Origin of the sequence: Pseudomonas sp. S44 (genome assembly GCF_016624805.1) — a bacterium.
GTDB classification, from domain to species: Bacteria; Pseudomonadota; Gammaproteobacteria; order Pseudomonadales; family Pseudomonadaceae; genus Aquipseudomonas; species Aquipseudomonas machongensis.
In genome coordinates, this window is record NZ_JACVTY010000042.1 from 1 (window position 1) to 43,050 (window position 43,050).

Consider the following 43,050-nt stretch of genomic DNA (forward strand, 5'->3'; position numbering starts at 1 on the left):
CGTAGCCCGTGCCAGGCAGCGCGGTGTCTTTTTCGCGGGCAAGCCCGCTCCCACAGGGATTGGGCTGGCCTTTAGATTTTGAACAAGACAGGCACAGCCCCCAGTGCTGAGGGCCGTTACGCCCTATGTGGACCTACGCTCAGACCGCCAGCCGCGACGTTGAGCCGATCACCTTCTCCAGCACACTGAAATCGATCCACTCGCGCACGTCGAAGCGCTGCGGGATGAACCCCCAGCGGTGGAGGAATTCGGTGAAGTCCTGCAGCGCCTCGATCGAGCGATTGTCCAGGGTGGTGCGCAATCGCCGGTGGGCATCCTCGCCATAGGCGGCTGCCACCCAGTACTCGCTGGTGTTCAGCTCACGGGCCAGAAAACGCCGGGTCTCCTCGGGGTTGGCCCAGGCCCATTGCTCGGTGCGCAGCACCGTATCGACCAGGGTCACGCTGGCGTCGAAATGCTCGTGCAGCAAGTGCGTATCGACCGTCAGGGTCCGCGCCGTGCCGTTGTTGCTGCGAATCAGCGGATCGGGATGGCTGCCAGTATCGACCACCACGCGCAGGCCGAACTCGTGGGCCAGGCTGACCGCGTGCGCACCCTTGAGGAAGATGGCGTCGATATCGCCGCGCAGCAGGCCGATCAGTTCGTTGTTGCGCCGACTGAAGCGGCTGGTGCCCAGGCTGACGGCGGAGCCGTGCAGGTGGTGTTTGGGGTCGTCGCTGTAGGTGCCGCCGTAGGGATAGTCGACCAGCTCGACATCGGCCACCGACAGGCCTTCGAGCTTGAGTGCGTTTTCCAGGCCGCGCAGGGCCTGGGCGCGGGTGAAGTCGATCTGCACGTTGGCCCATTTCGGCAGGCCGAAGCGGCGATTCTTCAGGTCGCGGATTGTGCGCACGCTGCTTTCTTCAGTGGTGAGAATCAGCTGGACCTCGTCAATCCACGACAGCCCCAACACCCGGGTCTGGACGCCGCTGGCATAGGCCCAGATCGCCGGGATGCTACCGCCGTGGCGCACCGAGTTCTGCAGGTGATGGTCGTAGTGTGCTTCGCGCACCTCCCGTTCGCTGGACTCGCGCAGTGATTGGATATTGGTGCCGAACGGTTGAAACGCCTGGGCCAGGCGTCCGGACTGCACGGCGATGCCGAGCCCGGTGGGCACCGGGCTGTGGGTGTACCAGAGGGTTTCCAGTGGCTTGCTCATAGGGCGACGGAGGTCCTTTCCATGGCAGGGGTGTTGGCCAGCAACGCGTCCAGTGGGCCGCGGTCGATCCAGTCGCTGACCGTGAAACTGGCAGGGATGAAGCGCCAGCGCTTGAGGAAGTGGACGAAGTCCTGCAGGGCGGCGAGGGCCTGCTCGTCCAGGGCTGTACGCAGGCGCAGGTGGGCATCGTTGCCATAGGCGACGCTGACCCAGTACTCGCTGCTGTTGGTTTCGCGGGCCAGGTAGCGGCGGGTTTCGTCAGGGTGTCGCTGGGCCCAGTCTTCGGCGCGCAACACGGCGGCGAGGATCGTGCGGGCGACCTGCGGATGCTGGGCGAGCAGGTGGCTGTCCACCGCCAGGGTGCGCGGGGTGCCGTTGTTGCTGCGCACCAGCGGGTCGGGATGGGCACCGGTGTCGATCACCGTGTGCAGGCCAAAGGCATGGGCCAACTGTACGGCGCTGGCACCCTTGAGGAAGATCGCGTCGACCTCGCCACGCAGTAGCCCGGCCAACTCCAGATTGCGTCCGGCCGTCTGGGTGGTGGAGACCGGCGTGCCGGCCACGTTACGCACCGGGCGGTCGCTGAAGGTGCCGTCGTAGCGGTAGTTGACCAACTGCACATCCCCCACCTGCAGGCCCTCGAGGCGCAAGGCGTTTTCCAGCCCGCGCAGGGCCTGGGCGCGGGTGAAGTCGATCTGTGCCGCGGCCCAGTCGGGCAGGCCGAAGCGCCGCCCGGCAAGGTCCTTGACCGTGCGGATGCCACTGCCCGGAAGGCTCAGGATCAACTGCGCCTCGTCTGCCCACGACAGGCCGATCACGCGGGTTTCGCGGCCTTGGGCGCGGGCCCAGATCGCCGGGATGCTGCCGCCATGGCGCACCGAGTTGCGCAGGCTGTGGTCGAAGTGCGATTCGCGCACAGCCTGGTCGTCGGCTTCGCGCAGCGACTGGACCTGGGTGCCGAGGGCAGACAGGTCGGCCTGCAGCCAGCCTTGCTGGACGGCGATGCCAAGCCCGGTGGGAACCGGACAGCGGGTGTACCAGAGGGTGTCGAGGGGATGGCTCATGGTGGGGTCTCTGCAAGGATTCAGGCGCGGGCCTTGAAAGGGGTGGAGGCCGGTTGCTGCACCAGCGGCAGCACTTCCTGGCCGATGCGCAGCGCCTCTTCAAGGTGCGGGTTGGCGGCCAGGATGAAGGTGGAGAAACCGGCATCGCGGTATTCGGCCAGGCGTTCTGCAATGTTCTGGTGGCTGCCGACCAGGCCTACGGTCGGGCCGGGCTTGGCCTTGGCGAAACCGGCCCAGAGGTTGCGGGCCAGGATCAACTCGTCGAAGCCTTCCAGGTGCTGGTGATAAGCGGCCTGGCGTGCGCCGCCGACAGAATCGGAGCCGGTAATGAAGCGTTTCGCCGTGCTGCTGGCCGTGCCCTCCAGGCGCTCGAACTGCTGGCGCAGCTCGCGCCAGGCCTGGTCTTCGGTCTCGCGGGCGAACAGGTCGACACGCAGGCCGAAGCGCACACTGCGCCCTTGCTTGTCGGCCAGTTCGCGAACCCGCTCAAGGTGCGGCTTGAGCTTGTCGATCGGCTCGGCCCAGTTCAGGTACACGTCGGCGTGACGCGCGGCGACCTCCAGTGCCGCGTCGGAGAACCCGGAGAAATACACCCCCGGCTTGCGCTCGTGCTGCAGGCCCGGCGGCAGGCTGCCGTGCTCCAGGCGGTAGATGTCACCCTGGTAGGAGAAGCTGTCGTTGCTCCACAGGCCCTGGATCACGTCGAGGAATTCGCCAGTGCGCTTGTAGCGCAGGTCGTGCTCGAGGAAGTCGCCATTGGCGCGTTGGCTGGCGGGATTGCCGCCGGTGATGATGTTCCAGTCCAGCCGCCCACCGCTGAGGTTCTGCAGGATCGCAGCCTGTTGCGCAGCGTAGGCGGGCAGGGTCCAGGTGGCCTGGAAGGCGATCAGGAAGCGAATGCGTCGGGTCTCGCGCGCCAATGCCGCCGCCGCGATCCACGGCTCCGGCCCCGTGGGCAGCAGCGCCCCTTCGAAACCGGCCAGTTCGGCGGCCTTGGCCACCTGGGCGATGTAGTCGATGTAGCTGAAACCGTCGGCTTCGCCACTGGGCAGGCGCCCAGGCGCGATGTTGCCGGGGCGGTGCCGGGGGGCGCCACGGTTGTGGCGGTCGGTGGACAACTGCGGGCCGTCGGTGCCCAGCGGCAGGCGCCAGAAGAATTCGGTGGACATGGGGGCTCCTGTGAGCAATGAGCGAATGGATGCAGCGGTGCAACGGCTGTGCCATTGCCGCGGCGCACCCCGTGGGGCGCGGGCTCGGGCGATGCGAGGGGCGCGGGGTGCGTCTGTGGCAACACCTCGCCAGCAATGGTTGCTGGGGGAGCAGCAGGGCGCTGCGGTGCGCCGTTGCCATCCCCCGAGGGTCCTGCACGTGCGACTTCAGGGTTGCGAGGTTGTTTCGAGCGCTGCGGCGCTGCGCATGTAGGCGTCATGCAGCGCTGTATAAGCGCCATCCAGGGCCAGCAACTGCCCGTGCGATCCGTGCTCCACAACCCGTCCATGGCGCACCACGGCAATCCGGTCGGCATCGCGGATGGTTGCGAGGCGGTGGGCGATGACGATCGCCGTACGCCCTTCGCACAGGCGTCGTAGCGCTCGCTGGATGCGCCGCTCGGTATGTACATCCACCGCCGAAGTGGCTTCGTCCAGCACCAGCACTGCCGGGTCCGCCAGGTAGGCCCGCACCAGGCACACCAGTTGGCGCTGGCCATGGCTCAGGTGAGAGCCCAATGCGCCGACTTCGGTGTGGTATTGCTGCGCCAGGCGCTCCAGCACCTCGTCAGCGCCCAGCTCGCGCGCCGCGGCAATCAGCTGGGCGTCATCAGCCTGCGGTGCGGCCAGGCGCAGGTTGTCGAGAATGCTGCCGCTGAACAGTACGTTGTCCTGCAGCACCACCCCGACATTGCGCCGCAGTTCATGCTGCGACAGGTGGCGCAGGTCGATGCCGTCCAGCTTCACCGCGCCAGCGTGCACGTCGTAGAAGCGCGTCAGCAATTGCACCAGGGTGCTCTTGCCATGTCCGGAGGGGCCGACGATGGCCAGCACCTGGCCTGCGGGCACATGCAGGTCCAGGCGGTCGATCACCGGCCTTGTGGCCTGGGGGTGATAGGCGAATTCGACCTGCTCGAAATCCACTTGCCCGCGCGCCCGGCCCAGCGGCCGAGGGCGGTCCGGGTCGAGCAGTTGCGGGCGGGTGTCGAGCAGCAGAAAGATTCGCTGGGCCGAGGCGGAGCCTGTGGCGTAGCGTTCGAACAGGTCCGACAGCTCCTGCAGCGGGCCGAGGAACAGGAACACATAGAACAGGCTCTCGGCGACCTGGCCGACGCTGACCGTGCCTTGCGCCAGGCCATGGGCGCCGACCAGCAACAGCACGGCCATGCCGGCGGTGCTGAGCAGCGCGGTGAAGGGGGCGAACCAGCCCGCGCGCAAACTCCCGCGGATCAGCGCCTGGTTGAAGTCTTCCAGCAGGCGCCGGTAACGCTGCGCATTGGCCGTTTCCTGACCGCACTGCTGGATCAGCCGCACGCCGTTGACGCTCTCGACCAGGTGCGCCGTGAAGCGGCTTCGCTGCTCGGCAACCTTTGCCCAGTTGCGCTGGGAGATGCGCTTGAAGCGCCAGGTCGCCAGCACCAGCAGCGGCACCGTACCTGCCAGGCTGAAGAAGAAGCTTGGCTCGATGCGCCACAGCATCACCGAGGCCAGGCCGCAGCGCAGCAGGGCGCCGAGCAGCTCCGGCGGACCTTGTACCAGCAACGGCTCCAGGGCATCCACGTCACGGTCGGCGCGGGAGATGATGCGCCCGGCGCGGGTCTGGTCGAAGTAGCTCACCGACAGTGCCTGGACATGGCTGAACACCTTCACCCGCAGATCGTTCAGCACGCGGATCGCCGCGGAGCCTGCGATGAACTGCGACACTCCCGCGAGCAGGAAACGCACCAGCCAGCTGGCCGCCAGGGCCAGGCCCAGCCACAGCACCAGGCGTTCGTCCAGCAGCCAGTGGTCGCCGTCGTGGATCAGCCCACGGTCGAGCAGCTCGCGCACGAACCAGGGCCGCAGAAACACGGTGAACACCAGCAGCAGCTCGATACCGATCACGGTCAGGATCGCGCTGCGGATCGGCCGCATCAGCGGCAGCAGGCGGTGCAGCATGCCGCGGTCCAGGGCCTGGCGGGCGAGGGTCTGTTCGATCTCGAGGTCGCTCGGGGTCTTGCGTGGCTCAGTCATGCTCGATCCCCAGCAGGTCGCGGTAATGGGCGTTGTGCGCGCTGAGTTCGGCGTGGCTGCCGCTGGCGGCGATACGGCCGTTGTCCAGCACCAGCACGCGGTCGGCGAGCAGCAGGGTGGAGAGGCGGCTGGTGATCAGCAGCAGGGTGGGGGCGTGGCCCTGATCGCCGCGCAGGCGGCGGATGTTGTCCAGTACCCGGCGCTCGGCGTGGGCGTCGAGGGCGCTGGTGGCGTCGTCCAGGCAGAGGATGTCCGGGGTGCCGAGCAGCGAGCGGGCCAGGCACAGGCGCTGGCGCTGGCCGCCGGAGAGCGTGACACCACGGTCGCCCAGCGGTGTATCCAGGCCATGGGGCAGACGCTCCAGGATGTCCTCTGCCGCAGCCAGTCGCAGGCCCTCGCGCAGTTGCTGGTCGCTGGCGTGGGGGGCTGCCAGTCGCAGGTTGGCCGCCAGGCTGTCGGAGAACAGGAAGCTTTCCTGGGGCAGCACCTGCACGCGACGACGCAGTTCTGCCAGGTCCAACCCACGCACATCCTGCCAGCCGTGGTGCTCGGAGCCGATCAGCACGGCACCGCCCTGAACATCGGCCAGGCGTGGCAACAGGCTGGCCAGCAGGCTTTTGCCGGTGCCGGTGGCGCCCACCAACGCGACCACTTCGCCGGGCTGAAGGGTGAGCGAGCAGTCGTGCAGGATGTCACGTCCGCCGTTCGGCGCGCCGACCCGTACCTTCTCGAACTTCAGGCCCAACGGCCCTCGGGGCAAGGCCTGAGGGCCGCTGCCGATCGCTGGCGGTTCGTCGAGCAGTTGCCAGATGCGCTCGGCGCTGGCACGGGCGTCGGCGAAGGTCTGCATGACCCGGCCGATGCCCTCGATGCGAAATACCAAGGTCGTGGCCAGCAGCAGCGAGGTCACCAGCTCGCCGATTCCCAGCCGCCCGTTCGCCACCAGGTGAGCGCCATGGACCAACACCCAGGCGTGCCCCAGCGCCACCACCGCCTGCGGCAGGGGAATGCGCGAGGCGGCGTAGGCGAGGGCGGCACGGGCATGCCCGGAGAACACGGCCACCTGCGCGGCAAAGCGTTCGATGCGTGTCTGTTCCAGGCCGAAGGCCTTGATCACCCGCACGCCGCCGATGCCTTCGGCGAGGTCCTGGCTGACCTGGTCATAGGCGGCACCTACGGCGCGGTCGAGGGTGACCAGGCGCTCGGTCTGTACCACGAACAACCACAGGCCGACACCGGTCAGCAGCAGCGGTACCAGGCCCAGCAGCGGGTCATACCAGGCCAGCAGGCCGACCACCGCCAGCACCACCAGGGGTGTTTCGACGATCTGCCGCCAGAAGGTGATCAGCGCATCGCGGACCTTGTCGGCATCGCGGGTGGTACGGGTCACCAGTTCGCCCATGCCGTGCTGCCAGTGGTAGCCCAGGTGCAGGGCCTGTACCTGTTCGAGGATGCGTTCGCGCAGGCGCGTGAGCAGCGCCTGGCTGAGCACCAGCGACAGTACGGCAGCCGCGTACTGCAGCAGGCCACGGCCGAGGGCGATGGCCAGCAACAGCCACAGCCAGTACCAGGCGACACTGGCGTCGAGGCTGCCGTCGGCCTGGCGAACCACGGCCTGACCGGCGCTGACGTCGTTGACGGCATGGCCGATCAGCCATTGCTGCCAGACCAGGCCGAGGTTGCCGGCGATGTAGAGCAGGGCGACCAGAAGAAAGCGCCAGGGCATCTCGCGGTAGATGGCCAGGGCGCGCAGCAGAGGGTGGGGCATACAGGTGTCCGAAGGGAGTGGATGTGCCGGCCACGGCACGGGCTTGCCCAGCGACGTGGCCGCTGCGGATTCAGCGGCGCGTCGCGCCCTGGGCCTCCTTGGCATTGAGAATGGCGGTGTACTCGCCGGGATCCGCGCCATTGAGGTAGTAATTGCCGACGTTGTGCAGGCGCCAGCGGATCGGATCGTGAGTGGTGTGCACCCGCGCGTTGCGCCAGAAGCGATCGAGGTTCCACTTGCTCAGGCTGGCGCTGGCACCCAGCAGCGAGAACAGGTCGCTGGCGATTTTCAGCGAGGCGCTGTCGGCGTGGGCGCGGGCGGTGGCCACCGAGAGGATCAGTTCGTCCTGCAACGCCTTGTTCTCCGGGTCGCGCTCGTGTTCGTCGAACACCCGTGCGGCATCGCGCAGCACCGACTCTGCCCCGCGCAGGGCCACGGCGTATTCGCCAATCTGGCGGATCACATGGGGCTCGTCACTGGCCCGTTCGACGCCGCTTTCAACCCAGGCCCGGGCATGCTCGCGCAGGTAGGCGGTGGCCGCCTGCAGGGCGCCGGCGGCGATGCCGGTGTCGATGGCCGCGTGGAGGATCTGCGGGAAGGTCAGGCCGGTGCGCTTCATCGGCCCGTTACGGCGCGAGAGATAGCGCTCGTCGAGGACGATGTCTTCGAAGTTGACGGTGCCGCTGACCGAGTTCTGCTGACCGAAGGCGTCCCAATCGTCGATCAGTGTCAGGCCTGGCGTATCGCGCTGCAGCAGCACGCCGACGCCGCCGTCGTCGCTGGCGGCGGTCAGCGAGATCCACTCGGCCAGGTAGGCGCCGGTGGAGTAGAACTTGCTGCCGTTGAGCACCAGCTTGCCGTCCGCGCGGCGCTCGACGCGGGTCTTGAGGGCGAACTTGTTCTTGCCGCCGACCTCGGCCAGGGCATTGCCCAGGCGCTTTCCAGCCAGCAGGTCGGCGACCAGGCGATCGCGTACTTCATCCGGATAGCCACTGACGACGCCGCGCAGCATGACGTTGTGAATCTGCAGCAATTGGCCCACGCCACCGTCGGCGACCGAGATCAGGCGTACGGTTTCGACAAGGGTGGCGACGGAGGCACCGAGCCCGCCGAATGCCGCAGGCACGCCGATGGCGGTGAGGCCGCTGCTGGACAGCAGCTCAGCCTGGCGGCGAGGGAGTTGGCCGTTGTTGCGTGGGTCGGCAGCGATGGCGGCGATTTCCTCGGCGACCTGGCGGGCGACTTCGATGGCCTCGGTTTCGCTGGTGAGGCGGCGGTGGGTGGGCGTTGTCATGGGATTTCCTCGATGGGGGTCTGGGGGCCGCTGCGCAGCCCATCGCGGGACAAGCCCGCTCTCACAGGTACGGCGCCGCTTCCAACGACGCCGGGGTTCCTGTGGGAGCGGGCTTGTCCCGCGATGGGTCGCGCAGCGGCCCCACGCTCTGCCAGACCTAGAGCAACTTCTTTGCCACACCGCTGAAACCCCTGCGGCACAAGGCTTACAGCTCTACTCACAACGTCTGTTGCTGCCCCAGCAACACCTCTATCCCGGCCACTGCTGATCTGGCAGCACTCACCCCGCAATCCTGCCCGCCAACCAGCACCCGTCCCCCCGACGCCCTGGCCTGGGCCCCGTGATTCGGGGCCTGCAGCCGTTGGCACGGGCGCTGCAATAGCGCTGTCACGACCCTCAAGGAGCGACCCCATGACCCTCGCCACTGCCCCTGTACTGCCAGCCGCCGACACGCGTCTGGAGCGCATCTGGTTCACGCGCTGCCCCGTCCCGACCGCTTCGGGTATCGCCTACAAGCTCGGCTGGCTAAACGAAGAATTCGCCGCCGACGGCCTGCCGGTGGAAACCCTTCAGGAGGCCCGTCAGCTCGGCCAGCATCACTATGATCACCAACTCCCCGGGCTGTTTCGCGAAGGCGGCAACCTGCCGGCGCTGGCGGCCCGTGCTGCCGGTGCACCGAGCCGGCTGATCGGCCTGACCTGGATCGAGGAATGGCAGACCATCCTGGTACGCCCCGACTCGGGCATTCGCAGCGCCGCCGACCTGCGCGGCAAGCGCCTGGCACTGCCGGCCTGGGGCGACAACCGCCCCGGCAGCATCGCTCGGGCCATGAGCCTGCATGGCTACAAGGGGGCCCTGGCCTCGGCCGGCCTGAGCATGGACGACGTGCACTTCAAAGAGGTGGCGCTGCTCGACCAGACTCGGGCCGAAACTCCGCAACTGGGCCTGCAGCGCCTGTGGTCGGGCCTTGATTACCTGGCCCGCGGCGAGGTGGATGCGGTCTACGTCAAGGGCGCAGCCGCCGCCGATGCCGCGCGGCGCCTGGGCCTGGTAGTCGGTGTCGACCTCGACGCACTGCCTGATCCGCGCCACCGCATCAACAACGGCACGCCAAGGCCGATCACCGTGCACCAGAGCCTGCTCGACGATCACTTCGATCTGGTGGTGCGCTTTCTCGCCCAGACCCTGCGTGCCGCCCAATGGGCTGCAGGCAACCGCGATGCGCTCAACGCCATTCTCGAGGAGGAAACCCGCGCCGGCAGCCAGGGCGTGGCCGAGGCGTACCGCGGCGATTTCCACACCACCCTGGCGCCGGACCTCTCGGCGCAACGCCTGGACTACCTGGACGTGCAGAAGACCTTTCTCAACCTGCATGGCTTCCTCGAACGCGACTTCGACCTCGCCGACTGGGTCGACCATCGCCCCCTGCAAGCTGCCCATGAATTGCTGGCCCAGCGCCGCGCCTGATACCGGAGACCTGAGATGACCGTACTGATCAACGAGCAAATCGACCTGGACACCTTCGTCGACCAAGTGGTGGCCGAGGCCGAAGCGGCCTTCACCGTGTTCCGTGAAACCCACACCATCACCGCCAATGGCACCGTCGGCTTCATCGAGCGGGTGCCTGGCCAGGAGCTGCTGGTGTCGGTGAACTATGGCGGGCCGTGGAAGCGCCACCAGCCGCTGCAGGCCAGTGTCAGCGACTTCGCCGGCAATGTGGTTCGCGGTAAGGCCAAGGGCGGGCTGGGCCGCTACACCAAGCTGTTCCAGACCCACGCCGATGTCACCACCGTGTCTCACGTGCACAGCCCCTACCTCGGCGCCTGGGCCCAGACCCACCGCACCTTGCCGTTCCACTACGTGCCGGTGCAGCGCTACCAGTTGGCCCGCGAGCTGCCGGTCTACATCGACCGGCGCCAGGCCGAGGTGGACTTCATCCTCGACAAGATCGCCGAGAACCCCTTCAACCTGGCGATCCTGGAGGCCAACGGCGGCGCCACGGTGTGGGGCAAGCAGGGCCTGCGCGCCACCGCCGAGTTCATCCTGCTGCTGGAGGAGGGCGCGCAGATCCAGTTGCTGGCCGACGCGCTCGGTGGCTCGCGCCCCTATGGGCCAGGGGTGCTGACCCAGCAGTGGAAGATGAGCGGTCTGTACGAGCGCGCCACCGAGCTGGGCCTGGTGCCGGGCATCGATCGTCGCAACTGAGCCCTTCACTTTCTCGCAAGGAGCACGCCCATGGCGGTCAAGATCCTCTGGTACCTCACCACCCCCGACGGCCCCTATCCCTGGGAGCCCCAGGGGCGCTGGAACACCGATTTCCAGCACCTCAAGCAACTGGCCGTGGCGGCCGACCGTCTTGGCTACTATGGCGCGTTGCTGGGCTCGAGCCCGAACGAAAGCCTGGCGGTGTCGGCTGCGCTGATCGATGCCACCGAGCGCTTGCGTTTTCTGGTGGCCCAGCACCCCGGCGAGCTGTCGCCTGCGGTGTTGGCCAAGTGGGCGCTGACCTTCGACCAGTTCTCCAATGGCCGACTGCTGTTCAATGTGGTCAACGGCAACGATGCGGGCCTGGCGACCTTGGGCGTGCATTACCCGCACGATGAGCGCTACGACTTCAGCCTGGAGTACTGGCGCGCGTTCCAGGGTTTCTATGCGGGCGAAACGGCAGGCTACCAAGGGCGTTACGTCAAGCTCTCGCCGCGCTCGCCGGCAGCGGCCAGCCACCCGCTGGGCGGCTGGCATCCACCCAAGCAGAAACCGGGCATCCCGCTGTGGGGCGCTGGCACCTCGGCGCCTGGAGTGGCCCATTCGGTGCAGTTGCTCGACGTCTACCTGAGCTTTGCCGATACCCCGCAAAGGCTGGGGGACAAGTTCCGCCGCGTGGCCGCCGAAGCGGCGAAGATCGGCCGCGAACTCACTTATGGCACGCGCCTGCAAGTGATCGTGCGCGAAACCGAGGAAGAGGCCTGGGCCCACGCCGAACGCCTGCTGCAACGGACGTCGCTGGCCACCGCGCGGGCTTCCATCGAGCGCCAGCTACCGCCGGGGCAGACCCTGGAAAGCTTCGTCAGTGACGACCCACGCATCCAGCGCAACCTCGACAGCATTCGTGCCGGGCGCCTGCCGAGCGCGCGGGAGCTGGAGATTCATCCCAACGTCTGGCTCGGCCCGAGCCTGTTCGGCTTCAACATTCTTGGCCCAGCGGCCGGCACGTACCTGGTGGGCAGCGCCGAGCAGGTCGCCGAGCGTATCCGCGAGTATGAGGCGCACGGCACGTCGGCCTTCATCCTTTCCGGCTTCCCGCTGATCGATGAAGCGCAGCGGGTCGCCGACCTGCTGTTCCCGTTGCTGGACCTGGACCACGGCTTCGAAGTGCCGCGCCTGGGCGCCGCACGCCAGGCGGCGGTGGCGCAACCGGCATGAGGACTGAGCGATGACTGAGTTTTCCCGCCGGGTCTTTCTCGGCAACAGCCTGGCGGTCGGTGGTGGCCTGTTGCTTGGCGGCAGCCTGCTCGGTGGCTGCGATGCCGGCCAGCCAGCGGCGGTTGGTGGTGCACTGCCGGGGGCGCCGGTACGCGGCGGTCGCCTGCGGGTCGGGATCATCGACGGTGACCAGGCAGGCAACCTCGACGCCCACAAGCCGGTGGGCGGCGGGATCATTCGCGGCTGGGCGCTCTATGCCAAGTTCTGGGAATGGAACCCCGATGTCAGCACGCGCCTGGCCCTGGCCGAGTTCGCCGAGCCCAACCGCGATGCCAGTGTCTGGACCATCCGCCTGAAGCCGGGGCTGGAGTTCCACCACGGCAAGAGCATCACCGCCGACGACATGCTGTTCTCGATCCTGCGCCTGACCGACCCGAAGCTGGCCTCGCCCTATGCCGGGCTGGTCGGTGCCATCGACCGCGATGCCCTGCGCAAGGTCGACGAGCGCACCCTTGAAATCCGTTTCAAGGGCGGCCAGAGCTTCTACCCGCTGGATGAAACCCTGATCAGCTTTGGCGGCATCGTGCCCACCGACTATCACCCGGTCACCAATCCGGTGGGCGCCGGGCCCTATCGGCTCAAGAGCTTCATCCCCGGGCAACGCTCGCTCTACACCCGCTTCGAGAACTACTACAAGCCCGAGCGCCCCTACACCGATGAACTGGAGATCATCGAATTCAAGGACCAGGTCTCGCGCGCCGCCGCGCTGCGCGCCGGGCAGATCGACGTCGCCAGCGGCGTGCAGGCCGAACACAGCGCATTGCTCAAGGCCGACCCGCGCCTGCGCCTGTATGTGTCGCCCACCACCTCGTTCAGTGGCTTCAACCTCAACCTGGCCAAGGCGCCGTTGCAGGATGTGCGCGTGCGCCAGGCTCTGCGCTTGCTCGCCGATCGTCAGGAACTGGTGGCCCGTGGGCTCAACGGCTTCGGTCGGGTGGCCAACGACCTGTATGCGCCGCACGATCCCACCTACAACCATGACCTGCCCCAGCGCCCGTACGACCTGGATCAGGCCCGCGCACTGCTGCGCCAGGCCGGCCACAGCGACCTGCGCCTTGAGCTGACAACACCTGCAGGCCCTGGGGTGAACGCCGCCTTGGTGTTCGCGCAGCAGGCGCAGAAGGCGGGTGTACAGGTCAAGGTCACCCAGGTCGATGGCTCGGTGTTCAATGGGCCGCAGCGCGAGCACTGGCAACTGTCGCCAGGCTCGACGCCAGCGCGCGGTTTTCTGGCCTCGGCGCTGCACAACGATGCGCCGCAGGCGATCTACAACCGCAGCAACTTCCACGATCCGCGCTTCAGCGAACTGTTCGGGCAGGCCTTGGCCCAGCCCGACCTTGCCCGACGCAAGGCTTTGGTCCACGAGGCCCAGGCGATCCAGCACGCGCGCGGTGGCCTGCTGATCTGGGGCTTCAGTGATGTGCTCGATGCCGCCAGCGCACAGGTCGGCGGGCTCACTCCGGAGCAGACCACCTTCGCCTCCTGGCGCTTCGACGAGTTGTGGTTGAACCATGCCTGATCCTCATCACTGCACACCGCGCACGCCGGCCTGGCTGTCGTGGTTCATCGGCCGCCTGGGCTACGGCCTGCTCACCGCCTGGGTCATCAGCCTGGTGGTGTTCATTGCTACCCAGGCGTTGCCCTCGGACCCGGCGCGGGTGATCCTCGGCCCGGACGCGCCACTGGAAAGCATCCTCACCCTGCAACGGCAACTGGGGCTGGACCAGCCGATCCTGGTGCAGTACCTGCGCTGGCTCGGCGCCGCGCTAGGTGGCGACCTGGGCATTTCGCTGGATTCCCAGGTGCCGGTGGCCGACCTGTTGTTCGGCCGCCTCGGCCACACCCTGGCGCTGTTGGCCGGTGTGCTCGCGCTGGTGGTGCCGCTGGCGCTGCTACTGGGCGTGACCCTGGCGCTGCGGCGCGACAGCCGCCTGGACCGCTTCGGTCTGTCGGCGCTGATCCTGTTCAAGGCCACGCCCGGGTTTCTCCTGGCCATCGGCCTGGTGCTGCTGTTCTCCATGCCCGGCATGGGCTGGCTGCCGGCAGTGTCGATCCTCGATCCGCAGCGGCCATTGTGGGCGCAACTGCAGTACCTGGTGCTGCCGGTGATTGCCCTGGGGCTTTCGGCCTTGCCCTACCTGACACGCATGGTGCGCGCCGCGATGATCGAAGCGCTGGAGTCGGACTATGTGATCGCTGCGCGCCTGCGCGGCATTCCCGAGCGGCGCATCGTCTGGCGGCATACCTTGCCCAACGCGCTGACCCCAGCGATCCAGGGCGTGGCCCTGACCCTGCGCACCCTGGTTGGCGGTGCGCTGCTGGCCGAGGTGATCTTCAGCTATCCGGGTATCGGCACGGCACTCAATGCGGCAATCCAGATGCGCGACCTGCCGATGATCCAGGGCATCGTCCTGGTCATCACCTTGGCGGTGGTGCTGATCAACCTGCTCGCGGACCTCCTCACCGTGCTGCTGACCCCCAAGCTGCGCACCGCGCGCCGGGTGCGGATGATCCGGCGCAACCGCCGGGGCATCCTGCCCTGGTGGCGCCGCTCGCGCAGCGTACCTGCCCAGGAGGCGAACCATGATTGATACCCCTTGGCATGCCGATCGGCAGATCCGCCGTGGTGCCTTCATCACTTTGCTGGTGGCCGGGTTGGCGCTGCTGGGCCCCTGGCTCGCACCGCATGCACCGACGGCCATGGTCGGTCCGGTGTACGGCCCACCGGCGGCCGGTGCGCCGCTGGGCCATGATTTCCTGGGGCATGACTTGCTCTCGCGGCTGCTCAGCGGTGGGCTGTCGGTCCTGTGGATGTCAGTGGCGGCTGCGACCCTCGCGCTGCTGGCCGGTGGCAGCCTGGGCCTGTTGGCGGGTTTTTCGCGGCGACGCCTGGACCAGGCGATCAGTTGGGCGGCGGATGTTTCGCTGGCATTTCCCGACCTGATCCTGGTGCTGCTGATCGTGTCGATGCTGGGGCGTGCGCCTTGGCTGATCGTGCTCACCGTGGCCATCGCCTTCACCCCTGGGGTGATCCGCCTGGCGCGCGGCAGCGCGGTGGCGGTGGCCGGGCAGGAGTTCGTCGAGGCGGCGCAGATGATGGGCTATTCGCGCTGGCGCATCCTGTTCAGGGAGATCCTGCCGAACATTCTCACGCCGCTGCTGGTGCATTTCGGCAACATGCTGACCTGGGCCGTGGGCATGCTCTCGGGCCTGGGTTTCCTCGGATACGGGGTGGCACCGCCGGCCGCCGACTGGGGCCTGATGATCAACGAGAACCAGGCCGGCCTGCTGGTGCAGCCCTGGGCCGTGCTGGCCCCGGCGTTGCTGATCGGCGTGTTCGCCTATGGCACCAATATCCTGGCCGAAGGCATTGGTCGCGCCAGTGCGCGGATCGGGGAGAAACAACCATGAATGCGGTCGTGCAGAGCGTCGCCGAAGTGCTGCGGGTCAGCGACCTGCGGGTGGAACTGGCCGGCCGGGTGGAGGTGCTGTCGGGCGTGTCGTTCAGCCTGGCGGCAGGGGAGATCGTCGGGCTGGTCGGCGAATCCGGTTCGGGCAAGACCACCCTGGCGACGGCCTTGCTGCGTCATGCCCGCCAGGGCGCGCGGATCGTTGCCGGGCGTGTCGAGGTCGCCGGTCACTCGCTGCTGGAGCTCGAAGGCGAGGCATTGCGCCTGGCTCGTGGGGGGCTGGTCGGCTATGTCGCCCAGGACCCGGCCACGGCCTTGAACCCGGCGCTGCGCATCGGTGCGCTGCTACGCGAAACCGTGCTGGCCCATCAGCCGCGCCTGGCCCGCGATGCCCTGCAACAGCGCATCGCCACGACGCTCGAGGAGGTCGGGCTGCCGTCTGACGCCGAATTCCTGCGCCGTTTCCCGCACCAGTTGTCCGGCGGGCAGCAACAACGGGTGATGCTGGCCCTGGCGTTCGTCCTGCGGCCGCGCTTGATCGTGCTCGACGAGCCGACCACGGCGCTGGACGTCACCACCCAGGCCCATGTGCTCGCAACCCTCAAGGAGCTGTGCCGCAGCCACGGCGTGGCGGCGCTGTACGTCACCCATGACCTGGCCGTGGTGCGCGACCTGGTGGACCGGGTGATGGTCATGTATGCGGGGCGCCTGGTCGAGGTCGCCGCGCGCGAGGCGTTGTTCGCGGCGCCAGCCCATCCCTATACGCGTGCGCTGCTTGGGGCGATCCCGGATGTTGCGCGGCGTCAGCCGTTGCAAGCCATCGGCGGTCATGCCCCGGCACCCGGGCAGAGGCCTGAGGGTTGTGCCTTCGCGCCGCGTTGTGCGCGGCGGCAGGCGCAATGCGTGGTGCTGGAGCCCGCGCTGGTGCGCCTGGGCCGCGAGCAGCAGGTCGCCTGCCTGGTGCCGCATCAAGAGCCGCTGGTCTTGATCGATAGCGCAGCGGGCGAGGGGCCCGTCGAAGCGCTCACTGCGGCGCCGCTGCTCGAGGTCCAGGGTCTGGACGTAGCCTACGACCGCCAGGTGCTGTTCGACGTTGCGCTGCAGGTGGGGCAGGGCGAGTGCCTGGCGTTGGTCGGTGAGTCCGGCTCGGGCAAGACCAGCCTGGCGCGGGCCATTGCCGGGCTTGGCGAGAACGTGCAGGGGCACCTGCGCTACGCCGGACAGCCGCTGCCCTTTGCCGCCCGCCAGCGTGATGCCGGGTTGCGCCATCAGATCCAGTACATCTTCCAGAACCCCTACCGGGCGTTGAATCCTCGGCAGACGGTGTTGCAGACCCTGAGCGCGCCGTTGGCGCATTTTTTCGGTATTCGCGGCGACGAGGCCAGGCGTCGGGTCGAAGCGGTGCTCGAGCGGGTATCGCTGCCGGCACGGGTGGCCGGCCTGTATCCGCACAGCCTCTCGGGCGGCGAACGCCAGCGCGTGGCGATTGCCCGGGCGCTGGTGTGCGAACCTCGGCTGCTGGTGTGCGACGAGATCACCTCGGCGCTGGATGTGTCGGTACAGGCGTCGATCCTGGCGCTGCTGCGGCGCTTGCAGGGTGACGGGCTGACCGTGCTGTTCGTCACCCACGACCTGGGCGTGGTGCGTGCGATTGCCGACCGGGTGCTGGTGTTGAATCAGGGCAGGGTGGTGGAGCAGGGCGCGGTGGACGCGGTGTTCGAGCGACCTCAGCAGGGGTACACCCAGACATTGCTCGCACATTCGCCGCGTTTGCACCCCTGACCTGCCGCGGTACCGGCGCACCTCTGTCGTAGCGGACTTCAGGAAAAAATCATCAAGCGCGGAATTATTTAGTGTCCATTTGTATCTGACCCCATAGGGCCCGTTGCCACTATTGCTTTGGCTGCGTGGCCGAAAACTGTTCGCCCGCCCGATCTGCCCCGGGGACAGCGGATTGTCACGACAGGTCAGCTACAGAGTAAGCACTTATGAAATCACGCAAGAGAGTCAAGCCGATCGGCTTGAAAGACATCACCATCGTTGACGACGCCAAGATGCGCAAGGCGATCACTGCCGCAGCGCTCGGCAACGCCATGGAGTGGTTCGACTTCGGCGTCTACGGCTTCGTCGCCTATGCGTTGGGCAAGGTGTTCTTCCCCAACGCCTCGCCCAGCGTGCAGATGATCGCGGCCCTGGCAACCTTCTCGGTCCCTTTCCTGATCCGCCCGCTGGGAGGGCTGTTCTTCGGTGCCCTGGGGGATCGCTATGGCCGCCAGAAAGTCCTGGCGGCGACCATCGTCATCATGTCGCTGAGCACCTTCGCCATCGGCCTGATACCGTCCTATGCCTCGATTGGCATCTGGGCGCCGATCCTGCTGTTGCTGGCCAAGATGGCCCAGGGCTTCTCGGTCGGCGGCGAATACACCGGTGCCTCGATCTTCGTCGCCGAATACGCCCCTGACCGCAAGCGCGGCTTCCTCGGCAGTTGGCTGGACTTCGGCTCGATCGCAGGCTTCGTGCTCGGTGCCGGCATGGTGGTGATGATCTCGGCCATCGTCGGCGAGGAGCAATTCCTCGACTGGGGCTGGCGCCTGCCGTTCCTCGTCGCGTTGCCGCTGGGCATCATCGGCCTTTACCTGCGCCACGCCCTGGAGGAGACGCCAGCCTTCCAGCAGCATGTCGACAAGCTCGAGCAGGGTGATCGCGAAGGCCTGGCCTCGGGGCCGAAGGTGTCGTTCAAGGAAGTGGCCACCAAGCATTGGCGCAGCCTGCTGACCTGCATCGGTGTGGTGATCGCGACCAACGTCACCTACTACATGCTGCTCACCTACATGCCCAGCTACCTGTCGCACAACCTGCACTACAGCGAAGACCACGGCGTGCTGATCATCATCGCGATCATGGTCGGCATGCTGTTCGTGCAGCCGGTGATCGGCTTCCTCAGCGACAAAGTCGGGCGGCGCCCGTTCATCGTGGTGGGCAGCGTCGGCCTGTTCGTCCTGGCGATCCCGGCGTTCATGCTGATCAACAGCGGCAGCCTCGGGGTGATCTTTGCCGGGCTGCTGATCCTGGCGGTGCTGCTGAACTTCTTCATCGGCGTGATGGCCTCGACCCTGCCAGCGATGTTCCCCACTCACATCCGCTACAGCGCGCTGGCCAGCGCCTTCAACATCTCGGTGCTGATCGCCGGCCTCACCCCGACCATCGCCGCCTGGTTGGTGGAAAGCACCGACAACCTGTACATGCCGGCCTACTACCTGATGGTCATCGCCGTGATCGGCCTGCTCACCGGGCTGACCATGAAAGAGACCGCCAACAAGCCCCTGCGCGGAGCGGCGCCTGCGGCCTCGGACCTTGAAGAAGCCAAGGAACTGCTGCAGGAGCACCACGACACCATCGAGCAGAAGATCGAGGACATCGACGAGCAGATCGCCGAGCTCGAGGCCAAGCGCAAGGTGCTGGTGCAGCAGCATCCGCGGATCGAATGAGGCCCCGCGCGATGCCGTACGCGCGTGGACTGATTAAGGTGATACGAAAGCGTTTCATGCGATGATGGCCAGCCGCCTCTAGCCAGACACCTCGGGCGCAGGGCGGCTGCCTTCGACCAACCATGGATGATCATCGTGTTCAAACCGCTACTCCCTCTCGCCCTGAGCGCCCTGTTCCTGGGCGGCTGTGCCGGCCACGCGCCGAGCAAGGACAAGGTTTCCCTGCGCACCGACAAAAGTGCGATCGTCGGTATCTGGGCGATGATGCCGCTCAAGAGTGGCATCGCCAACGTCGCCGAATACAAGGCCGACGGCAAGGTGCTACTGCACCCGTTCAACTGCGCCGAGCCCAAGACCCAGGCCGTCGAGATTTCCGACTACAAGGTCGCGGAGGACGGCAGTTCGATCCACGTTCAGTCCGAGGCGCGCGCGTTCGACCTGAAGGTATTGGGTTTTGCCCCGACGGTCATGATGTTGAGCATGCCAGTCGCCGATGCCCAGCTCACCTTCCTCTACCGCAAGGTCGACCAGGTGGCGCCGCTATGTGACCTGTACGTCGATGCCAAGGGTGAGGCGGCACGGCGAACCCCGTTCCAGGCAAGTGACTTCGCCCCGGCGCCGGCAGTACCAGCAGGCCATGCGGGGCTCGAACGCTATATCGGCAAGTGGGCGAGCAAGGCCGGCGCGGTGCAGATCGAGGTCGTTCGTGACGCCAGCGGCGTCTACCTCTATCACCGCCCGGACGAGAACTGGCGCTACCTGTACAACAACGTGCGCTGGACGGGCGATGCCCTGGCCTTCAACAGCTACGCCTACACCGAGAAGCCGGCGCTGTTCCGCCATCCCTACCACAAGACCAATACGCCCATGACCCTGGAACCGCTGGAAAACGGCCAGGCGCGCCTGACCTACCTGATCGACGGCAAGCGCTTCGACAGCCTGCTGCACAGGGCCAAGGACTGAGCCGAGCCCAGCAGAGACGGGCTTGCGTCATGGCGGCTCGTCCCTGCCGGGATTTGGAATCTAAATTAATTTGCATATTAGGTTATTCCTAAAATCAATTTAATTTATCTATGGCGACTCGGTACAGTCAGTGCTCCAACGCACGTACCTTCCCGAGGAGCTCCATGCCGATCCGTTCCCGCCTACTGTTGATTGCCGCCAGCCTGCTGCTGGCAACCCAGGCCTTTGCCGCCGAGCGCCTCACGCTGCGCGTCGGTGACCAGAAGGGCAACATGCGCGCCCAGCTCGAGGCTGCCGACGCACTGCGCGACCTGCCCTACGACATCCACTGGGCAGAGTTTCCGGCCGCCGCGCCACTTGCCGAGGCGCTCAACGCAGGCGCCATCGATGCAGGCATCATCGGCGATGCCCCGCTGCTGTTCGTGCTCGCCTCCGGGGCGCCGGTCAAGGCCATCGCGGTGGACAAGTCCGACCCCTACGGCACCGCGGTGCTGGTGCGCCCGGAGTCGCCCCTGCGCAGTGGCGCCGACCTCAAGGGCAAACGCATCGCCACCGGCCGCGGGTCGATCGGCCACCACATTGCGCTCAAGGCTCTGGAGCAGGCCGGCCTGAGCGAGAAGGACGTGGAGTTTCGCTTTCTAGGGCCGGTGGACGCCAAGATCGCCCTGGCCAACGGCTCGGTGGACGCCTGGGCGACCTGGGAGCCTTACACTGCGCTGGCCGAGACCAGCGGGCAGGGCAGGGTGCTGGTGAACGGTCGCGGCCTGTCCAGCGGCAACAGCTTCCTGGCGGTCACCGACCAGGCGCTGCAAGACCCTGCGCGACATGCGGCCTTGCAGGACTACCTCAAGCGCCTGGCTGGCGCCCAGGTGTGGGCCAACCAGCACCTGGACAGCTATTCCAAGTCCCTCGCGGCGATCATCGGTTTTCCCGAAGAGGCCGCGCGGTTGCAGTTCGAGCGGCGCAAGCTGCACTGGCAAGGCATCGATGAGCACACCGTGGCCCAACAGCAGGAGACCGCCGACTTCTACCACGCCCATGGCCTGATGACGCAACGGCTGGACGTTGCCCCAACCTTCGCCAAGGATTTCAGCGTACCTGCCGAGTGAGGCATGCGGCGAGGTTCACACCCCTCGGGTCAGTCCACCATCGACCTTGATGTTCTGCCCGGTGATGTAGGCCGCGCCTTCGCTGGCCAGGAAGGCAATGGTCGCAGCGATTTCCTCGCTCTTGCCGTAGCGCTTGAGTGGCACGCTGTCGCGGCGTTGCTCGGTGGCCGGCAGGCTGTCGATCCAGCCGGGCAGAACGTTGTTGATCCGCACGTTATCCTTGGCGTAGGTGTCGGCGAAGATCTTGCTGAAGGCTGCAAGGCCGGCACGGAACACGGCAGAGGTCGGGAACAGGTCGCTGGGCTCGAAGGCCCAGGCGGTGGAGATGTTGATGATCACGCCACCTTGCTGTTTCTGCATGGTCGGGGTGACCAGGCGGGTCGGGCGGATGACATTGAGCAGATAGGTGTCCATGCCCTTGTGCCAGTCGTCGTCGCTGATCTCCAGGATCGGCGCACGCGGGCCGTGGCCTGCGCTGTTGACCAGCACATCGATGCGCCCCCATTTCTCCAGCACGGTGTCGACCAGGCGTTGCAGGTCGTCGTTGGACTGGTTGCTGCCGGTCACGCCGATGCCGCCCAGTTCGCGGGCCAGGGCCTCGCCCTTGCCCGATGAAGACAGGATTGCCACCTTGAACCCGTCTGCGGCCAGGCGCCGCGCCGCCGCTGCACCCATGCCGCTACCGCCGGCGGTGATGATCGCTACTTTTTCTACTGACATGTGACCTCCAATGCAATGCTTGGCTGATGTGATGGGGTCAGCCTAGCACCGGTGCACCGCTGGCAGGGAGGCAGCAGGGGTTTGTCAATTCAGTAGAAAATCTATTGCCTCAGGGGGCTTCCACCTGCTCCAGCAGCCAGCCGCGAACCACGTCCAGTGCGGTCGGTGTGCTGCCCTTGCGGGGCCAGACCAGGTAGAAGTGCTTGTCCATCTCCAGCGCCTGCTCGAATACCTGCACCAGCCGCCCGGCCTGCAGGTCTTCCTGCACGAACAGTTCGCTGGACAGCGCCAGCCCTTGCCCGGCCACGGCGGCCTCGATGGCCAGCGAGGTCTGGTTGAAGCGCACGTTCTTCGGCATCGGCTGGGTCGGCTGGCCGAACAGCTGGGTGATGAACTCGGGCCAGAAATTATGCGCATCGTGCAGCAGCAGGAAATGCTGCAACTGCTCGAGGCTGTGCGGTTTACCCCACTGCGCCAGCAGTGCGGGGCTGGCCACCGCGACCACCCGCTGCCTGAGCAGCAGTTCGGTGTTGAGCCCTGCGCCGAAGGGCGGGTGGCCGTAGCGCACGGCAAGGTCCACGCCGTCGGCCTGGAAGCGCGACAGGCGATCGGTGGCCAGCACCCGCAGGTCGATCTCGCCATGGGCCTCGGTGAACGAACTCAGCCGGGGGATCAGCCATTTCGAGGCGAAGGTCGGGGTGACGCTGACGGTGAGGTGACGGTTGTCCGGGCGCAGTGCCGCAGTGGCTTCGCCGATCAGGGCCAAGGCGTTGCGGATACTGTGGCTGTAGCCCAGCCCCGCATCGGTCAGGCGCAGGCCACGTGGCAAGCGTTCGAACAGCCTGATGCCCAGGCTCGCCTCCAGCCCCCGTACCTGCTGGGCCACGGCTGCCTGGGTGACACCCAGCTCCTCGGCCGCCAGGCGGAAATTCAGATGGCGCGAGACAACCTCGAACACGCGCAGGGCATTGAGCGGGGGGAGGGCGGTCGGGCCTTCGGTCATGGTCGTGCCTGCTGGTGGGGATCGCTGGAGGATAACAGTTTGCGCAGCCTGCTCTGTTGCAGGATCGGTGTAACCGGTACCCTCGACGCCCCATCGTTTTCAGGACCATGCCCATGTCTCGAGGTGCCGTGATTGCAGCCGGGCTGCTGCTGTTCGCCAGTGTTCGGGTGTTCGCCGAGCCGCCCACCGTGATGCAGCGCTACGCCTGCAGCGCTTGCCACCAATTGGATGCGCGGGCCGTGGGTCCGTCCTGGCGAGAGATTGCTGCGCGTTATCGCGACGGCAGCAAGGACGCCGGGCAGTTGGTGCAAAGCGTCCGACAGGGCAGCCGGGGGCAATGGGGAGTGGTGCCGATGCCGCCACAGTCGCAAGCCCGCGAGGAAGATTTGCAGGCCATTACCCAGTGGATTCTCGAACAGCATTGAAAGCTGGGTTCACTATCCTGAAATTCGCAATGAATCATCCTGATCTGTCCTGCTTATCGCGACGGACCTGAACGCATAACCTGTGCCTCACCGACACCCGGCGAGGCCGTCCGCCCATGCAGCAAGTCCCTGTCTCACGTGCCCTCGCGGCACGCCTGCTCCGCCACTTCCCGGGCCAGTGCGAGAAACGCGGTCATGCCTGCCGAGGGATTGCGCCGCCCGGCGTAGTACAGGCACAGCCCCGGCAACGGTGGCGTCCAGTCGTCCAGCACACGCACCAGGCGCCCGGCCGCGATGTCCTCGCGCACGTCCTGTTCCATGAAGTAGCCAAGGCCCACGCCAGCCATGACGGCAGTACGTGCCAGGCTGGCCTCGTCCAGAGTGATGGGGCCCTGCACGTCGATCTGCTGCGCGCTGTTGCCGTTGGCGAAGCGCCAGCGGAACAGCGCGCCATCCGGCAGGCGCACGCGGACGCAACTGTGGCGCTGCAGGTCGGCCGGCAGCCTTGGCGTGCCCCGCGCGGCCAGGTAGGCGGCGGAGGCGACCACGGCATAGCGCTGCGGCCGGCCGAGGGAAAGGCTGATCATGTCGCTGGGCACCAGGTCGGCGACTCGCACGCCCAGGTCGAAACCATCGGCGACGATGTCCACCAGGCGCCCCTCGGTGACCAGGTCCACCTGCATCTGCGGATAGCGCCGCAAGAACTCCAGTACCAGCGGCCCGATGATCTCGCGTGCGGCGAACGCCGCAGCGTTGATGCGCAGCATGCCACTGGGCTGATCGCGCTGGGCGCGCACCACTTCCAGGGCGCCTTGCACCTCGCCCAGCGCCGGGGCGACGTGCTCGACGAACAGGCGCCCGGCATCGGTCAGGGACACGCTGCGCGTGGTGCGGTTGAACAGGCGCACGCCAAGGTTCGCCTCGAGCTTGCCGATGGCGTTGCTCAGGGCAGTGGTGGACATCCCCAGGTCGATGGCCGCCGCGCGAAAACTGGCGCGCCGGGCGATGGCGAGGACGGCATCGAGGTCGTTGAGGCTGACGCGCTCCATGGTTCGGCTCGTTCGGACAAAAACACGATTCTATCCGCAACCCAGGTTGCTACCACCGGAGAATATCCATGAGTCATCCGTCAGAAACCCTGCGTGGCAAGCGCGTACTGGTCACCGCTGGCACCAAAGGCCTGGGCAAGGCCACGGTCGAGCTGTTCCTCGAGCTGGGCGCCCGTGTACTGACCTGCGCGCGCACAGCGCCCGTCGATGCCCCTCAGGCGTCGTTCGTCAAAGCCGATCTGACCACCCTCGAGGGGTGCGAGCAGTTGGCGGGCGAGGTCGAGCGGCAGCTGGGCGGTGTCGATGTCATCGTTCATGTGCTGGGCGGTTCCAGCGCACCGGCCGGGGGCTTTGCCGCCTTGGGCGAGGCGCATTGGCAACAGGAGCTGGACCTCAACCTGCTGCCCGCCGTGCGTCTGGATCGGGTCTTGCTGCCCGGCATGCTGGCGCAGGGCGGCGGGGTGATCGTTCACGTCACCTCGATCCAGCACCAACTGCCGCTGCCGGAAGCCACCACCGCCTATGCGGCGGCCAAGGCGGCGCTGTCGACCTACAGCAAGAGCCTGTCCAAGGAAGTCGCACCCAAGGGCGTACGCGTGGTGCGGGTCGCGCCCGGCTGGATCGAGACCGAGGCCTCGGTAGCCCTGGCCGAGCGCCTGGCCAGCGAGGCGGGCACCGACTACGAGGGCGGCAAGCGCATCATCATGCAGGCCTTGGGCGGGATCCCCCTGGGTCGGCCCGCCAGCCCGAAGGAGGTGGCCAACGTCATCGGCTTCGTGGCCTCGCCAGCAGCTGCGGCGGTGACCGGCACCGAGTTCGTGGTGGATGGCGGGACCGTCCCTACCGCTTGAACCGCGTCATGAGGCGGTCCACACGGCCAGTTCGTAGCCGTCCGGGTCGATGAAGTGGAAGCGCCGGCCGCCAGGGAAGGCGAAGGTGGCGCGGCTGATGCGCGCGCCTGCTGCTTCTGCACGTCGCTGGGTGGCTTCAAGGTCGTCGGCGTAGAGGATGACCAGCGGGCCACCCGGTCGTACCGCTTCGCCGGTGGTAAAGCCGCCGCTCAGGCGGCCATCGGAGAACTCGGTATAGGTGGGGCCGTAGTCGGTGAAGGACCAGCCGAACACTGCCCCATAGAACGCCTTGCTGCGGCCGATGTCGGTGACGTTGAACTCGATGTTGTCGATCTGTCGATCCTGCCCGCGAATACCCATGTGGCCTCCTTGCGTGATGGAGCGCGCAGTCTAGCGCATCAGCGCAAGCGCAGAGGCTTGATCACGGTCTCTCCCAGCGTATCGCCGGCTCAACTGCTCGTGGCTTGCTCAAGCTCCAGGGCCTGCAACGATCGTCCACGGACGATATACTCCGCGGCCCATGTCGTCCCCCGGAGAACCCCATGCGGCAGGCTTTGCTTATCGTCGATGTCCAGTCCACCTTCAGCCCTCCTGAGTGGCTGATCGACGGAATCCGCGCGTTGGCCGCGAAACTCCCTGCCATCGCGTCGGTCGAGTTGCACGACGAGCAGGTCACGCCGTTCCAGCAGCAGCTTGGCTGGCATCCGGCGCGCGAGGACGAGAGCCTGATCGAGGCAGACGAAGTGTTCGTCAAGCACGGCTACGGGCAGACCGCCGAGGCCATCGACTACCTCAAGCGACTGGGGGTGGAGCGTGTGCTGGTCTGCGGCCTGCAGACCGAAACCTGCGTACTGGCCGCCGGCTTTGCGCTGTTCGATGCCGGGCTGAACCCGACCTTGATCACTGACCTGACGGTGGGCTCTTCACTGGACCGCTCGGGCAAGTTGGGTATCGAGCTGTGGACCCATCACTTTCGCCAGGTGACCACGGTGGCGCAGGTGGTCGAGGGGCTGCAAGGCTGAAGGGGCTGCACGCCAGCCCCTTGCACCTACACCACCGCGATCAGGTCAATCTCCACCGCGGCATTCTTCGGCAACTGATACACCCCCACCGAGGTGCGGGTATGCTTGCCGGCGTCGCCCAGCACTTCATGCAGGATCGCCGACGCGCCGTTGGCCACTTCGCTCTGCTGGGTGAAGTCTGCCGCCGACTGCACGAATACATTGATCCGCGCGATACCCTTGACCGCGTCCAGCGAGCCCAGGCTTTCGCTCAGCAGCTTCAGGCAGCGCAGGGTGCTGATCTTGGCGGCAGTCTGCGCATCGGCGAGGCTGACGTCCTCGCCCACCCGCCCCGGGAACACCACGGTGTCGTTGACCCGCGGGATTTGCCCACTGATGTACACCTGGTCGCCCAAGTGCAGCACCGGCACGTAGTCGCCGCCGATCTTCAGCGGGCCATCGAACGAATAACCCAGCGCCTGCAGAGCGGCTTCATAGCGGTCGTTTCTGGACATCGGTAGTGCTCCCAGTGTGATCGAGGCGATGGCCAAGCCTAATCAAGTGCCCGCATGGCGACCAGTGGTTCAACCCTCCCAGCGCTTGAAAATCACGCTGGCATTGACGCCGCCGAAACCGAAGCCGTTGGACAGCGCGTATTCGGTATCCAGGGGCCGCGGCTGGCCTGCGGCAATGTCCAGCCCGGCGGCTGCGGGGTCAGGCTCGACCAGGTTGAGCGTGGCCGGCGCCTGTTGGTCGCGCAGAGCAAGCACGGTGAAGATCGCCTCGATACCGCCGGCGGCGCCCAGCAAGTGGCCGGTGGCAGACTTGGTCGCGCTGATCACCGGTGAGGGCACGTCGGCGAACACCGCCTTGATCGCTGCGAGCTCGCCCTTGTCGCCCACCGGTGTCGAGGTGGCATGGGCATTGAGATGGCCGACCTGTTGTGCACGGATACCGGCCTGGCGCAGGGCCAGGGTCATGGCGCGTCGCGCGCCGTCGCCGTCTTCCGGTCCCGAGGTGATGTGATAGGCGTCGGCGCTGGTGCCGTAGCCCACCAGCTCGGCCAGCGGCGTGGCGCCGCGTGCCAGTGCATGCTGCAGTTCTTCGATCACCAGCAGGCCGGCGCCTTCGCCCATGACGAAGCCGTCGCGGCGGGTGTCGAACGGGCGCGAAGCCTGTTCCGGGTGCTCGTTGAAATCGCTCGACAAGGCCCGCGCGGCGGCAAAGCCGGCCAGGCTGACACGATGAATGGCCGCCTCTGCGCCGCCGCACAACGCTACGTCCGCTTCACCGGCCAGGATCATTCGCGCGGCGTCGCCAATCGCCTGCACCCCGGCAGCGCACGCGGTGACCGGTGTACCCAGTGGGCCCTTGAGCCCGTGGGCGATCGACACCTGGCCGGCAGCCAGGTTGCCTAGGAAGGAGGGGATGGTGAAGGGTGACAACTTGCGTGGGCCTTTGCTGTCGGTGGTGCGCACGGCCTCGGCGATGGCCGGGAAGCCGCCCACGCCGGTACCGATGATGGTTGCCGTGCGTTCCTGTTGTTCGACGCTTTGCGGTTGCCAGCCGGCCTGCGCCAGGGCCTCCTGTGCGGCGCCCAGGGCGAACAGGATGAAACGATCGACCTTGCGCTGCTCCTTGGCTGGCAGTATGCGGTCCGGATCGAAGCCGGCCTCGCTGTCCTGCTGCAGGTCCGGCACCTGGCCGCCGATGCGCACCGCCAGGTCGCCGATCAGCGATTCCGGCAACTGCGCGATGCCCGAGCGCCCCGCCAGCAGGCGTTCCCAGACCCGCTCAACGCCACACCCCAGCGGTGTGACCGCTCCCATTCCGGTAACGACGATACGCTTGCTCATGAAGGTCTCACTCCCATGGAGGTTTGCTACTATTCAGCTCAAGAGACGTTACTATCATTATAGAAGTAACATACAGCCCGAATATTTCACGACCCGTGGTGAGCCTGCCTGATGCAACGCAAGACGCTTGTGGATTCCGAATGCCCTATCGCCCTGAGCCTTGAACACGTGGGGGAGTGGTGGAGCCTGTTGATCATGCGCGATGCCTTGCAGGGCCTGAGCCGCTTCGACGATTTCGCCAAGAGCCTGGAGATCGCTCCGAGCATGTTGACCCGCAGGCTCAATGCGCTGGTGGAGGCCGGCCTGCTCGAGCGCCATGCCTACAGCACCCGGCCCCTACGCCACGAATACCGGCCCAGTGCTCGGGGGCGCGACCTGCAGGGCGTGCTCTATGCGCTGATCGCCTGGGGTAATCGGCATTTTGCGCCTGAGGCCATCAGTGTGCAGGTGGTGGAAAAGGGCACGGGCAAGGCCTTGCAGCCGATGATGGTGGACGTGGAGTCCGGGCGCGTGGTGCCCTGGTCGGCGTGCGAGCTGGTGCAGGGCCCTGGCGCCAGTGAGGGGATGCGGGCGCGGCTGCAGCGCAGTCGCGAGGGCTGATCAGCCGCGCAGGGCAGGGGCCTGGCGCAGGCCGTCGCCGGCTACTTCCACCTGGTCGGCACGCAGGATTGCAGCGCGCTGATGTTCGTATTCCTGCTGCGACAGGCCTCGGCGTTGCAGCGCCTCGAGCTGCAACTGGCGCGTTTCCTCGGCAGTGTAGGGACGTTGTTCGGGATGGCTGGCACAGCCGGCAAGTGCGGCGATACCAAGGGCGGCCAGGGCAGCGAGCAGCAGGCGGGCGGTGGCGTTCATCGGCGGGTTTCCTGGTTCGAGGATTCGTCTGGCGAGTCGTTGGACACAGGTTATCGAGCACGGCCGCCGGGCAGAAATCGTCGTGCTCGATAGTCACTATCGATGAACGCGCCCGGCTCAGATCACCCGCGCACTGTGCAGGGCTTCCAGCGCCTGGCCGCGCAGACGAGCCAGGCGTTCGTCCTGACGCTCGCGCGGGTAGCCGAGGCCGACCCTCAGCTCGCGGCAGACAGTGCCCGGCCGGTTGCCGATCACCAGCACGCGGTCGCTCAGGTACAGCGCCTCGTCCACGTCATGGGTGACCACCAGCAGGGCGATGCGGTGGCGGCGTGCGAGGTCCAGCAACAGATCCTGCAGTTTGAAGCGGGTGAAGGCATCCACGGCGCTGAACGGCTCGTCGAGCAACAGCAGTTGTGGTTGGCCGTACAGCCCGCGGGCGATGGCCACGCGCTGGGCCATGCCGCCGGACAGCGCCTTGGGCAGCGCATCGGCGAAGCCGCCCAGGCCCACCTCGTCGATGAGGCCGTTGACCCGGGCACGGTCGTAGCGACGGTCCTCACTGAAGCCGATATTGTCGGCCACGCTCAACCAGGGCATCAGGCGCGGCTCCTGGAACACGAAACCGACCTGTTCCGGGCGTTGCTGCAGATGGCCAACGAAGTCGCGGTCCAGTTGCGCCACCAGGCGCAGCAGGGTGCTTTTGCCGCAGCCACTGGGGCCCAGCAGGCTGACGATCTCGCCGGGTTGCAGTTGCAGCTCGACCGCCCCCAGTACCGCAGTGGCGCCGAATGCCTTGTGCTCGACGCGCAGGTCGAGCAAGGGTGCAGGTGTCGGTGCGGCAACGCGCAAGGGTTGGTTCATGGATTCAGGCTCCTCGGTCCGTGCCGTCGAAGGTGTCGCGCCAGTTCAGCCAGCGCTGCTCCAGCCCGGCCAACAGGCCATCGCTGAGTTTGCCGAGCAGGGCCAGGACGATGATCGCCGCGAGCACCAGGTCCGGTCGTGAAGTCTCCCGGCCGTCGCTGAGCAAATAGCCCAGGCCACGGGTGGCGGCGATCAGCTCGGCGGCGACGAGAAACATCCAGCTCAGGCTCAGGGCGCTGCGCAGGCCGGTGAATACGCCGGGTATCGCAGCCGGCAGCAGGATGCGCCGGGCCAGGCGCAATGGGCCGAAGCCGTACATGCGCCCGACCTCGACCAGCTTGCGGTCGATGTTGCGGATCGCGGCCACGCCGTTCAGGTACACCGGGAAGAACGCGCCGATGGCGATCAGTGTCACCTTGGAGGTCTCGCCGATGCCCAGCCACAGCAGCAACAGCGGCACCCAGGCCAGGCTCGGGATCGCCCTCAGGCTGGCGAAAGTCGGTTCCAGCCAGGCCTCCGCCTCACGGCTCAGGCCTACCCAGGCGGCGAACAGCAGCCCCAGGGCGGCGCCGATGGCAAAGCCGGCCAACACCCGCGACAGGCTGGCACCGATGTGTTTCCACAGCGCGCCGTCGGCCAGTTGCACCAGGGTCTGCGCCACTTCGCTGGGGGCGGGCATCTGGTAGGAAGCGATCCAGCCCAGGCGCACGACGGCCTCCAGCAGCAGGATGATCGCCAGAGGCAGCGCCAGGCCCTTGAGCCGACGTGGCCAGGGCGAGATGGCAGTGGCGGGCGCCGGCGCGCTCACGCTGCGAGTGTGCGTGGAGAGGCTCATCGCTCGATGCTGGCCTTGCCGAAGGACGGGTCGATCAACTGGTCGATCACGGCGTTGACGTCGGCGGCACGCTTGACCAGCTCCTCCGACACCAGGATCGGTGCCGCGGCCTTGGAGGCTGTCACGTCCTGCTCGGTCAGTTGTGGCGCCGAGAGGTCGGTACGCGACAGCTGCAGCTTGGCCACATCCAGCGGGAGCTTGGACTCATCGGCCAGCAGGCGGGCGAACTCGTCCGGGTGTGCGGCTGCCCAGTGGCGTGCCTGCTCGTAGGCCTTGATCACCGTGGCGATGGTTTGTGGATGCTGCTTGGCGAAGGTCTCGGTGACACTGACCACGCCATAGCTGTTGAAGTCCTTGTTGCGGTACAGCAGGCGTGAGCCGGCTTGCAGTTCGCTGGCGGCCATGTGCGGATCGAGGCCGGCCCAGGCATCGACATCGCCTTTCTCCAGTGCGGTGCGGCCATCAGGGTGCTGCAGGTGCAAGAGCTCGACGTCATCCTTTTTCAGCCCGGCCTTTTCCAGTGCACGCAGGGTGAACAGGTACGGGTCGGTACCTTTTGTGGCGGCGATCTTCTTGCCCTTGAGGTCATCAAGTGTCTTCAGCGGCGAGTCCTTGGCCACCACCAGCGCGGTCCATTCGGCGCGGCTGTAGACGTACACCGACTTGATCGGGCTGCCGTTGGCCCGGGCCAGCACCGCCGAGAGGCTGGCCGAAGAGCCGAAGTCGGCACCGCCGCTGTTGAGGTATTCCAGCGAGCGGTTGCTGCCCTGGCTGAACACCCAGGTGACCTTGGAGTCAGGCAGGGCTTTTTCCAACCACCCGAAATGCTTGAGCACCAGGCTTACGGGGGAGTAGTAGGCGTAGTCCAGGCGGACTTCCTTGGGCGCGGTTTCGGCGTGGGCGACGGGATTGAAGGCCAGGGCAACGAGGCCGGCAATAGACAGCGACTTCAGGGCGCTGGGCAGGGCTTGGGCAAACAGACGCATGGGGCGATCCAGTCGAGAAGAGGGATCTGGACCGGTTGCAGGCAGCGTGCCATCTCGCCAGGCCCCGGTTTTGCGCAGATGGGCGCGCAAATCAGGGCTGACAGCTGTGCTGAGTCGGGCAAAGTGTTGCCCTGCTGTTGCAGGGCGAACAGTTGAGGCTTTGGCAGCCGGTCAGCGCTGCGCGAACCGTGCCATCAACGCCGGATAATCCTGTGGGTCGGGAAAGCCTTCGAAGCTGACGACAGCACCGGTACAGGCCCATGGCAGCTTCTCCTGTGTCCAGGTTTCCATGAACGGTGCGTAGTGCTGCGGGTTTTCCAGCAGGCTGCTGCGCACGCCCACGACCGCGTCGTTACCGGCGGGCCGGGTGAACAGCCAGCTCATGCAGTGGGGGCAGAACTCATGACGGGTTGCGCCCCGAAGACCTCCAGGCACCGGCGCCCCGCGCGTGACCCTGAACCCTTCGGCTGGGAACAGCGCCGTCAGCGAGAACGCACTGCCCGACATCTTCTGGCAGCCCGTGCAATGACAGGCGCTGGTCATGATCGCGGGGTGATCGGATTCGAACGTCACCTGCCCGCAACGGCACCCACCTTGAATCTTCATGCAACGGACCTCGTGTCGGTATGGCAGGCCGTTTGACGAACGGCCTGGATACGTGAAGCATGCGCGAGTATCAGCCTGGTTAAAACTGATCAAACCTGCCGAGCTGCTCATAGGAAATGTATGAACACCCCTCAACTGCAATGGGAAACCCAGCGCGTGTTCCTGGCGGTCTTGCGCACGGGCAGCCTCTCTGCCGCCGCGCGCATGCTGGGCATTGCCCAGGCCACCGCGCGTCGGCGTATCGACGCGCTGGAGCAGAGCGTGGGCATGAGCCTGTTCGTGCGCTCGCCGGCAGGCTTGATGGCCACGGAAACGGCGAAGGAGCTGATCGGCCATGTCGAGTCCATGGCCCTGGCAGCGGAAGCCTTTGCCCGCGCCGCGTCTGCCGAGGCCCAGGTGCCGGGAGGCACGGTGCGCGTCACCAGCAATCAGTTGCTGGGGGTGGAGGTGCTGCCGGCGATGCTGGGTGAGATCCGCACGGCCCGGCCGGAGCTGACACTGGAGCTGAGCATCTCGAACCGGCTTGAGGCCCTGGCACTGCAGGAGTCTGACGTGGCGGTGCGGATTCGCAGGCCTACCGAGGCGGCAGTGGTCACCCGGCATGTGGGGGACCTGCGGATAGGCCTGTATGCGACCCCTGAGCTGCTGCTGCGCCATGGCGTGCCGAACACCCATGCAGACCTTGCGCGCTATCCGCTGATCGGGCCTGATCGCAACCTTGCTGAAGTGATGTTTCTCGAGCAGAACGGCTTTGTCTGTGTGCCGGAACGCATGGCGCTGCGCACCGACGATCACCTCGCCCAGTTCGCGGCACTCAGGGCTGGTGTGGGGGTTGGGGTGTGTGCCGAGCAACTGGCGCGGCGGCATGGGCTGGTGAGGGTGTTGCCGCAGGCCGTGGCATTTTCGGTGGATGTCTGGGTGGCAATGCACGGCGATCTGCGACGGGTTCGGCGGATTGGCCTGGTGTTCGAGGCGCTGGGGGCGGCGCTGTCGGCGTTTCTGGCCGCCCCGCGTGTCAACTAGTTCTGCTGCAGAGCATCGACAATAACCTGCCGCAGCCAGCGATGCCCTGGGTCCCGATGTACCCGCTCCGGCCACAGCATCAGCATCTCGAATCCCTGCACCGCCAGGGGCGCCTCTACCACCTTGAGCCTGGGGTCGCTGACCACCAGCCGCTGCGGAAGCATGGCTACCAGGTCCGAGCCGACCAGCACCGCCGCCAGCAGCATGAAATGCGGCACCGACAGCACCACGTTGCGCGCGAGTCCTTGCGCGGCTAGCGCGGCGTCCGTAGGGCCATGGAAGCCGCCGCCGTCGGGTGAGACGATCACCTGCTCCAGCGCACAGAACTGCTTGAGTGTCGGCTTGCGCCTGAGCCCTGGATGGTCGACTCGGCCGACCAGCACGTAGCGCTCGACGAACAGGCTGCGCTGGCGCAGCTCTGCCGGCGCCTGCAGGGCAATGTGAAAGGCCATGTCGATCTCGCCGAGCTCGGCCTGGCGGAGCAGGGCCGAAGGCTGCAGGTCGAGCACCGCCAGGCGTGTGCCCGGGGCGGCGCTGCGTAGCCTGGCCAGGGCGGGCAGCAGGATGGTCGAGGCACTGTAGTCGGTGGCGGCCACGCGCCAGGTCTGGCGGGCGGCGGCCGGGTCGAAGGGGTGCGGCGCAGCGATGGCAAGCTGCAACGCCTCCAGCGCCTGGCGCAACGGTGCGCGCAAGGCGTCTGCCCGCGCGGTCGGGCGCATGCCCCTCGGTCCGGGTAGCAGCAGCGGGTCTTCAAGCAGCTCGCGCAGCCGCGCCAACTGCACGCTGACGGTCGGTTGTGCCAGATGCAGGCGCTGCGCCGCGCGCGTCACATTGTGCTCGCTGAGCAAGGCGTCGAGGGTCACCAGCAGGTTGAGGTCGAGGCGGCGCAAGGAATCGTGCAAGGCAATACCTGGAATAGTGGATATTCATTTCAACTATATCGTGTGGCCGCCCATCATGGCTCGCATCCCTTTACGGAGTGCCACCATGAATGTGCTGATCGTCTACGCCCACCCTGAACCCCGCTCGCTCAACGGTTCGCTCAAGGACCATGCGGTTGCCCACCTGCAGCGCCAGGGCCACAACGTGCAGGTATCGGATCTTTACGCTATGGCCTTCAAGCCGCTGATCGATGCCAGCGACAATACAGCCGGCCAACCCGGCGTGCGTTTTCGGGTCTCGGAAGACTCACGCCAGGCCTTCGCCGATGGCACGCAGAGTGCCGACATTGCCCTGGAGCAAGAAAAACTGCTCTGGGCCGACGCCGTGATCCTGCAGTTCCCGCTGTGGTGGTTCGGCCTGCCGGCAATCCTCAAGGGCTGGGTCGAGCGGGTCTATGCCTATGGCTTCGCCTACGGCGTGGGCGAGCATTCCGACCAGCACTGGGGCGACCGCTATGGTGAAGGCAGCATGGCCGGCAAGCGCGCCATGCTGGTGGTCACAACCGGTGGCTGGGCCTCCCACTACGCGCCGCGGGGCATCAATGGCCCACTGGAGGCGATCCTGTTCCCCATCCAGCACGGCATCCTGTTCTATCCGGGGTTCGAGGTGCTGCCGCCGTTCGTGCTCCATCGCACCAGCCGCATCGACGATGCGGCATTCGCCGATGCCTGCCTGCAACTGGAGCGGCGCCTCGATGGTTTGTGGGGCGATACACCGATCCCGTATCGGCGTCAGAATGGCGGGGATTATCTGATTCCCGAGTTGACCTTGCGGTCGGAGCTGGCACCGGGGGAGGAGGGGCTTGGGGTTCATCTGCTCGAGGTGTAAGCGGCTCGATTGCGAACTCCGGTGCGTCGGTTGTGCTTCGTCAGCCAGTTCGGGGGCTGGACGGCAGGCATGCACGGGTCATGGTGAAGCCGCCGATTTGCCACCCCCCCTTTTCTCCGATCGCCTGCGAACAGGTTGGTGGGGGAGTCAGCACGAGGCCGAGCGCTGCCGCTTGACCCGGTACATCTCGCCGTCAGCATGGCTGAGCAGGGCATCGGCATCGCGCCCGTCGGCGGGGTAGCAGGCGACGCCGATGCTGCAGGTCGGCATGGCGAGGCCGCCGAAGTCGGCATCCAGCGGCTCGACCATGACGGCCAGGATCTGTGTGACCTTGTCGAATACGGCGCTGTGCGACGGCAGGTCGGTGAGCAGGATGGCGAACTCGTCGCCGCCCACCCGCGCTACCGTGGCATGCGCGCCGGCACAGCGCTCCAGGCGCTGGGCCACCAGGCGCAGCACGCGGTCGCCGGCACTGTGGCCGTGGGTGTCGTTGATTTCCTTGAAGTCGTCGATGTCGACGAATAGCAGCGCCAGGGTATCGCCGTGCTGCTGCGCCGCCTTCAACGCAGCGTCCAGGCGGCTGTTGAACAGGGCGCGATTGGCCAGCCGGGTCAGCGGGTCGTGGTGGGCGAGAAAGCGCAGCTCTTCTTCGGCCTCGGTGAGGGCGGTGACGTTGCGCGCCACGCCGATGCGTGCGCCGACCTCTTCTGACCAGAACGCCGCCCAGAGGATATGGACGACACCGCCATCCTTGCGGATGTAGCGATTGCGAAAATCGAAATGCGCCTGGCCGGACATGACCCGGACGATCGAGGCCCGAGTGGCGGGCAGGTCGTCGGGGTGCATGTAATGCGTGATCGGCGTGCCGATGAGCTCCTCGGCGCGGTAGCCCAGCAGCGCTTGGCAGGCATCGCTGACGAACACGATCTGGTCGTCCTGGTCGACCACGAAGACGGTGTCGAGCATCAGGTGGATCAACTTGGGATAGAGCGCTTGCAGGTCGACGGGCATGGTGCGGGTGTCCGGGTCGTAAGGCTCGATCAGGGCCAGATAGCAGAAGGGCCGACGAGTCATCCTGCGCGCGCCCGGCACCCGGGCGGTACCGGCCGATCGTTCGCGGCCACAGCACAGCCTACAGGGTATGGCCGTTATGGCCAGCAGGGCGGTGAAAAATAGTCGCAGGCGCAGCCGAACGGGTTCGGTGATGGCATGATGCGCCGACGAATGGCATCTTGCAGCGGTCATTGCTGGCAGCTGACGGTTTCTGGTCCAGACTGTGTTAAGCCTGTCGCTGTTCATGTCGCCTGTCGGTCAGTCATCGCTTTTTCCCTGCTGTTCTATTCAGACGAGGGCCATCAATGATCGAGCGCCGTTCCTGTCGGGCCTTGCTGCTGTCGCTGACCTTCGCGGTATTGCCGCAGGTGGCGCTGGCGGTCGATGACTGCACGCGCCTGACCGCCACCGGCAACCCCGAGTATCCACCTTACCTGTGGCGTGACCCGCAGGACCCGCAGCACCTCGTCGGGGCCAATGCCGATCTGCTCAAGTACATGGCAGGTGAGCTGGGGCTGGATGTGGAAGTGAAATATTCCGGGCCCTGGGGACGCGCCCAGGAAGAAGTGCGTACCGGGCGGGTCGATCTTCTGGCGGGCTACTTCCTGACCCGCGCGCGGCAGAACGAGGTGAACTTCATCGAGCCGCCGTTCCTGCACACCCCAAGCGTGGTCTGGGTGCGCAGCGACAGCGCTTTCGCCTATAAAGGCTGGGACGATCTGCGCGGGCTCAAGGGTGGGGTACTGGTCAACAACAGCCATGGCGAGCAGTTCGACGAGTTCGCCCGGACCAACCTCAACCTGGAGGCAGTGCCCGGCGCCAGGCAGGCGTTCGAGAAGCTGCTGCACAAGCGTAGTGACTATGTGATCTTCGAGCAGTTTCCAGGCATGGCCCTGGCGCGCGTGCTGAAGGTGGACGAGCAGGTGCAGGTGCTCGAGCCTCCGGTGTCCAGCGAGGGGCTGTACCTGGCGATGTCCCACGACTCGCCGTGCAACCGGCCACAGTTGCGTGAGCAACTGGCCGCGAAGATGAGGGAAATCGTGTCCAGCGATCTGCCGCAGCGCCTGGTTGCACGAAACCTGGCGCTTTGGCGCCAACAGCAGGAGAACGTGGCGGCGCCTTGACCAGGGCGGTGTGGCTGCGGCAAGACTTCCCAGCGAAAAACCCGGATAATGGCGCCCATTTCGTTTTACGCGCTGGTGTGCCCGCATGGAAATCAAGGTCAATTTTCTCGACAATCTCCGACTTGAAGCCAAGTTCGACGACTTCACGGTGATCGCCGATCAGCCCATTCGCTACAAGGGCGACGGCTCGGCGCCTGGTCCGTTCGACTACTTCCTGGCCTCCTCGGCGCTGTGCGCGGCGTACTTCGTCAAGCTCTACTGCCAGACCCGCGACATCCCCACCGAAAACATTCGCCTGTCGCAGAACAACATCGTCGACCCGGAAAACCGCTACAACCAGATCTTCAAGATCCAGGTCGAGCTGCCCGAGGATATCAGCGAGAAGGACCGCCAGGGCATCCTGCGCTCCATCGACCGTTGCACCGTGAAGAAAGTGGTGCAGACCGGCCCCGAGTTCATCATCGAGGAGGTCGACAACCTCGACGCCGATGCCCAGGCACTGCTGATGCCGGTGTCCGACACCACCACCTACATTCCCGGCAAGGACCTGCCGCTGGAGCAGACCATCGCCAACATGTCGGCGATCCTGGCCGATCTGGGGATGAAGATCGAGATCGCCTCCTGGCGCAACATCGTGCCCAACGTCTGGTCGCTGCACGTGCGCGACGCGCAGTCGCCGATGTGCTTCACCAACGGCAAGGGCGCGACCAAGGAAGCTGCGCTGGCCTCGGCACTGGGCGAGTTCATCGAGCGCCTGAACTGCAACTTCTTCTATAACGATCAGTACTGGGGCGAGGACATCGCCAACGCACCGTTCGTGCACTACCCGAACGAGCAGTGGTTCATGCCTGGCCCGAAGGACGCGCTGCCGCAGGAGATCCTCGACGAGTACTGCCTGGAGATCTTCAACCCCGATGGCGAACTGCGCGGCTCGCACCTGTACGACACCAACTCGGGCAACAAGGCCCGGGGCATCTGCTCGCTGCCGTTCGTGCGCCAGTCCGACGGGCAGACGGTGTATTTCCCGTCCAACCTGATCGAAAACCTCTACCTGAGCAACGGCATGAGCGCCGGCAACACCCTGGCCGAAGCCCAGGTGCAGTGCCTGTCGGAAATCTTCGAGCGGGCGGTCAAGCGCGAGATCCTCGAAGGCGAGCTGTGCCTGCCGGACGTGCCGCAAGAGGTGCTGGCCAAGTACCCGGGCATCGTCGCCGGTATCCAGGGGCTGGAGGAGCAGGGCTTCCCGGTGCTGGTCAAGGATGCCTCGCTGGGCGGCGAGTTCCCGGTGATGTGCGTGACCCTGATGAACCCGCGCACCGGCGGGGTTTTCGCCTCGTTCGGCGCGCATCCAAGCTTTGAGGTGGCGCTGGAGCGCAGCCTCACCGAATTGCTCCAGGGTCGCAGCTTCGAGGGTCTGAACGATCTGCCGCAACCGACTTTCGAAAGCCACGCGTTGACCGAGCCGAACAACTTCGTCGAGCATTTCATCGACTCCAGCGGCGTAGTGTCGTGGCGCTTCTTCAGTGCCAAGGCCGACTTCGAGTTCGTCGAGTGGGACTTCTCGGGCCAGGGCGAAGACTCCAACGAGCAGGAGGCGCAGACGCTGTTCGGCATTCTCGAAGGGCTGGGCAAGGAGGCGTACATGGCGGTATACGACGACCTCGGTGCCACCGCTTGCCGCATCCTGGTGCCGGGCTATTCGGAAATCTACCCGGTCGAGGACCTGATCTGGGACAACACCAACCGCGCGCTGGGCTTCCGTGCCGACATCCTCAACCTGCACAACCTCGACAGCCGCTCGCTGAAGTTGTTGTACAAGCGCCTGGAACAGGTCGAGGTGGACGAATACACCACCATCACCACGCTGATCGGCGTCGAGTTCGACGACAACACGGTGTGGGGCCAACTGACCATCCTCGAGCTCAAGCTGCTGATCCAGCTGGCGCTGCAGCGTTTCGAGGAGGCCAAGGAACTGGTGGAGATGTTCCTGCAGTTCAACGACAACACCGTCGAGCGCGGGCTGTTCTACCAGGCGCTGAACGTGGTGCTGGAAGTGGTGCTGGACGACGAGCTGGAGATGGACGACTACGTCTCCAACTTCCGGCGCATGTTCGGCAATGAGCGCATGGACGCGGCACTCGGCTCGGTGGACGGCAGCGTGCGCTTCTACGGGCTGACCTCAACCAGCCTGAAACTTGAAGGTCTGGACCGCCACCTGCGTCTGGTCGAGAGCTACAAGAAGCTGCATGCGGCGCGTGCCCGCGCGGCAGGCTGAGGCCCGCTTCAGCCCAAGAGAGGGTACATAGCGACCCTCTCGTCTATTTTTTTGTACCAATCCCCTCAGCCATGTGTCCATTTGGCTGAACTTGGCGTCAGATTTGCCTGTCCATCATGTAACAAAACTGTCATATATCCGTGACAAGTGTGACGAGCTAATCCGATGCCGCTGACAACCCCTCCCGCCAAACACAGAGCGACGATCATCTGCTTCGACAAAGGAAGGGTCTTGCTCGTGCGCAAGAAAGGCGGCAAATGGAACTTCCCGGGCGGCGTCATCGAGCGAGGCGAACAGCCGCATGAGGCGGCAGCCCGAGAGCTGCATGAGGAAACCGGCCTGAGCGACCACGGTTTGCTGCATCTGTGCACCTTGGAAGTGGCTGGGGTTCTCCACTACATCTTCACCACCCACCTTCACCCCGGCGATCGCCCATGTGCGCGCAGAGAAATTGCCGCGTGTACATGGATCGAGCGCCGTGGGCTGGCGCGTGCACCGCTCAATCCAGCGGCCGAGGCGTTGCTCGCCTGCCAGATTCCGGCGCTGTCGGCCTGGGCAGCCTGATACCGAACACCGCTTCGCTTGGCAATGGAAGCCGAGACTTGTGACGGCGCCCGCATTACTGCATCTTCACCGTTCATTTCTGTAGGAGGTATCCCATGGACTGGAATGACCTGCGCGTCTTCCTGGCGATTGCCCGCAGCGGCTCGCTCGGGGCGGCCGCCAAGCAGTTGGGCGTCAGTCATCCAACCGTAGGTCGGCGCCTACAGGTGCTCGAACAGAGCAACGGTCATGCTTTTTTCCGTCGCACCAGCGAGGGGCTGGTACTCACTGCGGCCGGTGAGAGCATTCTTGAGCTGGCCGAAAACATGGAACGCAGCGCCTTGGCCATCGAACGGCGTATCGCGGGCGTGGGCGAACAGCCGGAGGGCTTGCTGCGCATCGCCTGTGCAGACTGGTTCGCAGGATTCGTGCTGGCACCTGTACTGCATGAGTTGCACCGCCGTTATCCGTTGATCGTGGCCGAGGTGATCCCCAGCCATCGATTGTTCGACCTGGCGCGCCGGGATGCCGAAATCGCTTTTCGCATCGTCCCGTTCACCGAGCCGGACATCGTTCAGCGTCGGCTCATGACCCTGCACTATGGGCTGTACCAGGCCGAGCACCAAGCCTTCGATCCCGGCGAGGGCGGTGAGGCGCTCGGTCTTGTCACCATGAATACGGCCCAATCCCATTACCCTGACGTCCACTGGTTGCAGTCGCACTTCCCCAAGGCGCGGACTGTGTTCACCAGCAGTAGCCGCAGTGTACAGGCGCGGCTATGTGCATCAGGGCTGGGTGTTGCAGTGCTGCCGCGAGCGATCGGCGACCAGTCGCCGTTGCTACGCCGGCTGGATATCGGCGAGCCGCCACCAGACCGTGAGATCTGGATGGGCTATCACCAGGACATGCGCCAGATGGACCGGCTGCGGGCATTGGCCGATCTGGTGGTAGAGAGGCTTGGCGATGCTCCATGAGCGCAGGCACCGCTACCGGGCAGCTGTGGGGCGGCGCGCCAGGGTAAAACTCAAGCCTGCGCCCAACACCAGGCAAGCGGCCATGCACATCAGCGCAATGGTGAAGGCATGACTGATGGCGGTCGGGTCGGTGCCAGCGCCCAGCACGCCATAGAATATGCCGCCGATCACCGCCACGCTGAGCGCCGTGCTCACTTGCAAGGTCGAACTGGTGACACCGGCCATCATCCCGGACAACGCTGGGGCGACGCGCCCTGTGATCATGCGCATCAGGGTCGGCATCGCCAATCCCTGGCCGAAGCCGATGACGAATAGCACGACGGCAAAGATCGCGGGCTGCGGGCCAGGGTTGCCCGGTGTGAGGGTAATGAGACCTGCGAGTGCGACCAGGCCTGCAACCATCAATGCCAGGCCAGCGGCGTTGGTGTAGAGGCCCAGCACGCGTGTGCACAACGGTGCGGTCAACGGCCCGATGAGAAAACCCGCGCCGAAGGGCAGGAAGACCAGGCCTGCATGCAGCGCGCTTACATGCAATGCACCTTGCAGGTAGATCGAGAAAAGCAGGAAGAAGGCACCGATCGTGTAGAACGACAGGGCGACCAGCAATGCCCGGCGCAGCCCCGGCACGCGCAGCGCGGCCGGATCCAGCAAGGGCGCTCCCCCCGCGCTGGCCAGGCGGGCCTGGTGGCGCCAGAAGGTCCAGCCAAGCAATGGACAGGCGATCAGCGACAGCCACGCCCACAGCGGCCAGCCGGCCTCACGACCTTCGATCAACGGCACGATCAGCGTGGCAAGTGTGAGCATCGACAGGGCCATGCCGCCGAGATCGAGCCTGCGCGCATGGCTGGCGCGAGTCTCCTTGATCAAGGGAATGCCGAAGAGGATGACCAGCAACGCGACCGGCAGATTGATGAGAAAGATCATCCGCCAGCCAAGCCCGAACAGATCGAGCGAAATCAGGATACCGCCCAGTGCCTGTCCGATCACGCTGGCCAGACCGAACACCGCACCATACAGGCTCAGCGCCAGGGGCTTTTCCGCCTCGGGGAAGATCGCCTGTACCGAGGCCAGTGCCTGTGGCGCCATCACTGCCGCGGTGATGCCTTGCAGCGCACGGCCAGTGATCAGCATCCAGGGCGTGGCAGCGAACCCGCAGAGCAACGAGGCGGCGGTGAAGCCGACAAGGCCGATGAAGAACATGCGTCCGCGGCCATGCAGGTCGCCCAGCCGGCCACCGGTGATCAGCGTTACCGCATAAAGCGCGGCATAGGCGGAAATGACCAGTTGCTCGGCCGATGCCGAAGCATTCAGGTCGCTGCGTATCGATGGCAGCGCCACATTGACGATGAAGAAGTCCAGCGGTGGGAGGAATGCCCCGACAAGCAGGACCACGAACATCGCCCAGCGGCGTTGGTCGGGGCCGGCTGCCCTGTCGTCAGGTGCCAGGGTGAGTGAGTGCTCAATATCAGGTGGGTTTTTCATACGAGGCCCTCGTAAAAGATGGGGCCATGCTAGGAAGCGCTTGCAGATGGGGTCAACGCTTTACCCCCTTACAAAAATGAACGTTGAAACTGCAGGAATGACAGTCCCGTCAATGCCTTGCGACTCGCACAATGGCTCGGACAACCGGCTGTGAACGCCGGCTCCCCAGACCTGCAGGAGATCGTTGCAATGAACCTTGAGACTTTGGAAAAACGCCTGGACCGCATCGAAAGCCGCCTGGCGATCGAGTCGCTGATCTGGACCTACGCCCAGGCCTATGACCGCGTGGATGAGGCACTGCTGGAAAGCATCTGGCATGTCGATGCAACCCTGGACTTGCCGGCATTCGGGCACGGAACCGGGCGCGAGGGCATTCTGGCCATGGCTCGGGAATCGTGGCGGAAAATGCCGCACATGCATCACTGGATGGCCAACCCGCTGATCGAGCTTGACGGCGAAAGCGCCACCGCGGTCTCACAGGCCGACTGTCTGTTCCATGACATCGAACAAGGCCCTGTGCAGGCCGCTGGTTTGTACCATGACCGCTTCGAGCGACGCGATGGAGAATGGCGTTTTACTGAGCGCCGCTTCGAGCTGATGTTCCTGGTGCCACTGCAAAACTGGAAACCCATTGCCGGTTCGCAGGCGTTCGCCCGCTCATGAAATCAATAGCCTTGCTCGGAGGTGGCAACTAGCTCGAACTCGTGTAGGCGCGGCGGTTCGGCGCCCCGACTTGTCCCGCGAACACGGGCGTAGCCCGTGC

41 protein-coding genes are annotated in these 43,050 nt (G+C 66.0%); 21 read left to right on the forward strand and 20 right to left on the reverse strand.

The window, feature by feature from the left end; genetic code table 11:
* Nucleotides 1-139 precede the first annotated feature (139 nt).
* The 6 genes from IAE40_RS23230 to IAE40_RS23255 form a co-directional block, all read right to left on the reverse strand.
* Nucleotides 140-1,198, reverse strand: a complete 1,059-nt coding sequence (locus IAE40_RS23230) for an ABC transporter substrate-binding protein (protein ID WP_054891493.1) — start codon at nt 1,196-1,198, stop codon at nt 140-142.
* Nucleotides 1,195-2,262, reverse strand: coding sequence for an ABC transporter substrate-binding protein (locus IAE40_RS23235; RefSeq protein ID WP_063545205.1), 1,068 nt, complete (start codon nt 2,260-2,262; stop codon nt 1,195-1,197). Before IAE40_RS23235 ends, IAE40_RS23230 begins: the two co-directional genes overlap by 4 nt.
* A 20-nt stretch (nt 2,263-2,282) precedes the next feature.
* Nucleotides 2,283-3,431: an LLM class flavin-dependent oxidoreductase gene (locus IAE40_RS23240; protein WP_197890970.1), complete on the reverse strand. Its 1,149-nt coding sequence runs from the start codon at nt 3,429-3,431 to the stop codon at nt 2,283-2,285.
* Between the two features lie 207 nt (nt 3,432-3,638).
* Entirely contained in the window at nt 3,639-5,483 is a 1,845-nt protein-coding gene (locus IAE40_RS23245) for an ABC transporter ATP-binding protein (protein ID WP_200603934.1), read from the reverse strand.
* Nucleotides 5,476-7,251 carry an ABC transporter ATP-binding protein gene (locus IAE40_RS23250; RefSeq protein ID WP_200603935.1) on the reverse strand — a complete coding sequence of 592 codons (1,776 nt, stop codon included), beginning with the start codon at nt 7,249-7,251 and terminating at the stop codon, nt 5,476-5,478. The genes IAE40_RS23245 and IAE40_RS23250 overlap by 8 nt, the downstream gene beginning before the upstream one ends.
* 70 nt (nt 7,252-7,321) lie before the next feature.
* Nucleotides 7,322-8,545, reverse strand: coding sequence for an acyl-CoA dehydrogenase family protein (locus IAE40_RS23255; protein WP_200603936.1), 1,224 nt, complete (start codon nt 8,543-8,545; stop codon nt 7,322-7,324).
* 411 nt (nt 8,546-8,956) lie between these two features.
* Between IAE40_RS23255 and IAE40_RS23260 the strand changes: the two genes are divergently transcribed.
* The 10 genes from IAE40_RS23260 to IAE40_RS23305 all read left to right on the forward strand — a co-directional run bounded on the left by IAE40_RS23260 (nt 8,957) and on the right by IAE40_RS23305 (nt 20,998).
* Complete coding sequence (locus tag IAE40_RS23260; protein ID WP_197890973.1) at nt 8,957-10,012, forward strand: ABC transporter substrate-binding protein; 1,056 nt, start codon at nt 8,957-8,959, stop codon at nt 10,010-10,012.
* Between the two features lie 15 nt (nt 10,013-10,027).
* Nucleotides 10,028-10,750, forward strand: a complete 723-nt coding sequence (locus IAE40_RS23265) for a class II aldolase/adducin family protein (RefSeq protein ID WP_063545200.1) — start codon at nt 10,028-10,030, stop codon at nt 10,748-10,750.
* Nucleotides 10,751-10,780: 30 nt separating this feature from the next.
* Entirely contained in the window at nt 10,781-11,968 is a 1,188-nt protein-coding gene (locus IAE40_RS23270; RefSeq protein ID WP_065864827.1) for an LLM class flavin-dependent oxidoreductase, read from the forward strand.
* A 10-nt stretch (nt 11,969-11,978) separates the two neighbouring features.
* Nucleotides 11,979-13,547: an ABC transporter substrate-binding protein gene (locus tag IAE40_RS23275; RefSeq protein WP_200603937.1), complete on the forward strand. Its 1,569-nt coding sequence runs from the start codon at nt 11,979-11,981 to the stop codon at nt 13,545-13,547.
* Nucleotides 13,540-14,619 (forward strand): ABC transporter permease, encoded by a 1,080-nt coding sequence (locus IAE40_RS23280; RefSeq protein WP_153773894.1) that lies wholly within the window; start codon nt 13,540-13,542, stop codon nt 14,617-14,619. The genes IAE40_RS23275 and IAE40_RS23280 overlap by 8 nt, the downstream gene beginning before the upstream one ends.
* Nucleotides 14,612-15,439: an ABC transporter permease gene (locus IAE40_RS23285; RefSeq protein WP_063545196.1), complete on the forward strand. Its 828-nt coding sequence runs from the start codon at nt 14,612-14,614 to the stop codon at nt 15,437-15,439. Before IAE40_RS23280 ends, IAE40_RS23285 begins: the two co-directional genes overlap by 8 nt.
* The gene (locus IAE40_RS23290; protein ID WP_200603938.1) at nt 15,436-17,220 is read left to right on the forward strand and encodes a dipeptide ABC transporter ATP-binding protein; all 1,785 of its coding nucleotides are present in this window, start codon (nt 15,436-15,438) and stop codon (nt 17,218-17,220) included. The genes IAE40_RS23285 and IAE40_RS23290 overlap by 4 nt, the downstream gene beginning before the upstream one ends.
* A 206-nt stretch (nt 17,221-17,426) precedes the next feature.
* The gene (gene proP / locus IAE40_RS23295) at nt 17,427-18,926 is read left to right on the forward strand and encodes a glycine betaine/L-proline transporter ProP (protein WP_054891480.1); all 1,500 of its coding nucleotides are present in this window, start codon (nt 17,427-17,429) and stop codon (nt 18,924-18,926) included.
* Between the two features lie 126 nt (nt 18,927-19,052).
* Nucleotides 19,053-19,889, forward strand: a complete 837-nt coding sequence (locus IAE40_RS23300) for a hypothetical protein (protein WP_234465228.1) — start codon at nt 19,053-19,055, stop codon at nt 19,887-19,889.
* Between the two features lie 164 nt (nt 19,890-20,053).
* On the forward strand, nt 20,054-20,998 hold the full coding sequence (locus IAE40_RS23305; protein ID WP_200603940.1) for an ABC transporter substrate-binding protein: 945 nt from the start codon (nt 20,054-20,056) through the stop codon (nt 20,996-20,998).
* Between the two features lie 15 nt (nt 20,999-21,013).
* Here the strand turns inward: IAE40_RS23305 and IAE40_RS23310 are convergent, their stop codons facing one another.
* The gene (locus tag IAE40_RS23310; RefSeq protein ID WP_054891477.1) at nt 21,014-21,718 is read right to left on the reverse strand and encodes an SDR family oxidoreductase; all 705 of its coding nucleotides are present in this window, start codon (nt 21,716-21,718) and stop codon (nt 21,014-21,016) included.
* A 109-nt stretch (nt 21,719-21,827) separates the two neighbouring features.
* The gene (locus IAE40_RS23315; protein WP_200603941.1) at nt 21,828-22,721 is read right to left on the reverse strand and encodes a LysR substrate-binding domain-containing protein; all 894 of its coding nucleotides are present in this window, start codon (nt 22,719-22,721) and stop codon (nt 21,828-21,830) included.
* 113 nt (nt 22,722-22,834) lie between these two features.
* Between IAE40_RS23315 and IAE40_RS23320 the strand changes: the two genes are divergently transcribed.
* A complete protein-coding gene (locus tag IAE40_RS23320) occupies nt 22,835-23,146 on the forward strand; it encodes a c-type cytochrome (RefSeq protein WP_197890981.1) in 312 nt (103 codons plus the stop codon).
* 134 nt (nt 23,147-23,280) lie between these two features.
* On the opposite strand, the gene IAE40_RS23325 is transcribed toward IAE40_RS23320, so the two are convergent.
* On the reverse strand, nt 23,281-24,195 hold the full coding sequence (locus IAE40_RS23325; RefSeq protein ID WP_125929681.1) for a LysR family transcriptional regulator: 915 nt from the start codon (nt 24,193-24,195) through the stop codon (nt 23,281-23,283).
* 68 nt (nt 24,196-24,263) lie between these two features.
* Between IAE40_RS23325 and IAE40_RS23330 the strand changes: the two genes are divergently transcribed.
* Nucleotides 24,264-25,046, forward strand: a complete 783-nt coding sequence (locus IAE40_RS23330) for an SDR family oxidoreductase (RefSeq protein WP_063545181.1) — start codon at nt 24,264-24,266, stop codon at nt 25,044-25,046.
* A 6-nt stretch (nt 25,047-25,052) separates the two neighbouring features.
* Here IAE40_RS23330 and IAE40_RS23335 read toward each other — a convergent pair whose 3' ends face one another.
* The gene (locus tag IAE40_RS23335; protein ID WP_153773887.1) at nt 25,053-25,406 is read right to left on the reverse strand and encodes a VOC family protein; all 354 of its coding nucleotides are present in this window, start codon (nt 25,404-25,406) and stop codon (nt 25,053-25,055) included.
* Between the two features lie 182 nt (nt 25,407-25,588).
* Here IAE40_RS23335 and IAE40_RS23340 point away from each other — a divergent pair, with 182 nt between their 5' ends.
* On the forward strand, nt 25,589-26,068 hold the full coding sequence (locus tag IAE40_RS23340) for an isochorismatase family protein (RefSeq protein WP_063545179.1): 480 nt from the start codon (nt 25,589-25,591) through the stop codon (nt 26,066-26,068).
* A gap of 26 nt (nt 26,069-26,094) precedes the next feature.
* Here the strand turns inward: IAE40_RS23340 and IAE40_RS23345 are convergent, their stop codons facing one another.
* Together IAE40_RS23345 and fabF are read right to left on the reverse strand one after the other, a co-directional pair.
* On the reverse strand, nt 26,095-26,562 hold the full coding sequence (locus IAE40_RS23345; RefSeq protein WP_197890983.1) for a RidA family protein: 468 nt from the start codon (nt 26,560-26,562) through the stop codon (nt 26,095-26,097).
* Between the two features lie 69 nt (nt 26,563-26,631).
* Nucleotides 26,632-27,903, reverse strand: a complete 1,272-nt coding sequence (fabF, locus tag IAE40_RS23350; protein ID WP_197890985.1) for a beta-ketoacyl-ACP synthase II — start codon at nt 27,901-27,903, stop codon at nt 26,632-26,634.
* 111 nt (nt 27,904-28,014) lie between these two features.
* Between fabF and IAE40_RS23355 the strand changes: the two genes are divergently transcribed.
* Complete coding sequence (locus tag IAE40_RS23355) at nt 28,015-28,503, forward strand: winged helix-turn-helix transcriptional regulator (RefSeq protein ID WP_054891462.1); 489 nt, start codon at nt 28,015-28,017, stop codon at nt 28,501-28,503.
* Here IAE40_RS23355 and IAE40_RS23360 read toward each other — a convergent pair whose 3' ends face one another.
* The 5 genes from IAE40_RS23360 to IAE40_RS23380 form a co-directional block, all read right to left on the reverse strand.
* Entirely contained in the window at nt 28,504-28,755 is a 252-nt protein-coding gene (locus IAE40_RS23360) for a hypothetical protein (protein ID WP_054891461.1), read from the reverse strand.
* A gap of 117 nt (nt 28,756-28,872) precedes the next feature.
* A complete protein-coding gene (locus tag IAE40_RS23365; protein WP_054891460.1) occupies nt 28,873-29,616 on the reverse strand; it encodes an ABC transporter ATP-binding protein in 744 nt (247 codons plus the stop codon).
* Between the two features lie 4 nt (nt 29,617-29,620).
* Complete coding sequence (locus IAE40_RS23370; protein ID WP_112898486.1) at nt 29,621-30,451, reverse strand: ABC transporter permease; 831 nt, start codon at nt 30,449-30,451, stop codon at nt 29,621-29,623.
* On the reverse strand, nt 30,448-31,437 hold the full coding sequence (locus IAE40_RS23375; protein ID WP_197890987.1) for an aliphatic sulfonate ABC transporter substrate-binding protein: 990 nt from the start codon (nt 31,435-31,437) through the stop codon (nt 30,448-30,450). Before IAE40_RS23375 ends, IAE40_RS23370 begins: the two co-directional genes overlap by 4 nt.
* 171 nt (nt 31,438-31,608) lie before the next feature.
* Complete coding sequence (locus tag IAE40_RS23380; RefSeq protein ID WP_197890989.1) at nt 31,609-32,043, reverse strand: GFA family protein; 435 nt, start codon at nt 32,041-32,043, stop codon at nt 31,609-31,611.
* A gap of 120 nt (nt 32,044-32,163) precedes the next feature.
* On the opposite strand from IAE40_RS23380, the gene IAE40_RS23385 reads away from it, so the two are divergent.
* Entirely contained in the window at nt 32,164-33,066 is a 903-nt protein-coding gene (locus tag IAE40_RS23385; protein WP_153773879.1) for a LysR family transcriptional regulator, read from the forward strand.
* On the opposite strand, the gene IAE40_RS23390 is transcribed toward IAE40_RS23385, so the two are convergent.
* Complete coding sequence (locus IAE40_RS23390; protein ID WP_234465229.1) at nt 33,063-33,968, reverse strand: LysR family transcriptional regulator; 906 nt, start codon at nt 33,966-33,968, stop codon at nt 33,063-33,065. The two genes, IAE40_RS23385 and IAE40_RS23390, sit on opposite strands and share 4 nt — an antisense overlap.
* Nucleotides 33,969-34,053: 85 nt before the next feature.
* Between IAE40_RS23390 and IAE40_RS23395 the strand changes: the two genes are divergently transcribed.
* Entirely contained in the window at nt 34,054-34,836 is a 783-nt protein-coding gene (locus IAE40_RS23395; protein ID WP_200603942.1) for an NAD(P)H-dependent oxidoreductase, read from the forward strand.
* A gap of 147 nt (nt 34,837-34,983) precedes the next feature.
* Here IAE40_RS23395 and IAE40_RS23400 read toward each other — a convergent pair whose 3' ends face one another.
* On the reverse strand, nt 34,984-35,847 hold the full coding sequence (locus IAE40_RS23400) for a sensor domain-containing diguanylate cyclase (protein ID WP_200603946.1): 864 nt from the start codon (nt 35,845-35,847) through the stop codon (nt 34,984-34,986).
* 347 nt (nt 35,848-36,194) lie between these two features.
* On the opposite strand from IAE40_RS23400, the gene IAE40_RS23405 reads away from it, so the two are divergent.
* From IAE40_RS23405 to IAE40_RS23420, 4 genes are all read left to right on the forward strand, one after another.
* Complete coding sequence (locus tag IAE40_RS23405; protein WP_112898480.1) at nt 36,195-37,013, forward strand: substrate-binding periplasmic protein; 819 nt, start codon at nt 36,195-36,197, stop codon at nt 37,011-37,013.
* A gap of 85 nt (nt 37,014-37,098) precedes the next feature.
* A complete protein-coding gene (locus IAE40_RS23410) occupies nt 37,099-39,288 on the forward strand; it encodes an OsmC domain/YcaO domain-containing protein (protein WP_153773875.1) in 2,190 nt (729 codons plus the stop codon).
* A gap of 165 nt (nt 39,289-39,453) precedes the next feature.
* Nucleotides 39,454-39,852, forward strand: coding sequence for an NUDIX domain-containing protein (locus tag IAE40_RS23415; RefSeq protein ID WP_054891454.1), 399 nt, complete (start codon nt 39,454-39,456; stop codon nt 39,850-39,852).
* A gap of 95 nt (nt 39,853-39,947) precedes the next feature.
* On the forward strand, nt 39,948-40,805 hold the full coding sequence (locus IAE40_RS23420; protein ID WP_200603943.1) for a LysR family transcriptional regulator: 858 nt from the start codon (nt 39,948-39,950) through the stop codon (nt 40,803-40,805).
* 12 nt (nt 40,806-40,817) lie between these two features.
* On the opposite strand, the gene IAE40_RS23425 is transcribed toward IAE40_RS23420, so the two are convergent.
* Complete coding sequence (locus IAE40_RS23425; RefSeq protein WP_200603944.1) at nt 40,818-42,287, reverse strand: MFS transporter; 1,470 nt, start codon at nt 42,285-42,287, stop codon at nt 40,818-40,820.
* A gap of 189 nt (nt 42,288-42,476) precedes the next feature.
* Here IAE40_RS23425 and IAE40_RS23430 point away from each other — a divergent pair, with 189 nt between their 5' ends.
* Nucleotides 42,477-42,950 carry a nuclear transport factor 2 family protein gene (locus IAE40_RS23430; RefSeq protein WP_153773872.1) on the forward strand — a complete coding sequence of 158 codons (474 nt, stop codon included), beginning with the start codon at nt 42,477-42,479 and terminating at the stop codon, nt 42,948-42,950.
* Nucleotides 42,951-43,050 lie beyond the last annotated feature (100 nt).

Bases quoted from the DNA above. Each gene is read 5' to 3' on its own strand.
- IAE40_RS23230 (WP_054891493.1), bottom strand. From the start codon at position 1,198: ATGAGCAAGCCACTGGAAACCCTCTGGTACACCCACAGCCCGGTGCCC.
- IAE40_RS23235 (WP_063545205.1), bottom strand. From the start codon at position 2,262: ATGAGCCATCCCCTCGACACCCTCTGGTACACCCGCTGTCCGGTTCCC.
- IAE40_RS23240 (WP_197890970.1), bottom strand. From the start codon at position 3,431: ATGTCCACCGAATTCTTCTGGCGCCTGCCGCTGGGCACCGACGGCCCG.
- IAE40_RS23245 (WP_200603934.1), bottom strand. From the start codon at position 5,483: ATGACTGAGCCACGCAAGACCCCGAGCGACCTCGAGATCGAACAGACC.
- IAE40_RS23250 (WP_200603935.1), bottom strand. From the start codon at position 7,251: ATGCCCCACCCTCTGCTGCGCGCCCTGGCCATCTACCGCGAGATGCCC.
- IAE40_RS23255 (WP_200603936.1), bottom strand. From the start codon at position 8,545: ATGACAACGCCCACCCACCGCCGCCTCACCAGCGAAACCGAGGCCATC.
- IAE40_RS23260 (WP_197890973.1), top strand. From the start codon at position 8,957: ATGACCCTCGCCACTGCCCCTGTACTGCCAGCCGCCGACACGCGTCTG.
- IAE40_RS23265 (WP_063545200.1), top strand. From the start codon at position 10,028: ATGACCGTACTGATCAACGAGCAAATCGACCTGGACACCTTCGTCGAC.
- IAE40_RS23270 (WP_065864827.1), top strand. From the start codon at position 10,781: ATGGCGGTCAAGATCCTCTGGTACCTCACCACCCCCGACGGCCCCTAT.
- IAE40_RS23275 (WP_200603937.1), top strand. From the start codon at position 11,979: ATGACTGAGTTTTCCCGCCGGGTCTTTCTCGGCAACAGCCTGGCGGTC.
- IAE40_RS23280 (WP_153773894.1), top strand. From the start codon at position 13,540: ATGCCTGATCCTCATCACTGCACACCGCGCACGCCGGCCTGGCTGTCG.
- IAE40_RS23285 (WP_063545196.1), top strand. From the start codon at position 14,612: ATGATTGATACCCCTTGGCATGCCGATCGGCAGATCCGCCGTGGTGCC.
- IAE40_RS23290 (WP_200603938.1), top strand. From the start codon at position 15,436: ATGAATGCGGTCGTGCAGAGCGTCGCCGAAGTGCTGCGGGTCAGCGAC.
- proP (WP_054891480.1), top strand. From the start codon at position 17,427: ATGAAATCACGCAAGAGAGTCAAGCCGATCGGCTTGAAAGACATCACC.
- IAE40_RS23300 (WP_234465228.1), top strand. From the start codon at position 19,053: ATGATCATCGTGTTCAAACCGCTACTCCCTCTCGCCCTGAGCGCCCTG.
- IAE40_RS23305 (WP_200603940.1), top strand. From the start codon at position 20,054: ATGCCGATCCGTTCCCGCCTACTGTTGATTGCCGCCAGCCTGCTGCTG.
- IAE40_RS23310 (WP_054891477.1), bottom strand. From the start codon at position 21,718: ATGTCAGTAGAAAAAGTAGCGATCATCACCGCCGGCGGTAGCGGCATG.
- IAE40_RS23315 (WP_200603941.1), bottom strand. From the start codon at position 22,721: ATGACCGAAGGCCCGACCGCCCTCCCCCCGCTCAATGCCCTGCGCGTG.
- IAE40_RS23320 (WP_197890981.1), top strand. From the start codon at position 22,835: ATGTCTCGAGGTGCCGTGATTGCAGCCGGGCTGCTGCTGTTCGCCAGT.
- IAE40_RS23325 (WP_125929681.1), bottom strand. From the start codon at position 24,195: ATGGAGCGCGTCAGCCTCAACGACCTCGATGCCGTCCTCGCCATCGCC.
- IAE40_RS23330 (WP_063545181.1), top strand. From the start codon at position 24,264: ATGAGTCATCCGTCAGAAACCCTGCGTGGCAAGCGCGTACTGGTCACC.
- IAE40_RS23335 (WP_153773887.1), bottom strand. From the start codon at position 25,406: ATGGGTATTCGCGGGCAGGATCGACAGATCGACAACATCGAGTTCAAC.
- IAE40_RS23340 (WP_063545179.1), top strand. From the start codon at position 25,589: ATGCGGCAGGCTTTGCTTATCGTCGATGTCCAGTCCACCTTCAGCCCT.
- IAE40_RS23345 (WP_197890983.1), bottom strand. From the start codon at position 26,562: ATGTCCAGAAACGACCGCTATGAAGCCGCTCTGCAGGCGCTGGGTTAT.
- fabF (WP_197890985.1), bottom strand. From the start codon at position 27,903: ATGAGCAAGCGTATCGTCGTTACCGGAATGGGAGCGGTCACACCGCTG.
- IAE40_RS23355 (WP_054891462.1), top strand. From the start codon at position 28,015: ATGCAACGCAAGACGCTTGTGGATTCCGAATGCCCTATCGCCCTGAGC.
- IAE40_RS23360 (WP_054891461.1), bottom strand. From the start codon at position 28,755: ATGAACGCCACCGCCCGCCTGCTGCTCGCTGCCCTGGCCGCCCTTGGT.
- IAE40_RS23365 (WP_054891460.1), bottom strand. From the start codon at position 29,616: ATGAACCAACCCTTGCGCGTTGCCGCACCGACACCTGCACCCTTGCTC.
- IAE40_RS23370 (WP_112898486.1), bottom strand. From the start codon at position 30,451: ATGAGCCTCTCCACGCACACTCGCAGCGTGAGCGCGCCGGCGCCCGCC.
- IAE40_RS23375 (WP_197890987.1), bottom strand. From the start codon at position 31,437: ATGCGTCTGTTTGCCCAAGCCCTGCCCAGCGCCCTGAAGTCGCTGTCT.
- IAE40_RS23380 (WP_197890989.1), bottom strand. From the start codon at position 32,043: ATGAAGATTCAAGGTGGGTGCCGTTGCGGGCAGGTGACGTTCGAATCC.
- IAE40_RS23385 (WP_153773879.1), top strand. From the start codon at position 32,164: ATGAACACCCCTCAACTGCAATGGGAAACCCAGCGCGTGTTCCTGGCG.
- IAE40_RS23395 (WP_200603942.1), top strand. From the start codon at position 34,054: ATGAATGTGCTGATCGTCTACGCCCACCCTGAACCCCGCTCGCTCAAC.
- IAE40_RS23400 (WP_200603946.1), bottom strand. From the start codon at position 35,847: ATGCCCGTCGACCTGCAAGCGCTCTATCCCAAGTTGATCCACCTGATG.
- IAE40_RS23405 (WP_112898480.1), top strand. From the start codon at position 36,195: ATGATCGAGCGCCGTTCCTGTCGGGCCTTGCTGCTGTCGCTGACCTTC.
- IAE40_RS23410 (WP_153773875.1), top strand. From the start codon at position 37,099: ATGGAAATCAAGGTCAATTTTCTCGACAATCTCCGACTTGAAGCCAAG.
- IAE40_RS23415 (WP_054891454.1), top strand. From the start codon at position 39,454: ATGCCGCTGACAACCCCTCCCGCCAAACACAGAGCGACGATCATCTGC.
- IAE40_RS23420 (WP_200603943.1), top strand. From the start codon at position 39,948: ATGGACTGGAATGACCTGCGCGTCTTCCTGGCGATTGCCCGCAGCGGC.
- IAE40_RS23425 (WP_200603944.1), bottom strand. From the start codon at position 42,287: ATGAAAAACCCACCTGATATTGAGCACTCACTCACCCTGGCACCTGAC.
- IAE40_RS23430 (WP_153773872.1), top strand. From the start codon at position 42,477: ATGAACCTTGAGACTTTGGAAAAACGCCTGGACCGCATCGAAAGCCGC.